Annotated in this window: 61 protein-coding genes, 2 pseudogenes and 1 riboswitch (1 of these 64 only partly in view); of the genes and pseudogenes, 23 read left to right on the top strand and 40 right to left on the bottom strand. The window is 34.4% G+C overall.

Translation table 11 applies throughout. The annotated features are described in order from the left end of the window. Positions 1-183, top strand: the 3' portion of a protein-coding gene (locus AABL52_RS22020) for a lipoprotein (RefSeq protein ID WP_341518411.1). 273 nt of this gene lie to the left of the window's left edge; only the last 183 of its 456 coding nucleotides appear in the window; the start codon falls outside the window, past its left edge; it ends in the stop codon at positions 181-183. A gap of 238 nt (positions 184-421) precedes the next feature. On the opposite strand, the gene AABL52_RS22025 is transcribed toward AABL52_RS22020, so the two are convergent. Continuing rightward, positions 422-835, bottom strand: a complete 414-nt coding sequence (locus AABL52_RS22025; RefSeq protein WP_341518412.1) for a hypothetical protein — start codon at positions 833-835, stop codon at positions 422-424. A gap of 309 nt (positions 836-1,144) precedes the next feature. Here AABL52_RS22025 and AABL52_RS22030 point away from each other — a divergent pair, with 309 nt between their 5' ends. Continuing rightward, positions 1,145-1,252 (top strand): YjcZ family sporulation protein, encoded by a 108-nt coding sequence (locus tag AABL52_RS22030; protein ID WP_000505670.1) that lies wholly within the window; start codon positions 1,145-1,147, stop codon positions 1,250-1,252. 194 nt (positions 1,253-1,446) lie between these two features. Here the strand turns inward: AABL52_RS22030 and AABL52_RS22035 are convergent, their stop codons facing one another. The 8 genes from AABL52_RS22035 to AABL52_RS22070 form a co-directional block, all read right to left on the bottom strand. Beyond that, a complete protein-coding gene (locus AABL52_RS22035) occupies positions 1,447-2,355 on the bottom strand; it encodes an alpha/beta fold hydrolase (RefSeq protein ID WP_098259399.1) in 909 nt (302 codons plus the stop codon). A gap of 480 nt (positions 2,356-2,835) precedes the next feature. Further along, the gene (locus AABL52_RS22040; RefSeq protein WP_000583841.1) at positions 2,836-2,997 is read right to left on the bottom strand and encodes a hypothetical protein; all 162 of its coding nucleotides are present in this window, start codon (positions 2,995-2,997) and stop codon (positions 2,836-2,838) included. A 134-nt stretch (positions 2,998-3,131) separates the two neighbouring features. After that, a complete protein-coding gene (locus AABL52_RS22045) occupies positions 3,132-3,743 on the bottom strand; it encodes a DUF2812 domain-containing protein (protein ID WP_088091226.1) in 612 nt (203 codons plus the stop codon). A 13-nt stretch (positions 3,744-3,756) separates the two neighbouring features. Further along, the gene (locus AABL52_RS22050) at positions 3,757-4,071 is read right to left on the bottom strand and encodes a PadR family transcriptional regulator (RefSeq protein ID WP_001078066.1); all 315 of its coding nucleotides are present in this window, start codon (positions 4,069-4,071) and stop codon (positions 3,757-3,759) included. Positions 4,072-4,213: 142 nt separating this feature from the next. Beyond that, the gene (locus tag AABL52_RS22055; RefSeq protein WP_341518413.1) at positions 4,214-5,950 is read right to left on the bottom strand and encodes an S-layer homology domain-containing protein; all 1,737 of its coding nucleotides are present in this window, start codon (positions 5,948-5,950) and stop codon (positions 4,214-4,216) included. 773 nt (positions 5,951-6,723) lie between these two features. After that, the gene (locus AABL52_RS22060) at positions 6,724-6,864 is read right to left on the bottom strand and encodes a hypothetical protein (protein ID WP_170957612.1); all 141 of its coding nucleotides are present in this window, start codon (positions 6,862-6,864) and stop codon (positions 6,724-6,726) included. Between the two features lie 568 nt (positions 6,865-7,432). Beyond that, positions 7,433-8,389, bottom strand: a complete 957-nt coding sequence (locus AABL52_RS22065; protein ID WP_341518414.1) for an ATP-grasp domain-containing protein — start codon at positions 8,387-8,389, stop codon at positions 7,433-7,435. After that, positions 8,382-9,440, bottom strand: coding sequence for an LLM class flavin-dependent oxidoreductase (locus AABL52_RS22070; RefSeq protein WP_341518415.1), 1,059 nt, complete (start codon positions 9,438-9,440; stop codon positions 8,382-8,384). The genes AABL52_RS22065 and AABL52_RS22070 overlap by 8 nt, the downstream gene beginning before the upstream one ends. An 82-nt stretch (positions 9,441-9,522) precedes the next feature. Continuing rightward, a riboswitch (SAM riboswitch) is annotated at positions 9,523-9,629 on the bottom strand. 231 nt (positions 9,630-9,860) lie between these two features. Between AABL52_RS22070 and AABL52_RS22075 the strand changes: the two genes are divergently transcribed. Then, the gene (locus tag AABL52_RS22075; protein WP_000792082.1) at positions 9,861-10,067 is read left to right on the top strand and encodes a hypothetical protein; all 207 of its coding nucleotides are present in this window, start codon (positions 9,861-9,863) and stop codon (positions 10,065-10,067) included. Positions 10,068-10,322: 255 nt separating this feature from the next. On the opposite strand, the gene AABL52_RS22080 is transcribed toward AABL52_RS22075, so the two are convergent. From AABL52_RS22080 to AABL52_RS22090, 3 genes are all read right to left on the bottom strand, one after another. After that, a complete protein-coding gene (locus tag AABL52_RS22080; protein ID WP_073518968.1) occupies positions 10,323-10,460 on the bottom strand; it encodes a Phr family secreted Rap phosphatase inhibitor in 138 nt (45 codons plus the stop codon). Continuing rightward, the gene (locus tag AABL52_RS22085; protein ID WP_341518416.1) at positions 10,457-11,566 is read right to left on the bottom strand and encodes a tetratricopeptide repeat protein; all 1,110 of its coding nucleotides are present in this window, start codon (positions 11,564-11,566) and stop codon (positions 10,457-10,459) included. Before AABL52_RS22085 ends, AABL52_RS22080 begins: the two co-directional genes overlap by 4 nt. An 892-nt stretch (positions 11,567-12,458) precedes the next feature. Next, complete coding sequence (locus AABL52_RS22090) at positions 12,459-12,740, bottom strand: LCI fold-containing protein (protein ID WP_061680502.1); 282 nt, start codon at positions 12,738-12,740, stop codon at positions 12,459-12,461. 403 nt (positions 12,741-13,143) lie between these two features. Here AABL52_RS22090 and AABL52_RS22095 point away from each other — a divergent pair, with 403 nt between their 5' ends. Then, complete coding sequence (locus tag AABL52_RS22095) at positions 13,144-13,254, top strand: YjcZ family sporulation protein (protein ID WP_000540371.1); 111 nt, start codon at positions 13,144-13,146, stop codon at positions 13,252-13,254. Positions 13,255-13,728: 474 nt separating this feature from the next. Here the strand turns inward: AABL52_RS22095 and AABL52_RS22100 are convergent, their stop codons facing one another. Next, positions 13,729-14,118, bottom strand: coding sequence for a hypothetical protein (locus AABL52_RS22100; RefSeq protein WP_000940657.1), 390 nt, complete (start codon positions 14,116-14,118; stop codon positions 13,729-13,731). Between the two features lie 292 nt (positions 14,119-14,410). On the opposite strand from AABL52_RS22100, the gene AABL52_RS22105 reads away from it, so the two are divergent. Beyond that, positions 14,411-14,962 carry a DUF4352 domain-containing protein gene (locus tag AABL52_RS22105; RefSeq protein ID WP_097843698.1) on the top strand — a complete coding sequence of 184 codons (552 nt, stop codon included), beginning with the start codon at positions 14,411-14,413 and terminating at the stop codon, positions 14,960-14,962. Between the two features lie 192 nt (positions 14,963-15,154). On the opposite strand, the gene AABL52_RS22110 is transcribed toward AABL52_RS22105, so the two are convergent. From AABL52_RS22110 to AABL52_RS22120, 3 genes are all read right to left on the bottom strand, one after another. Beyond that, complete coding sequence (locus tag AABL52_RS22110; RefSeq protein WP_000946188.1) at positions 15,155-15,505, bottom strand: SH3 domain-containing protein; 351 nt, start codon at positions 15,503-15,505, stop codon at positions 15,155-15,157. 183 nt (positions 15,506-15,688) lie between these two features. Next, the gene (locus tag AABL52_RS22115) at positions 15,689-15,922 is read right to left on the bottom strand and encodes a DAK2 domain-containing protein (RefSeq protein WP_341518417.1); all 234 of its coding nucleotides are present in this window, start codon (positions 15,920-15,922) and stop codon (positions 15,689-15,691) included. 179 nt (positions 15,923-16,101) lie between these two features. Next, positions 16,102-16,608: an RrF2 family transcriptional regulator gene (locus AABL52_RS22120; RefSeq protein ID WP_001200335.1), complete on the bottom strand. Its 507-nt coding sequence runs from the start codon at positions 16,606-16,608 to the stop codon at positions 16,102-16,104. Positions 16,609-16,818: 210 nt separating this feature from the next. Here AABL52_RS22120 and AABL52_RS22125 point away from each other — a divergent pair, with 210 nt between their 5' ends. Then, positions 16,819-17,460, top strand: coding sequence for an NAD(P)H-dependent oxidoreductase (locus AABL52_RS22125; RefSeq protein ID WP_144565341.1), 642 nt, complete (start codon positions 16,819-16,821; stop codon positions 17,458-17,460). Positions 17,461-17,534: 74 nt separating this feature from the next. On the opposite strand, the gene dhaK is transcribed toward AABL52_RS22125, so the two are convergent. After that, positions 17,535-19,286: a dihydroxyacetone kinase subunit DhaK gene (gene dhaK / locus AABL52_RS22130; RefSeq protein WP_341518418.1), complete on the bottom strand. Its 1,752-nt coding sequence runs from the start codon at positions 19,284-19,286 to the stop codon at positions 17,535-17,537. A 178-nt stretch (positions 19,287-19,464) separates the two neighbouring features. Between dhaK and dhaS the strand changes: the two genes are divergently transcribed. After that, positions 19,465-20,031, top strand: a complete 567-nt coding sequence (dhaS, locus tag AABL52_RS22135) for a dihydroxyacetone kinase transcriptional activator DhaS (protein WP_000204226.1) — start codon at positions 19,465-19,467, stop codon at positions 20,029-20,031. Positions 20,032-20,050: 19 nt separating this feature from the next. Further along, the gene (dhaQ, locus tag AABL52_RS22140) at positions 20,051-21,049 is read left to right on the top strand and encodes a DhaKLM operon coactivator DhaQ (RefSeq protein ID WP_341518419.1); all 999 of its coding nucleotides are present in this window, start codon (positions 20,051-20,053) and stop codon (positions 21,047-21,049) included. A 92-nt stretch (positions 21,050-21,141) separates the two neighbouring features. Here dhaQ and AABL52_RS22145 read toward each other — a convergent pair whose 3' ends face one another. Together AABL52_RS22145 and AABL52_RS22150 are read right to left on the bottom strand one after the other, a co-directional pair. Further along, positions 21,142-21,795: a DUF2306 domain-containing protein gene (locus AABL52_RS22145; RefSeq protein WP_097843701.1), complete on the bottom strand. Its 654-nt coding sequence runs from the start codon at positions 21,793-21,795 to the stop codon at positions 21,142-21,144. A 133-nt stretch (positions 21,796-21,928) separates the two neighbouring features. Beyond that, positions 21,929-22,549 (bottom strand): VanZ family protein, encoded by a 621-nt coding sequence (locus tag AABL52_RS22150; RefSeq protein WP_097843702.1) that lies wholly within the window; start codon positions 22,547-22,549, stop codon positions 21,929-21,931. 132 nt (positions 22,550-22,681) lie between these two features. Between AABL52_RS22150 and AABL52_RS22155 the strand changes: the two are divergent. The 4 genes and pseudogenes from AABL52_RS22155 to AABL52_RS22170 form a co-directional block, all read left to right on the top strand. Then, positions 22,682-22,759, top strand: a pseudogene (locus AABL52_RS22155) (TetR family transcriptional regulator); the annotation flags it as partial. Between the two features lie 193 nt (positions 22,760-22,952). Beyond that, positions 22,953-23,264, top strand: a complete 312-nt coding sequence (locus tag AABL52_RS22160; protein WP_000433539.1) for an ArsR/SmtB family transcription factor — start codon at positions 22,953-22,955, stop codon at positions 23,262-23,264. A gap of 286 nt (positions 23,265-23,550) precedes the next feature. Next, complete coding sequence (locus AABL52_RS22165) at positions 23,551-24,726, top strand: MFS transporter (protein WP_341518420.1); 1,176 nt, start codon at positions 23,551-23,553, stop codon at positions 24,724-24,726. Positions 24,727-25,320: 594 nt separating this feature from the next. Further along, positions 25,321-25,425, top strand: a complete 105-nt coding sequence (locus AABL52_RS22170) for a YjcZ family sporulation protein (protein WP_080492803.1) — start codon at positions 25,321-25,323, stop codon at positions 25,423-25,425. A 105-nt stretch (positions 25,426-25,530) separates the two neighbouring features. Here AABL52_RS22170 and AABL52_RS22175 read toward each other — a convergent pair whose 3' ends face one another. The 7 genes from AABL52_RS22175 to AABL52_RS22205 form a co-directional block, all read right to left on the bottom strand. Then, on the bottom strand, positions 25,531-25,902 hold the full coding sequence (locus tag AABL52_RS22175; RefSeq protein ID WP_341518421.1) for an ATP synthase subunit I: 372 nt from the start codon (positions 25,900-25,902) through the stop codon (positions 25,531-25,533). 22 nt (positions 25,903-25,924) lie between these two features. Further along, positions 25,925-26,509 carry a CDP-diacylglycerol--serine O-phosphatidyltransferase gene (pssA, locus tag AABL52_RS22180; protein WP_341518422.1) on the bottom strand — a complete coding sequence of 195 codons (585 nt, stop codon included), beginning with the start codon at positions 26,507-26,509 and terminating at the stop codon, positions 25,925-25,927. Beyond that, positions 26,502-26,960 carry a MarR family winged helix-turn-helix transcriptional regulator gene (locus AABL52_RS22185; protein ID WP_341518423.1) on the bottom strand — a complete coding sequence of 153 codons (459 nt, stop codon included), beginning with the start codon at positions 26,958-26,960 and terminating at the stop codon, positions 26,502-26,504. The genes pssA and AABL52_RS22185 overlap by 8 nt, the downstream gene beginning before the upstream one ends. A 154-nt stretch (positions 26,961-27,114) precedes the next feature. After that, entirely contained in the window at positions 27,115-28,554 is a 1,440-nt protein-coding gene (locus AABL52_RS22190) for a 6-phospho-beta-glucosidase (protein ID WP_341518424.1), read from the bottom strand. 95 nt (positions 28,555-28,649) lie between these two features. Further along, a complete protein-coding gene (locus AABL52_RS22195; protein WP_341518425.1) occupies positions 28,650-30,542 on the bottom strand; it encodes a beta-glucoside-specific PTS transporter subunit IIABC in 1,893 nt (630 codons plus the stop codon). Between the two features lie 147 nt (positions 30,543-30,689). Next, positions 30,690-31,538 (bottom strand): BglG family transcription antiterminator LicT, encoded by an 849-nt coding sequence (licT, locus tag AABL52_RS22200; RefSeq protein ID WP_341518426.1) that lies wholly within the window; start codon positions 31,536-31,538, stop codon positions 30,690-30,692. A 245-nt stretch (positions 31,539-31,783) separates the two neighbouring features. Continuing rightward, positions 31,784-32,140 (bottom strand): DUF4259 domain-containing protein, encoded by a 357-nt coding sequence (locus tag AABL52_RS22205; RefSeq protein WP_000501496.1) that lies wholly within the window; start codon positions 32,138-32,140, stop codon positions 31,784-31,786. Positions 32,141-32,441: 301 nt separating this feature from the next. Here AABL52_RS22205 and AABL52_RS22210 point away from each other — a divergent pair, with 301 nt between their 5' ends. After that, complete coding sequence (locus AABL52_RS22210; RefSeq protein WP_341518427.1) at positions 32,442-32,708, top strand: YmzC family protein; 267 nt, start codon at positions 32,442-32,444, stop codon at positions 32,706-32,708. 153 nt (positions 32,709-32,861) lie between these two features. After that, complete coding sequence (locus AABL52_RS22215; RefSeq protein ID WP_000505686.1) at positions 32,862-32,972, top strand: YjcZ family sporulation protein; 111 nt, start codon at positions 32,862-32,864, stop codon at positions 32,970-32,972. 270 nt (positions 32,973-33,242) lie between these two features. Here the strand turns inward: AABL52_RS22215 and AABL52_RS22220 are convergent, their stop codons facing one another. Beyond that, complete coding sequence (locus tag AABL52_RS22220; protein WP_341518428.1) at positions 33,243-33,509, bottom strand: hypothetical protein; 267 nt, start codon at positions 33,507-33,509, stop codon at positions 33,243-33,245. A 199-nt stretch (positions 33,510-33,708) separates the two neighbouring features. Here AABL52_RS22220 and AABL52_RS22225 point away from each other — a divergent pair, with 199 nt between their 5' ends. The 4 genes from AABL52_RS22225 to AABL52_RS22240 all read left to right on the top strand — a co-directional run bounded on the left by AABL52_RS22225 (position 33,709) and on the right by AABL52_RS22240 (position 35,386). Continuing rightward, positions 33,709-33,834 (top strand): YjcZ family sporulation protein, encoded by a 126-nt coding sequence (locus AABL52_RS22225; protein ID WP_000540377.1) that lies wholly within the window; start codon positions 33,709-33,711, stop codon positions 33,832-33,834. Positions 33,835-34,045: 211 nt separating this feature from the next. Beyond that, positions 34,046-34,387, top strand: a complete 342-nt coding sequence (locus tag AABL52_RS22230; protein ID WP_000683186.1) for a PadR family transcriptional regulator — start codon at positions 34,046-34,048, stop codon at positions 34,385-34,387. After that, entirely contained in the window at positions 34,380-34,862 is a 483-nt protein-coding gene (locus AABL52_RS22235) for a hypothetical protein (RefSeq protein ID WP_341518429.1), read from the top strand. The genes AABL52_RS22230 and AABL52_RS22235 overlap by 8 nt, the downstream gene beginning before the upstream one ends. Beyond that, positions 34,859-35,386, top strand: a complete 528-nt coding sequence (locus AABL52_RS22240; protein WP_341518430.1) for a permease — start codon at positions 34,859-34,861, stop codon at positions 35,384-35,386. The genes AABL52_RS22235 and AABL52_RS22240 overlap by 4 nt, the downstream gene beginning before the upstream one ends. Before the next feature lie 43 nt (positions 35,387-35,429). Here AABL52_RS22240 and AABL52_RS22245 read toward each other — a convergent pair whose 3' ends face one another. Further along, positions 35,430-36,905, bottom strand: a complete 1,476-nt coding sequence (locus AABL52_RS22245; RefSeq protein WP_341518431.1) for an MDR family MFS transporter — start codon at positions 36,903-36,905, stop codon at positions 35,430-35,432. A gap of 142 nt (positions 36,906-37,047) precedes the next feature. Between AABL52_RS22245 and AABL52_RS22250 the strand changes: the two genes are divergently transcribed. Continuing rightward, positions 37,048-37,623, top strand: a complete 576-nt coding sequence (locus AABL52_RS22250; protein ID WP_341518432.1) for a TetR/AcrR family transcriptional regulator — start codon at positions 37,048-37,050, stop codon at positions 37,621-37,623. A gap of 309 nt (positions 37,624-37,932) precedes the next feature. Further along, the gene (locus AABL52_RS22255; protein ID WP_000776046.1) at positions 37,933-38,820 is read left to right on the top strand and encodes a DMT family transporter; all 888 of its coding nucleotides are present in this window, start codon (positions 37,933-37,935) and stop codon (positions 38,818-38,820) included. A 168-nt stretch (positions 38,821-38,988) separates the two neighbouring features. On the opposite strand, the gene AABL52_RS22260 is transcribed toward AABL52_RS22255, so the two are convergent. After that, a complete protein-coding gene (locus tag AABL52_RS22260; protein WP_341518433.1) occupies positions 38,989-39,756 on the bottom strand; it encodes a TSUP family transporter in 768 nt (255 codons plus the stop codon). A gap of 262 nt (positions 39,757-40,018) precedes the next feature. Here AABL52_RS22260 and AABL52_RS22265 point away from each other — a divergent pair, with 262 nt between their 5' ends. After that, on the top strand, positions 40,019-40,804 hold the full coding sequence (locus tag AABL52_RS22265; protein ID WP_341518434.1) for a TrmB family transcriptional regulator: 786 nt from the start codon (positions 40,019-40,021) through the stop codon (positions 40,802-40,804). Positions 40,805-40,895: 91 nt separating this feature from the next. On the opposite strand, the gene dnaB is transcribed toward AABL52_RS22265, so the two are convergent. The 11 genes and pseudogenes from dnaB to AABL52_RS22320 all read right to left on the bottom strand — a co-directional run bounded on the left by dnaB (position 40,896) and on the right by AABL52_RS22320 (position 53,804). After that, positions 40,896-42,182: a replicative DNA helicase gene (gene dnaB, locus AABL52_RS22270; RefSeq protein ID WP_341518435.1), complete on the bottom strand. Its 1,287-nt coding sequence runs from the start codon at positions 42,180-42,182 to the stop codon at positions 40,896-40,898. Continuing rightward, complete coding sequence (locus AABL52_RS22275; protein ID WP_341518436.1) at positions 42,179-43,039, bottom strand: DnaD domain-containing protein; 861 nt, start codon at positions 43,037-43,039, stop codon at positions 42,179-42,181. The genes dnaB and AABL52_RS22275 overlap by 4 nt, the downstream gene beginning before the upstream one ends. Before the next feature lie 310 nt (positions 43,040-43,349). Next, a complete protein-coding gene (locus tag AABL52_RS22280) occupies positions 43,350-44,816 on the bottom strand; it encodes an S-layer homology domain-containing protein (RefSeq protein WP_341518437.1) in 1,467 nt (488 codons plus the stop codon). A gap of 239 nt (positions 44,817-45,055) precedes the next feature. Beyond that, positions 45,056-45,376, bottom strand: coding sequence for a nucleoside triphosphate pyrophosphohydrolase (locus AABL52_RS22285; protein WP_341518438.1), 321 nt, complete (start codon positions 45,374-45,376; stop codon positions 45,056-45,058). Positions 45,377-45,428: 52 nt separating this feature from the next. Then, complete coding sequence (locus tag AABL52_RS22290; RefSeq protein ID WP_341518439.1) at positions 45,429-46,172, bottom strand: MerR family transcriptional regulator; 744 nt, start codon at positions 46,170-46,172, stop codon at positions 45,429-45,431. Positions 46,173-46,180: 8 nt separating this feature from the next. After that, positions 46,181-46,432: a hypothetical protein gene (locus AABL52_RS22295; RefSeq protein WP_341518440.1), complete on the bottom strand. Its 252-nt coding sequence runs from the start codon at positions 46,430-46,432 to the stop codon at positions 46,181-46,183. Between the two features lie 3 nt (positions 46,433-46,435). Beyond that, positions 46,436-46,774 (bottom strand): DUF4870 domain-containing protein, encoded by a 339-nt coding sequence (locus AABL52_RS22300; RefSeq protein ID WP_341518441.1) that lies wholly within the window; start codon positions 46,772-46,774, stop codon positions 46,436-46,438. 629 nt (positions 46,775-47,403) lie between these two features. Then, positions 47,404-49,383 carry a DUF262 domain-containing protein gene (locus AABL52_RS22305; RefSeq protein WP_341518442.1) on the bottom strand — a complete coding sequence of 660 codons (1,980 nt, stop codon included), beginning with the start codon at positions 49,381-49,383 and terminating at the stop codon, positions 47,404-47,406. 624 nt (positions 49,384-50,007) lie between these two features. After that, a pseudogene (locus AABL52_RS22310) lies at positions 50,008-50,232 on the bottom strand (hypothetical protein); the annotation flags it as partial. Between the two features lie 67 nt (positions 50,233-50,299). Further along, entirely contained in the window at positions 50,300-52,189 is a 1,890-nt protein-coding gene (locus AABL52_RS22315; protein WP_341518443.1) for a DUF262 domain-containing protein, read from the bottom strand. A gap of 259 nt (positions 52,190-52,448) precedes the next feature. After that, a complete protein-coding gene (locus tag AABL52_RS22320) occupies positions 52,449-53,804 on the bottom strand; it encodes an EVE domain-containing protein (RefSeq protein ID WP_341518444.1) in 1,356 nt (451 codons plus the stop codon). A 288-nt stretch (positions 53,805-54,092) separates the two neighbouring features. On the opposite strand from AABL52_RS22320, the gene AABL52_RS22325 reads away from it, so the two are divergent. Both AABL52_RS22325 and AABL52_RS22330 read left to right on the top strand, forming a co-directional pair. Next, positions 54,093-55,817 (top strand): hypothetical protein, encoded by a 1,725-nt coding sequence (locus tag AABL52_RS22325; protein ID WP_341518445.1) that lies wholly within the window; start codon positions 54,093-54,095, stop codon positions 55,815-55,817. Between the two features lie 518 nt (positions 55,818-56,335). Further along, the gene (locus AABL52_RS22330) at positions 56,336-57,622 is read left to right on the top strand and encodes a DNA cytosine methyltransferase (RefSeq protein WP_341518446.1); all 1,287 of its coding nucleotides are present in this window, start codon (positions 56,336-56,338) and stop codon (positions 57,620-57,622) included. The last annotated feature ends 49 nt before the right edge of the window (positions 57,623-57,671 follow it).

The raw sequence follows: 57,671 nt of genomic DNA on the forward strand, positions 1-57,671 counted from the left end.
AAAAAGAGAGAATCTGTGCATTCTACTATTACCGTTACATATAAAGATGACGCAAAAGAAGAGTTTCTTGTGTGGGTTGATAATAAGGAGCAAATTACGATTGCTAAAAATGAGAAGAAAGATAAGGTGGAAGGCGTGGTAGTGAACATTAAAGATGCAAAAATGATGAAAGATTTCTTTTAAAATTCTAATATAATTGATGTTAAAAAAGAGTAGGACTACATCCTACTCTTTTTTAATCATGTCCAATAAATAAACTTTTATAAAGTGAAACTTTAATCAGTGGGGGTTTTATTCATCCCCCACTGATTATTAGTTGAACCAATCGGACGTTTACGGACAGTTGATCTCCCACCTAACTTCTTTGCTCCAACTGAGTTTTGAGGTGGGAGTTTTACTGTCCGTTAACGCGGGATAAAGTCTATTTAAGGTCTAATTTTGCTAAATCATGTTGTAAAACATTATTTCCTTCTTGTGGATTAAATACTATTGCACTAAGACCAAAAACATTCGTAACAACATCTCTATCTTTCGAACGAATGATTCTTACTTCATAAGCAAAAACTCCTGGAGGTAGAGCTGCTGAACGAAAAGTAACACGTCGATTAGGTGCCAATGTTTGTGTTGAAGGGTCTACTAATGGTAACAATACCGGAGAACCCGATGACCAATCAAACATTTCAACAGTTACTGTATGAGTATCATCTGGATCAACATTCATAGCTTCCACAGTAAGAAACAACGTAGCGGAATGTCTACGTAATACACCCGTTGACAAAGTTTCATTGTGATGTTTATGACATTTTTTAGGAGGATGACCATGGCCATAACTCATATCAATCCCCCCTTTCATTTACAATTAAGGACAAGTATTCCTTATAATATATAATGCTAGTATTCTCTTAATGAAAGGTATAAAAGCGGATTTCCATCTGTATTTTTGGATATTTTATTTTTCACTTATTCCCTCTTACTGAATAATATAGATTCTCCTATTTTGCCCTTAAACTCTTTCTAAGAATAAATAAATCTATTTTGGAAAGGACCTGCTCCATTCATTCGTAAAAGCATAAAGTAAATTGAATCCGTTAAAACACATGAGTGAACCTTTGGTTTTCCCCTCCTATTAAAAGGAGGAACTATGATGGGCTTTGGTGGTAGTTGTGGCGGCTGTGGCTTCGCCGGAGGATTTGCATTATTAGTTGTATTGTTTATTTTATTAATCATCGTTGGAGCTGCTTGCTTCTGCTAAAAAACTATCGGAAAGACACTCATGTGAGTGTCTTTTCTTTATATGTAAAAAAAGCCCACCTATTTCCGTAGGCGGGCCTTATCTTTATTACACAATATCAAAGTATACTCTCTTTTTCTCTGAATTTTTATGTAATTATACATATCCATGAAAATAGATAAAGTTGTTATTACAATATATTTTCCACTTTCAACTTAGTTATCATTTGAATGTTTTTCTATAAAATCAAGGATCCTCGCATTAACTTCGTTAGAGAACTCACCATTGATGGCGTGAGATGCATTTTTCCAGTTCACTATATCTATATCTTTAACGTATTTTTTTCCAGATTCAACTGCTTTTACTGAATTATGCATTGTACTTTTTTCAGCCATTAAGGCAAGCACTGGAACATTGATATTTTTTAGGTCCTCTTTACTAAATAGATCCGGTGCTGGTGTTTTCAATTTATAGTTACGCATACCGGACTCGATTAACTTAGCGATAGGTTCATCGTCATTTATTTCTGCTCCTCCAGAAACATAACTTAACATCTTTTCTCTTAAAAACTTAGGTACAATAGGAACGGAAGCTGGAATAGATGCTAGAATCATCTTTATAGATATTTGCGCAAATACAAAGACTGGATCCAATAAACTAGCCGTAGCAATATGTTCAGGATTATATCTCGCCAAGTTCATTGCTGTCCAACCTCCAATGGAGACACCCACAATATGCACTTTTTCTAAACCTAATCCTTCAATTACTTCATTTAACCATTCTGCTTGTTGTTTTTGGTTTTCAATCACCTTCGTTTGCACGCTCATTCCAGGTTCACCGAGTAAATCTATTGTGTAAACAGGTCTTTTCTCCCTTAATCCTTCTAAATTGGGTACCCACATTGGAGTAGATGCACCTCGTCCAGGGAGTAAGAGTATTGGTTCCTTATGTTTATTTTCCTCTTTAGTAAAGTAATACGTACGAATTGTGCCATATGTAGTTTCTATATCTTTCTTATCGTTAGGTTGTGGAAGAAGTGCCATTGATTCATCGTAGGCACTTTGAAAGTCTTTTTTTCCTTTTTCAGATGTAAAATGACCAATCTTATTATCCTCTCTCTTCATTTAAACCCCTCCTTTCTACAAATATATGGATGAATTCTATCTATATATTCATGGTAATCATCCATTGAAAATTTATCTTCTCTAAGGCAAAACTGTCATTTAGAAAAAAGAAAAAGACACCCTAAGGTGCCTTCCTGTGACTTGAACCATCTTAATTTTAATAATATGTATTGGACTCCCATCCAACTATTATTTTACCAAATTAAATTGTTTTGTTTATTGAGAAATACAATAGTTTATATGCTGGTCTTTTATATTAGATCTTTTTCTAGTCCATGCAGCGATTAATAAAAGAACAAGCTATTAATTAAAGGTAAAACTACATGCTAAGCCGGTGTAACATATCAATAAAATTTACATTGTATATCTTATATATTACGTAGGAACCGAAAAAAAGAATTAGTTTATAATTATCGTGAAGAAGCCATAGTGGTAGTTCTAGTGAGGTTTTTACTAAATTAAAGTACGTACTTTTTCAAATTATATATACAATGAAATGAAACCAGATATAACAATCAATGGAAGGATTACTGCAAGTTTATTTTTTAGAGGGGCACGTTTGTCTGGGACGCCTGGGTGGATAACAAAAGCAAGTAAAACAATTGCTCCAATAATACCTAAAAGTATATGAATGATAATCATCCTCCTAAGGAATATTATCAAAATTATATCACATCCAAACACGAAGAAAAGGAATTAATGTAAAAAATCACTAAATATTCTATCTATAAATTTAAAAAATCCCCTCAAAGCATCAGCTTTAAGGGGCCCCCCTATCATCTTCTCTCTTCATACAACCGATTTGCTTTATACGAGCAAACTAAATACATAACAATTGCAGCAGGGATAAACAAACATGCAAAACCTCTCATCAATGCAAATGGCGTTTCAAATAAGAATGACCATAGAAATGATACACCTTGCTTATCCCATAGTCCTGGCGTCAAATATAGTTCTTTCGGATTTACAAGTGCTCCTAAATGAATCGTGTCATTAAACATAAATAGGAATACTATCGGCAAATAACAGATCGCTAATTCTAAAAATGTTTTAGATAGACGTTTATACTTCCCCGCTCGTGACATTTGATCTGAGAAAATGTCATCTTCACTTTCTTCATTTATCTTTTTAAAATAGTACGTACCTGACCACCGATTACCAGCTATATGCTCCCAGCCACTATCTTCAAATAACGTGCAGTAATTCATAAATTCACTTTTTCTACTAAATACTCTATGGTCTATTCTAATCGTCGCATCTTCCGGCTCTGTATATCTAAATGTATAACCAAATGTAGTGCTTTCTAGTTGATAGCCTTTCCAAGCCATCTCTTCTAACCATTTTTCCTCTTTCTCAAAGTCTAAAAAGAATTTCAATCTCCACATCATCGTTTCCCCCTAACTATACGTGTAATAAACTCTTTGTAACCTCAATAATGTGCTGCATTCTCATAAAGTCTAAGTGCAATACTTCTTTCCCGCGTTCCGTAATGACATACACTTTTCTTCGTTTATCTTCACTTTTTACCGATTCTATTAACCCTTGTTTTAATAAATTTTCAACCGCACCATACAATGTACCCGCTGCAATTTTCACTTGGTGATTACTCAGTTCCTCCACCTTTTGCATAATTAAATATCCATGAGCTGGCTCTAATAACGCTAAAAGAACGTAATACGTTGTTTCCGTTAATGGTAAATTTTTATCTCTATTCATAAAGACCTCCAATGTAACGATAACTATATAGCCGAACTATATAGTTAAACTGTATATTTTGATTTTATACAGTTTAACTGTATATGTCAAATTAAGTTATAAAAAAGCAACCTAGATCCAACATGGGATCTAGGTTGCTTTTTTACATAAACGTAATCGTCACTAAACAATATCCTTCTTTCGCATTATACGGCTCCGCTTTATAAGAAACACGGTTTGCCCCTTGCGGATAACCGATTTCTCCAATTGCTTTTTTCACATCTTGCAATGCGCCATCCATTGATTGTTTATAAAGGATTTCAATCTTTGGTAACTTTTCGTTATAACGTTGCTGCATTTTATTTTTGAATTCATTATAGTTATTTGCAATGTATTCATTTCCTAAATAATTTAACTTTGTATTTTTTAATATTTGCTGATATGCAGGAGTTTTCGCACCACCTGCCGCAATTTTATTTGTTAATGTACTATAATAATTTGTTGTAGCTTGCGGATAGTCCCCGCGGTTCCACTCATGATTTCTTGCGATTTGCTCATCAGATAAGTTGAAATAAGAATACGTTACGCGGCCTTGTTCATCTGGTATTGGATCATCGAATGTTGTATCAAGGTGATACCATTTGTTTTCGATTTTCACTAAGTTCCAAGCATGAGGCTGTCCGTCTCCAGTTCCTACTACAAAATGATTCTCAATTCCAACTTCTTTTAATAATTGATAGGTTAATAGTGCATAACCTTGGCAAACCGCAGAACGATTTACGAGTGCTTCATATGCTGTGTAAGCTTTATAAGAAGTATCATAAGAAACGTGTTTTACGACATAATCATGAATCGCCTTCACTTTTTCGTGGTCATCCATTCCAACTTGCGTAATTGAAGAAACAATTGCCTTTGCTTGCTTCATTACATATTCCGTTTGTTCCTTCGTTTCACGGTATGTAATCTTTAACGTAAACGTATAATTACCAGGTGATCCAGAAAGTCCATATGAAACGTTCGATCTATTATTATTTGTATACTCATTTTTACTTGCCACTTCTTTATAGGCGTTGAAAAGTGTATTCATCACTTCTTTTGTATTACTATTTTTCGTTTTATACGGAAGTGTAATATTCGTTTCGTACGTATTAATACGCTTCTGCACTTCATCTTTGAATGCTGCTAATAATGCCGCATCCCCTGTATCTTGCACCGCAACTTCAGGCTTTTTATATTTCAAAGTATTATATAAAAACTGTGCATATTGTTCACGTTTTACCGTACTATATGGCTCAAATTTTCCTTCGCCTGTACCAGAAGCAATCCCGTTTGATTGCACTGCACTAATTGCGTTTTCACCCCAAAAACCGCTTGGAACATCGTTAAATGTATGCTTTTGTTTTGCAGAAAGTTGGAAAGCGTTTGTAAGAATTTGCGCCATTTCTGCGCGGCTAACAAAATCTTTCGGCCTAAATCCACCGTTTGCATCACCTTTAAAAATCCCTAATTTCGTTAACGTTAACACCTCTTCAGGAAACAATGTTGAACCTGAGCGAATATCTCGATACGGATTGTTTAAAGTAGATCCATCTTGTAATACGTAACGAGCACTGTCATTACTAAACGTACCACCTTGCTTATTCGGTACTAACACACGATAAATTAAAGCTGCAACTTGTTCTCTCGTCGCAACATCACCGAAACCAAACTTTCCATTTCCATAACCGGAAATAATATTTTTACTCGCTAAATCTTTAATCGCTGGATACGACCAATGCGACGTAGGCACATCAGAAAAAACACCCGCCTCAGCAGCTCTCACATCACTGCCGTTTGTATACAATAAAGCACCACCAATAAGTGATAATGATGTAATTGATTTTAATAGTTTTGTGTACATAATTCCTTCTCCCAATACGTTCTCTATTTTTATATTTTGTCGAAAAATCTAAAAGAATATGACAAAACATATTATACTATTAAAATTTTTTGAAGGATATATTAAGTTTTGAAATATGCAAAAACTCATATTATTATATTTTTCCGTATTAATATTATGCTGTTTTACTTGTAAATATATAAAGGGGTATGTTGTATCATGTCGAAAACATCATTTATAACTAAGTTGCTTTACTTCTATCCTAATTCTTTCTGTAGAATCATAGGAGAAAATGGCGTTTTTGTATGTCTATTTCTGTATCTGATGAATTACAACTATTTGCTCAAGAAGTACCACATCAAAATCTGTATATTCTCTTCTCCTCGGGCTATTGATAAAGAAAAGGCATTCTTATGAATGCCTTTTCTCTCTTATATATGCTCTTCTTAATTTAATTTGTGATAAACCACTGGACATTTAATTATGAAAAAGTACCAATAACAAAAAAAGTTAAAAATAATGATACATAAAACGTTTATCGTGTGTTTTAAAATATAACGTAATACACAGTAAAGTGACCAGTAAAAAAACTGCTGTAGACACCATAAACATCAATGTTTTTTAATTCCTCATTACTTAATACTGCTAAATTAGGCATTTCTTTATTTAATACTGAATTAAGAATAATATACATTATTCTTAATTCAGTTATATTACGTTTAATTAATATTTATTTTATATTGATACACCTTTTGAAAAAATTCTTTTTTCTTGATTAAATTCCATTTTTCACTCTAAAATACAGCGGAACCCACCCACTTACCTACAATGTAACCAATATAAATAAGCAGAGCCCCTGTTAAAATATAAAAACAAGATTTAAAATACATACTCCTTTCAATCGCATCACCAATTTTATGAAACATGTTTGACATAAAGAAAACACCACCTTTTTATAATTATTAGAGTAAAACACACAGAGATATTATCAGAAAATAACTAATTAACACAATACTTATTGGAATAATAATAATAATAATAATAATAATAATAATAATAATATATAAAATAATAACATTGTTAGCAAAAAATTAAAATTTATGAAATGAATTACTTTGGAGTTAATATTTAGAATCCAAAAGGTTTATTAGGTAAAAAACACTTTATATTACCACTAATTATTTCTATTTAATAAAGTGAAACTTTAATCAGTGGGGGTTTTGTTCCTCCCCCACTGATTATTAGTTGAACCAATCGGACGTTTACGGACAGTTGATCTCCCACCTAACTTCTTTGCTCCAATTGAATTTTGAGGTGTGAGTTTTACTGTCCGTTAACGCGGGATAAATCAATTTAAGACATGAACTTTTAACGAAAAGAATTTGGGACTATTTTGCTCCGCAAAGATCACTTCAAACGCATGCACACCTGCATCTGGATAGCCTAAACTTAGTCATACGACCACGATTACTGTAACAAAGGTTTTCACTAGAAACGTATATCTTATTTAACTGACTCTACTTGTTTCTCTAATTCTCTTCCAAGGAATGTAGCAAGCTCAAGCATACCAAATTGATTCGCTACAGACTCTGCATCAGAATTATAGTTTGTGTTTGTATTAATATCATACGTATAAATTGTTCCATCCGCACTGCGAATAAATTCAATACCAGCAACGGTAATTTCATTTTCTTTCAAAAACTCTTTATATTGTTCAATAATTGGCTCGTGGAAGTCCGATATAATTTCAAATTTTGTTGGCGTCTCTTTCTTACTCTCTTCTCCTACTGGGCAAAAAGCATCTTGAATCGAGCATGCATCTGCTGGACAAAGTTCAAATCCTTCTGATGTATCTACCTTAACCGCATATACAAACTGGCCGCCTACAAACTCACAACGTGTAATATATGGTTCTGGTGCTTCAATATATTGCTGGATTAAAGTAATTCCATCAATGGGTTCTTCAAACGCCGGACCATCCAAATATTGTTCTAAAGCATCAATGGAATGAAACAGTTGAACACCAAGGCCTTTACCTGCACGGTTATGCTTTGTAATGAACGGTACTTCCCCTAATTCCTTTGCTGCTTTTACTATATGGTCACGGCCAACAGCACCAATTGTTTTCGGCACTTGTATCCCAAATTTTCTTAATGCTGCATATTGGTTTAATTTACTTACTTCAAGGCGTAATGCACGAGATCCGTTAAATACTGTGCGCCCGTATCCCTCTAGCCAAGCAAGCACCCCTTCAGTTAATTCAGGTGCATATCGATGCCCTCTCGTATGTGAAGAAGCACTCATACGGCTATAAAAAACACCTTGGGGAGGTTCTTGTTCTAACGGAAGTGTTCCTTCATTTAAAAGCCATTCCTCATATGGCAACTCCAGTTCTTCCAGCCTTTTCACTAAATGATCCGTCCATTCCTTATTCTCATGTAATATGTAAATTTTACTCATTTGTAATCAATTCCTTTCTTTTCGCTTCAACTAATGGCATCACTTTTTCAGAAAATCGTTTCATCTCTTCAAACTGTGGTGAAAATTGTAAAAGTAATAACGTAACACCTACTTTTTCAAAAGCAAGTATCCTTTCTGCAATTTGTTCTGGTGTTCCGATTAAATTAGGACGTAACCCGCGATTCGATACGGAATAATCATTGAGCTTCACTTGCTGTTCCAACTGCGATTTACTCACAAAGTCTTGGTAACTCGCGTAACCTAACGCATCATCTTTCATATCCGTTATGCGTTTCCATTCTTCTAACGCCTCTTCTTCTGTGTCACGACAAATGACGTAAGCCGCAAGCCCGAATGACTGCAATGGCTCCTCTGTAACTTTCTTTCTACGATTCTTCATATCTTCTATTTTCACAGATACTTCTTCCACTGTTCCCCCGTGCATTACATATGCATCCGCGTGATTTACAATGACCTCTTTTCCTCGTTCGCTCTCACCACCTGCATAAAGCTTAATGCCTTGTTTCTGCACAGGTTTTGGACTTAAATGTGTATCATGAAGCTCATAAAAGTTCCCTTTATAAGAAAACTCTTCTTCTTTCCAAAGCTCCTTCAAAATTGTTACAAATTCCTCTGTGCGATCATATCTTTCATCATGTGCGGTAAATACTCCGCCGTACTGTCTCGCTTCTTCTTCCCACCATGCTGAAACTACATTCAATGTAAAACGACCATTACTTAATTGATCGATATTCGCTGCCATTTTCGCTGTAACTGCTGGATTGTGGAATCCAGGTCTTACAGCTGTCATAATCTCTAATTTATCTGTCACTGCTGCAAGTGCTGCCGCAGTTGTCCACGCCTCTAAACTTGGTGCTGAAACACCTTTTATATCATTTAAATTTAATTCTGCAATCAGTGTTGTTGAAAAACCTAATTGTTCTGCCGCTTGCGCTGTTTGTTTTGCATACTCAAACGTAGGCGGCATAGATTCATCATCTACATTTCGAAGCCATCCCCCAAAAACCGGTAACCAAAAACCGTACTCCACTACCTATTCCCCCTTTATCTTTTAGCCATAAAAAAAGCTACTCTTATCGAAATAAGAGTAGCCTTCTTGACTAAGTGAACCGCTCTTATCTTTCAGGTGTTTTTTCACCTGCAGGATTTGGCACCTTTCGTCTAAAACGAGGTTGCCGAAGTTTCATAGGGCCCGTCCCTCCACTTCTCAACATAAGAATTGTTTGATTTTCATTTATTATAATCATCAGAATAATAAAAATCAATCCTTTAATACTTATTTTTCCGATATACATTAAATGATATATAAAAAATCATATTGTTATAGGGGTATTATGTTGTTTTACTTACGAATATATAAAGGGCTATGTTGTATCATGTCGAAAACATCATGTATAAACAAGTTGCTTTACTTTTATCTTAAAAATACAGCAAAAGAGGTGTTCGTAGCATGAAAAATAAACGATGCGAGAATTGTGGTTCTACTACATTTAAAGAAGGAAGAGTTGGATTTGCTTATCATGCATATGTTTGTGAAGATGATTCTAGTAGGCTCTTTTCAGTGGGAAAACGTTCCAAACTATTAACTACATTTTGTTTAGAGTGCGGTGAGGTGAAATCATTTAGAGTGGAGAAGCCGGAGATATTTGAAGAATAAAATACTAGAATCGAGATGTCCTTCATGTGGAAAAAAACCTAATTTTCTTGATAGATGTGGTTGTAGTTAATACAAATACCATTCCGGTGGAGGCTCTTTTTTTAAGTCAGGAATAAGCTTTTACTGCGGTACATATGAACATAAAACATCTGATTATAAAATAAAAAAAACGCTCATTTGAGCGTTTCATCTATATACCTAATAATTACTTTTTCTTCACTTTGATCTAATAACTCTTTATACTTCAATATTCCATCAGCCCCACGGCTCTCCATGCGTATATTGTATAACGTTTGTTGTACTAACCTTTGATTGTTCCGTTGAAACATTTACTCCATTTAATAGTATGACCGTAATTATTAATCCAATTGAACTGCTTATGATTCTTTTCATTTTAAAGCCCCTTTCTGAAAACCTTTTTCTTTTTCTTTATATCCTAAATAGAAGTATTCACTAGATTTTATTGAATTTCCTTCTTTATGATATTTAACCGCTAACTTTTCAGCATATTCCTGGACATATTGCCATAAACCTACTTCATTAAAGAAAGAAATTCCTTTAGAAATAGCTAACTCTAATTCTTCAGCAGAAACATTCTCATTCATTCCCTTTAGAATTTTAAAATGATGTTCATATTCTTTTTGTTCTAGTTCATTACAGATTACTAATCCTTTTTCAATTAAAGACGCTGCAAGCTTTGTTTTTCCTAACTTTAAATTCTCTCTTGCTTCCAAAAAAATCGCTCTAAAGTGATTCGGGATTTTTTGTGATACTTCTGATAAATAACGAAGTGCTAAATCAGATAGGTTTTGTTCTGCATACATAACCCCTAAACTATGTCGAACTCGTAACATTAACTCCTCTTCATTTTGCTTTTTCAAAATATCCAGAGACGACATAAAATAAACTTCTGCCTGCTCAAATTCATTTAGCTTTACACATGCTAACCCGAGAACATTGTCACATGCTGCGACCTTCCTACTATACCCGTACAGCCCTTCAAATGTATTTCTTGCTCTGGTTGCATATTGAATGACTAAAATAGGCTGGCAAACATGATAATAGTAGCTGGATAGCTTAAAGTTAAATTCTGCTTTTTCGATTGGATCCTGAATATTTTCCAACAAAGATTCCGCTATTCCATAATGCCTTTCAGCCACTTTAAAATCACCGTTTACCGTAGCATGAGAAGCCTTAAAGAAATGGTAATAATATAATAAAGATTGATCTGATGGCGCTTCATCTAACTTCATTTTTCTTAGATCATTCTTAGATATGTCAGATTGATGGGGATAAAACTCTGCACTCAACATTTTAAATCTAAAATCTAAAAGTGCATAAAACTCTGTATTCTTTTGATTTTCTTCCATACTATTAATTTTTGTATCAATACTTTGTTTTAATTCCTTTGCCTTAACGAAATTCTGTGAACGGATTTCTCGATACCAATCATGTAAAAGTAAAGTGATTTCTTCCTTTTTTATTACGTGTACACTCATATAGCCCATTCTCCTTTGTCTATAGATTACTAACATAATAACAAAAATAAACCTAGAAAACATTTAATTTTCTGAATATTATCGTTTCAAAAAAATTTCTCAATACATTTTCACCATTTCGACTCTTTAAACTTATAACTTGTTCTGTCCCTTATTCGTTTCTATATATAAAATAACACTTCATTAGTGGTAATGATGAAATATGAAAGTCTATCCTTTCATAAGAAAGCCCCTTTTCTTTTTTCTCGATGATCGATATTACTTAACATGTAAAAAAGATTTTGATAGGAGTTCAATACATATTATTAAAATTAGGATGGTTCAAGTCGGAGGAAGGCACCTTTGGGTGTCTTTTCTTTATTTCTCAATATAAAAACTTTAAGAATATGCTATTATTTTGATACAAATTTCCTTTTGTGCAATGAAATAGCAATAAAGATAAGACCCACCTATTTCCGTAGGTGGGTCTTATCTTTATTACACAATACCAAATTATGCTCTCATTTTTTTATAAACTTTATGCAATTATACATAGTTATAATAATTACACAAAATAAATATTACATGTAGTAAAATATAAATTGTGGATACATTCTATAAAGCAGATTCTTTTGAAAGGCGTAACATATCAATCATTGCAGAAGGTGTGGCGTCACTCTAATACTGATCTCAAATCTCTTGTATTTTGTAAACTAACAATCTGGTGTATATAGATGATTCTGTTTTATAGGATGTGTTTACATGTATAACAAAGGGATAATACGGATAGGTTTATATTAAATGAGCGTGGTTCAAGTCGGAGAAAGGCACCTTTAGGTGTCTTTTTTTTATGGAGGATCAGTTTAAAAACTAAAAATAAAAGAACCTCAATAAATGAGGTTCAAAAAATCTACTATTTTAAATTACCTTCGTAAAAAGCAACTCCATTTTGAACATGTTTTAAATACCACGTAATCGTTCCACCACAAACATTTTCATTAAAACTATTAGCATATACTCCATTTGAATAATAAAGAGTTCTTTTGAATTTACCATTAGAATACTCATAAGGAATTGAGCATGTTGCTTGCTTCGGAGAGCTCACATCTTTTTGTATATCAGCTGAAGCTGCCCCAATTCCTCCTGTTAATGCAATACCAGTTGCCAATAGCCCTACTACTAATTTCTTAAACATAATAAATCCCCCTTTAATAGTTTTTATAGCTTACAACTCAACTGTATCACTTTTGTAAATTATGTAAATATCTTGAATATGTAGAAATATTTATTTAACTTTTGGTAATATTGGGATTTTATTTTATCAAATAGAAAATAGAGGGAGTTAGAAAAGTATGTAACAATGCATAATAAATCAATCGGATATTATGATATACTCACAAAGAGCTGATACAAAATTTCTTTAGATTGGAAAACTAAAGTCTTATCTACCTAACAGGAAGGCGCCTAATGGCGTCTTTTCTATATTTTCAAAAGGACCTGCTCAATTCATTCTTTAAAACATAAGGTAAAGTGAACCCGTTAAAATCCATGGAATGAACCCTAGTTTTACCCTTTTATCTAAAGGAGGCACTATTGTTATGGGATATGGTGGTAGTTGCGGCGAAGGCTGCGGTTTCGCTGGAGGATTTGCTTTACTAGTTGTATTATTTATTCTATTAATCATTATCGGATGTAGTTGTTTCTGCTAAAAAACTATTAGAAAAGGTACCTATATATAGGTACCTTTTCTTTATGTGCCTTATTCATTATCTGGTTCCAAACTATTAACTACATTTTGTTTAGAATGTGGTGAGGTGAAATCATTTAGAGTGGAGAACCCGGAGATATTTGAAGAGTAGAATAATACTAATTACATATTATAAAGATGTTTATTAATGATGGTAACATTCAAGCATTTCGCCCACCTTTAGAATTGGAATATTGAGTACTTTCATCTATAGGTGCTACTTCACTAGGAAAAATCCGTTCCTCTGTAAAGTTGCTTTCGAAATAATAGACACGAAATTTCATATAAAATGCAAATAAACAAGGAACGTATTAGTCGGTTCCTTGTTTATTTAGCTAAAGCAGACTTCTTTGGAGAACCCAAATAAAAGTTAAATCAACTCCTATTTAACTTTTCCCTTCAAATATATGACAGTAAAGAATACATCATCACGGTGTCAGCAAGCAAAAGTGTATTCTGCATTTCTAAAAACAGTAGATGGCAGATTGTGACCTGCTGAATCTGCTAAGAAAGAATATACAAGCACATCCTTAACATCATCTTTATTTCCACTAATGATGACATCAAGAAAATCTTCTATTTGGAATTCTGGCGTAAACAACACAATCTTAGTTGTTCTGTTTGGTTCTAAAGAAACAAAAGTACGAGAGATTTCAACTAATTCATTTTGAGTTGGGAAAGAAATGTTTCGACTTCTCTTAACAGTTACCGTTACATTACTAGTATGACAGCGTGAATCATTGTTTAACATAATGTTGAGAGCAGTTGGAATAATCCCATTTTCAGAAACTGGAACTCGAAACACTCCAGTAGATTTATGAGCCATATAATCACATCCTTTCAAAATAAAATATATTTACAATATATTAGATGCAAGAAACGTTCATTTTGATAGGGACAAATTATATGATTAATATATCTATAATAACCCTCGGTATTACTAAGACAATGATTTAAAAGATTAACAAATATCGTGAGACCCAATCGAATGTATATGAAAAGGAAAAAGAATAAGGCGTCTAAAAAATTACCTATTTTGAGCCAATAATGAGACATTATGTTAATCTTATATGTATAGTTGCACAAAATTGAGAAACTTAAGGAGACAGATTAATTTTATGAGAAAATCATTCATATTACTTACTTTCATTCTAGTATTAGTCAGTGTTACGGCTGCTTGCACACAAGATAAAAAAGATAGTGCCGTTGAAAATGGTCCAATAGAAGAACCAACCGCGAAAAATGAAAATGAAGAATTAATAAATTTTGAAGAAAAAGAAGATATGAGCCGCTTGGAACAAGGTATTTTATTAGTTGGTGAGAGTGTTAAGGGAGGCTATTACTTGACCGCCGTTCAAAATGCATATTTAAATGCTAGTAACGATTCCGTCGTTGTTAATGTCTCTGTAAAAAATGTACGAGGTCAAACGATTGGACTATCAGAATTAAAATATAACTTAAAAGATGAAAAAGACGGAAAGGCCTATGAAGGAAAGGTGCTTGATCAAAACCCTTCTGATATACAAGTTAAACCAAATGAAACGGTAGAATTAAAAATAGCTTTTGAAGTGCCAAGTACCGCAGATGAATATATGTTGTATATTGAAAGCTCTTTAGATCCTCTAGGAGCACGCTGGAAAATCGATAAGTTGCAATCACAAAAAAACTAAGTCTCAAATAAGCAAAAAGCAATGAAAAATTTGATATAGATACAAATGAATAATATATAAACATAAAACCATCGATTTAATGAATCGTTGGTTTTTTTCAAAAAATGCTCCATTAAAAACTAGGAGACAAAAAAGAACTAATCCCTACAAGAGATTAGCTCAATACATCAAAAGCTATTATAGTACATAGTTTTATGAACAAACGTTATATAATGTTGTATGGGATACATAACCTGTCATCCCTTTATATGTAACTTTTAACCACTGTTTAGAATTACTGTAATGACCTTGAACATATTCACCAGTTACCCATGTTCCAGTAATTTTCGCACCATCATTAAATGTATGTAAGACAGGTGATCCAACAGTGTAACCACTGCGCATCTTTGCACCATATACACCTACCGTACCTCCCTTTGCACAAGCTGCTACTACAGTTTTATTTTCAGTAGTATTCGTAGCCGCGAAAGCAGAGCCGTTAAATGTAAACAAAGTAAACATAAAAGCTGTTAATAAAGTACAAATAGATAAGCGACGTAACAAAATAAATTCCCCCTTTTTTTATAATTTATTTCTTCACAAACGATTATCTTAAATATTCTAACTATTTGCAATATATTAATGTTGAGAAATATTAGTTGGAGTTTTGAAATAAAATTTTATCAAAAATAGTAACAAACTCATATTTTACAGAGAGAGCACCGAAAGAAGTCTTCTACATATCAACTATAAAAAACCTCCACCATAAGGCAGAGAGACTTTCAAACTACCCGCAATCTCCGTAAAGATGACCCCAAGTGCATGTGCACCTGCATCTGGATAGCCTAAGCTTCTTTCACCAACTGTACCGGCGCGGCCCATGCGAGCTACGATTTCTTTCGTATACTCTGCTCCTTTAACCGCTGCTTCTGCTCCTTTTTCAAAGGCAGTTTTCACTATGTTTAAAATATCTGAACACATAAATTCATTTACTTTTTACGAAAATAAAATTGTATTGTTTAGAATTTTAATGTTAATCAATTTGAAACTTTACGAGTTAATTAAATGTGATATTTAAAGAAGGAATTTGTGATGAAGTACTCACATGATGGAATTAATGTTAAAAAACAAAAAAACTCTAACTAATTCGTCATGGCGATTTAGTTAGAGTTTTTTTGTTTGAAGTATTCACGAGTATCTACCCTTGTCTTTTCAGGTAAAACAATATCAAGTTCTTTATCTAACCATGCAAGAGTCTTTTTACGAAGAAACTCACGCATGTGTTCTTCTGCTTCAAGCATTACTAAGTTAATTGTACAAGAAGAATTGCTAGGTTCACAAGAATTACAAGCGTCGTCTCGATACAATAGACCATTCTGTACAATATTTTTACATTGAAAAATAGGTTTTGGACCTTCGACAGCTTCTATTACATCCCAAAAAGAGATATCTTCTGGAGACTTAGCTAACCTATACCCTCCCTTTACACCTGGGACAGAATTCACAATGTCAGCTTTAGATAATTTACCGAAAACTTTTGAAAGAAATGTTTCCGAAAGTCCTTGAAACTCTGCCAAATCTTTTATTCCAACACTTTCCTTAGAAGGAGTATTAATTAAATAAACTAGGCAATGCAAGGCATATTCAACCCCAACACTATATTGCATATACAAATCACCTGCTTTTTATTTTAAGGGTTATCAAATTGTATCTTAGGACCATTTAGAATTTTAGTCAAATAAAAAAAGGCTCTTTTAGAATAGTATGTATTTCATTTGACAAAAATAATTTCAGAGTTTATATTAAAGACCACATCAATCGACGATTAATTTAGTCGACAATTAAAACGTAAAAACTTTTAAAAAGGGGAATTACAAATGAACAAAACACTTATCATAAACGCACATCCAAAAGTGGATGATACATCATCAGTCAGCATTAAGGTTCTTAACCACTTTTTAGTATCTTATAAAGAATTAATTCCTAATAATGAAACGATTGAACAAATTAATTTATACGATGATGTAGTACCAATGATAGATAAAACTGTTTTAAGCGCATGGGAAAAGCAAGGAAATGGACAGAAGTTAACTGATGAAGAACAAAAAGTAACAGAGCGTATGTCCGAGATTTTACAACAATTTAAAAGTGCAAATACGTATGTTATCGTATTACCTTTGCACAATTTCAATATTCCATCAAAGTTAAAAGATTACATGGACAATATCATGATTGCACGTGAAACATTTAAATATACTGAAACTGGATCAGTAGGACTACTTAAAGACGGAAGAAGAATGCTTGTTATACAAGCAAGTGGAGGAATCTATACAAATGATGATTGGTATACAGAAGTGGAATACTCTCATAAATATTTAAAAGCAATGTTTAATTTCTTAGGTATTGAAGATTACCAAATCATTCGTGCACAAGGAACAGCAGTACTAGATCCAAATGAAGTATTACAAAATGCGTATAAAGAAGTTGAAGAGGCGGCTTCTAGGTTGGCTAACAAATAAATTTTTTCACTGGAAGAATGATGGTTATAAATAAAGACCCCCTCCACCACAAGGCAGAGGGGATCTTCTCATTCCTATTTCAAACTACCCGCAATCTCCGTAAAGATAACCCCAAGTGCATGTGCACCTGCATCTGGATAGCCTAAGCTTCTTTCACCAACTGTACCGGCGCGGCCCATGCGAGCTACGATTTCTTTCGTATACTCTGCGCCTTTAACCGCTGCTTCTGCACCTTTTTCAAAGGCAGTTTTCATGTCTTCTTCGTTTGAAGCGCTAGCTAACCAAGAGTCTACACATGGAGCAAGTGCGTCAACAAGTGTTTTGTCACCAACTACCGCTCCTCTACCGAACGATCTTTCACCGATAGATTGTATGCCTTGCAGTGCTGCTTGCAACACTTCAGCGAATTCTTTAACTGTTAACTCACGCTTTTCGCCTGCTGCTTTACTAGCTGCGCGGAATGCTCCGCCCCAAATTGGACCAGATGCGCCGCCGCAATGTTCCATAATAATCATCGAACAACCATCAAGGAATGATCCGATCGTTACGTTCTCTTGATCTACGATAGAATGCCACTCACGTTTTAATTGCTTAAATCCTTTTGCCACACTCATTCCGAAGTCGCCGTCACCAGCGTGCGTATCTAACTCACAGAACGGTACTTCATTTTTAATAATGATGTCGCTCATTTTATCAACGAGATAGATCATGTTGTTTAATGTAATGACATTATCCTTAATCACAGCGTGCTCTTCCGCTGTTTCTATTTCAAATGAAACTTCCTTCTCTTCTGTCTCTTCAAGCACATTCACGTACTCTACACTTTCAACTGGCCCATCTACTTTAAACGCTGGTGTATTGCACTCTTTTGATAGTAATGTTTTTAGCTCATCATCTAATTTCATTACTGTTAAAGACATACCAGCCATATCGATACTCGTCATATAGTTGCCAACGAACACTCTATTAATTTTAATGTTTCTAGCAGCTAGTTCTCTCGTAACTGCATTATTAAATAAGTAAAGTTCTTGCAGTGGTGTTCCGCCAAAACCGTTAACTAGAAGCGCAATTTCTTCGCCGTCTTTTACTCCTAAATCTTTTACAAGATCATTTGTCATACGGTTCGCTAATTCATCAGCCGACAGCATTTTTTCACGTTTAATTCCTGGTTCGCCGTGAATACCTACGCCGTATTCCATTTCACCTTCCGCAAGTGTGAAAGTAGGTGATCCGCTCGCTGGAACTGTACAAGACGTTAACGCTAAACCGATTGTGCGCACGTTAGCAGCTGCTTTTTCCGCTACAGCTTTCACCGCTCCTAAATCCATACCTGCTTCCGCTGCTGCGCCGGCAATTTTATGAACGAGAATAACGCCCGCAACGCCGCGGCGTCCTACTGTATATAGACTATCTTCTACTGCAATATCATCATCCACTTTTACGTAGTCGACTTCAATTCCATCTTCCGTCGCTAAATGCGCTCCATTTTTGAAATTCATAATGTCGCCGCTGTAATTTTTAATAATTAATAACGTTCCTTTTTTACTAGCTGTCTCTTTAATCGCTTGATATACCTGAATTTGCGAAGGAGAAGCAAACACATCTCCGCACACTGCCGCATCTAACATTCCTTTTCCGACTAATCCTGCATGTGCCGGCTCGTGACCACTACCGCCGCCACTAATTAACGTTACTTTGTTTTCGTTCATTTCTTTCTTCTTGATGACTTTATATTTTTTCAAAAGCTCAAGCTCTGGATGAGCCATAACCATTCCGTTGCACATTTCCATTACTAATGTTTCTGGTTTGTTTATAATCTTTTTCATTGTGATTCTCCCTCAATTCCTTTAATATATTGTGATATATTTGAAATCTTCTTCTTACTATCCATGTTAAAATGAAAGCGTTTTATAGTAAACGGACAAAATGGACAATCTGTCTAAAGACACCGCTCTCATTTATAGGTAGGATTTTCATATTACTAACATTCTAGGGATGATTGAGATGACCTCTTCTATAATTTCTAAAAAGATAATCGCGAATTCATTGAAGTATTTAATGGAAACAGAGTCCTTTCATAAAATATCAGTGAGCGATATTATGTTACACTGTCAAATGCGTAGGCAAACTTTTTATTATCATTTTAAAGATAAATTTGAACTATTAAGCTGGATTTATAGAGAAGAAACGAAAGAAAACATTATCGACTTTCTCGACTATGAAACGTGGGAAAATATTTTCGATTTATTATTTGATTACTTTTATGAAAATCAAAAATTTTACCGAAATGCTTTTAAAGTCATTGAGCAAAACTCGTTTAATCACTATTTATTTGAGCATACGAAAAACTTATATATGAAAATTATTGATGAATTATCTGTGAGCTGTGGATTCAGCCTTTCTAATGAGACAAAAAATACGATTGCCTCCTTTTATAGTCACGGCTTCGTTGGAACGATAAAAGATTGGATTGAAAGCAAGTGCGAAGTAGATCCGTCCATTATGTCTTCTCTCATGAAAAATATGATAAACAATCAATTACTACTATTACTGGAGCAATCTGCAAAGTAATTAAAGGGTGGCAAAAGCAATGAAAAAGATTATGAATGATGTACAAAATGTTGTTCAAGATATGATGCATGGCTTTTATTTTGAACATAACGACAAAGTGAATTACGACGAAACACATAACATCATTTATGTGAAAGATATCGAAAAACTGAAGCAAGGCGTCGCTATTATAAGCGGTGGTGGTAGCGGACACGAACCTGCTGATATCGGTTATGTAGGAAAAGGTATGCTTACGGCGGCAGTAAACGGCAGCATCTTCACTCCTCCAACCGTGGAACAAATTATTGCAGCAACCCGTCTCATGCCAAAAGATAAAAGTATTTTATTCATTATCAAAAACTTTAAAGATGACGTAGCAAATTTTTTAGCGGCGAAGCAAATCGCAAAAGAAGAAGGAAGGCAAATTGACCACATCATCGTAAATGACGACGTTTCAATTGAAGATGATGCTTCGTTTAATAAAAGAAGACGCGGCGTCGCTGGTACTGTTTTCGTTCAAAAAATACTTGGTGCGGCCGCTCTTGCAGGTCACTCTTTAGAAGAACTAACAACACTCGGCCGTTCTATCACCGAAAATTTACACACATTAGGAGTCGCCCTTTCACCTGCAAACGATCCAGTGAAAGGAAAAGCTTCATTTTCATTAAACAACGATGAAGTCTTTTACGGCGTCGGCATTCACGGAGAAAAAGGATACCGTAAAGAGGCACTATCCTCTTCTGAAATATTAGCGATCGAACTAATGAACAAACTAAAAAGCATTTATCGCTGGAGAAAAGGCAACAACTTTGCCATTCTCATTAACGGATTAGGCGCAACTCCATTAATGGAGCAATACATTTTCGCAAATGATATTCGCCGTTTATGTGAGCTGGAAGGCTTACAGATTACATTCGTAAAAGTTGGTACATTGCTAACTTCTTTAGATATGAAAGGTGTTTCGCTTAGTTTGCTTAAGGTGGAAGATTCTGATTGGGTGAAGTGGTTGAAAGAAAGTACGGAAACTGCTAGTTGGTAATACAAATAGGATGGCTTCAATTGGCCATCCTATTTTTGTACGTAATTCAGCTATTAAAAAAATTCTGCCCTCAATATTACAGCAAATTCACATCAAAAATGTAAATCCTCATTTCCTTCGTATTTTCCTTTATTAAGTCTTTTTCTTATAAATAATTCTGCAACAATTAAATTGGGTACCCACGCTAACCAAGCAATAATAGCGTAACTAAGTTCAAATCGCTCTATTCCAAATAGAACGATAAACAACGGTAGCCAAATTCTTAATGTAACTGCTCCAAAGGTTAAAGAATAATTTCTAATCATCCAGTTCCGATGCTCTTTAATTTTTTTATTCTTAACTCTATGTAACGCTTCATATGCTGATGTTAGCCAAAATACCGATAACAAACCGAAACCTAGCTTCGCTACCAATCCTCCCGTAGCATAAAAGGATAGGTATAGTCCAGAAACGCCGCCTAATAATATACCAACCATATAGATTCTCCCAGCTATTCGATGACGGTTGATATTCCTTTCTCTAAATTTAGTGGATAATGTAAAAGGACCAATTACTAATGCTACTATACTAGTTGTAATATGTATAAATAGCATCATATACCAGAACGCACTTAATTTAGATCCAAACATAAGCTTCACCTTTACAAGCCCTGTTTGAAATCCATCCATAATAAAATATTGGACAACAATATAACTAGCTACTAAAAAAGCAAAACAAGTAACTACAAACCAAATTTTCCTGTTCAAATTTTACTGCCTCCCTATTACATTAAGGAATTAGATTATACATTACTGTTCATTCTAGGGAAAATTTAAAAAACCTTCTTTAATGATCTATTCGACACATTGTTTTTATAACCGAAATCGTAGCTTACAGGTCTCAAGGATAGTAAATGAACATCGCACCTACAAATGAACATACTAAACAAAAAACAGCTTCGTATTTTATAACTAAAGAAGAGTTGGTATCAAGCTTTTTTTCCTCTCTTTTCAATATCAATTTAAATAACGCTGTATATAATACTTTATATAAGACATACCCAATAATTGCCCCAAGGGTATTCGTAAATAAATCATCAATATCCGTAATTCTATTATTTAATAATTGATTTAACTCAATTGCCAATGAAAAAAAGAATCCCGCACATACGGTGTTTTTCATTTTTCTAAACTGCGGCCAAATAGTCGGTAGTAAAAAACCGAACGGCATAAACAGTACAATGTTTAAAAGATACGTCGTACTACCTGCCGTATCAAATAGAGTCAAATTAATTTGATTTACACGAATCCACGTTTCATATCTACTTATATCCCATACAGTCGCGATTTGCGTCACCTTATACACGAGCGAAAGGTAGAACAGAAAAACATATACCCATAGAAAATGCCGAATAGATATAGTTCTTTTCGCTTTAACATAACATCCAATTTGAAATACAATACAAAACATAATTGTAAAAAAATAAGTATACAAATAACTCATTAAAACTTCTGTATGCATGTGGAATCCCCTAACTTTACATTTTCATCTATGACTTTATTGTTTATAGGATAGGAAAAACTTTTAAAATAAAGAGTGGGGTAAATATAAAATTTTTCTTAAATCTTCACATGCAACCCTTGTAGTATATAACCATTTGAATCGTTTGTTCAGTTAACATGTGAAATTAAGAAATATATGACGTACTATAATCACTCTTGCTATCAATAGAATGTAAAGAAGATGACTCCTGTTTGCATACAGAAATCATCTTTTTTAGGTTGCCTAACTTTTTTAGAATGTCCTTTACAAAGCGTACAGATCGAGAGCACCTTATTCCTATTCAAAGGGATCAACTATACCTTCTCCCCTTAAAATCACCAAAACCCATTTACAAATCTATAAAAGTAGATATAATATCCTTATGGAACCTTTATTAATTTATAAAGCATTGTCAAATGAAACAAGATGTCAAATTTTATCATGGTTGAAAAATCCAGAAAACCATTTCGACGAAAAACCTTATCTAGAACAAGACCTTAACTTTCAAGTTGGCGTATGTGTAGGAGATATCCAGCTTAAAACTGGCTTAGCCCAATCGGTTATTTCTAGTTATTTATTAACTATGAAAAAAGCAGGCTTACTAGAGTCTGACCGAATTGGAAAATGGACCTACTATCGTCGAAATGAAAAAACTATACGTGAGTTTTCTGAATACGTCCAAAACGAATTATAAAATGAAAGCTAATAATCAATCAGCATACTAATTGATTATTAGCTTTCACACATTCTGCTTTTTTACAGGTATCCAATGAATTTTGTATAAATTGCACTGCCTATAAAAGCAAGAAACATCGAAAGGAGAATTTTTTTAATATATCATATCTAGTTATTTAGATATCTGTTATTGTATTTCGAATTACATACTCCAGATAATATTGGCATCCAATCATGCTTATAATAATGCTTCTTTGTTAATGAATTTACTTTCAAAATACTGATACGAATGGAGAGTTTTATAAATGAAAAAAGTAAATCCTTTACTTATTCTGACACTCGCAATAGGTGTGTTCGGAATTATTACTACCGAGATGGGTATTGTCGGCGTATTACCACAAATCACTGAAAAATTCGGAATTTCAACTACACAAGCTGGATTTTTAGTAAGTATATTTGCACTAGTTGTTGCTATTTCTGGTCCATTTTTCATTCTGCTCGTCTCTAGTATGAATCGCAAAATAATTTTATTAACAGCAATTTTCATATTTGTTATTTCAAATTTAATCTACGCTTATACAACACAATTTGAAATCATGCTTGTTTTTCGTATTTTACCGGCAGCGCTTCATCCACTCTTCTTTTCAATCGCTCTTGTAACAGCTGCTAAACTTGTCCCTCCAGAAAAGAGCGGTCAAGCAGTTACAAAAGTTTTCATGGGAATTACTGTTGGTTTTGCTTTAGGTGTACCACTAACCTCTTACCTTGCAGACCAATTTTCACTCGAAATGGCTTTCTTATTCGGAGCATTCGTTAACACTCTTGCATTCATTGGAATACTACTCCTACTTCCTTCTATGCCTGTTAAAGAAAAAATGTCTTTCGGCAAACAAATTCGTATACTCGGCAAACCAGGATTATGGTTAAATATTTTAACCGTCACATTCCTTTTTGCAGCCATGTTTTCCGTATACAGCTACTTCGCTGAGTACCTTGCAAAAGTAACTTCCATGAATGGATCTCTCATCAGTATCATGCTATTCATATTTGGTATAGTTATGATTTTAGGTAATCATTTATTTGGGGGTCTTCTGCAAAAAAGCATAATAAACACTGTAATTTCATTCCCTATTCTATATTCTATTGTTTACATATTGGTTTATTACTTAGGTTCCTACCTTGTTCCAATGATTTTTATAGTATTCATTTGGGGAATCGTACATGCTGGTGGATTAATTGTTGGTCAAACATGGTTAATAAGTGAAGCTAAAGAAGCACCTGAATTTGGTAACAGTCTATTCGTTTCGTTCTCAAATCTCGGAATTACTTTAGGAACCACTATTGGAGGCTGGTTCATTTCAAACTTAGGTATTCATCAGCTTATTTGGAGCGGATTTATATTCACACTACTCTCATTTCTATTAATTATAATAAAACTAAAATTTTTCAATTCTAATAGCCAGGCTTCATTATCAAGCTAGTACATTTTCAGTTCCAAATTCGATAAAAAACATTATAAATTCTTCTTATAAGATTTTATTAACTAAAAAGTATAATGCTCAAAGCCTTTAGCCATAATTACGACTAAAGGCTTTTTTGTATATAAAAATAATTCTAAAAGGAGCTAATTTTATGGAACATAATCAAAATGGAGTACTTGCTTTAATTGTTTTGTTTTTAGGATTAGTGTTTTTTGTTAGTGGAATGGTTTATCATTTATGGGGTTCTTTTTAATCGTATGATTGTAATCACTCATAAATAGCCTCACGTATATCGTTCCTTTATTAATTTCAACGTTTAGACAGATACATAATTCCAAAACTAAAACGTGTATTGCAATTATCGATATGGAACATTTTCAAAAACAACTTAACATGGTAAAATAATATTCGGACGGGAGTCCAATATTATTAAAATTAAGATGGTTCAAGTCGGAGGAAGGCACCTTAGGGTGTCTTTTCTTTATTTTCAAAAGGACCTGCTCAATTATTGTGTAAAAAACATAAAGTAAGTTGAATCCATTAAAATACATGAGTGACCCCTTGTTTTCCCCTCTTATTAAAGGAGGAACTATTATGGGATTTGGTGGTAGTTGTAGTAGTGGTTGTGGCAGCGGCTTTGCTTTACTAGTTGTATTGTTTATTTTATTGATCATTGTTGGAGCTTCTTGCTTCTGCTAAAAAACTATCGGAAAAGACACTCTTATATGGGTGTCTTTTCTTTGTAATAAAAAGCTTTCTATAAAGGAAGGTTTTTACATCCAAATTAGTGATTTACACAGCACTTTATTCCCTCGCATCCCTCATACTGTAATACCCCAAATTAATAATAACCAAGAAATACCCACCCATAATTCCAGCTGCAAATGTCCACATGTACTCACTGTTTTCAATTTCATACATAATAATCGCGCCGAGTATGGCCGCTGCAAATCGATTCATCATGCCGAGCATCGGTGCTTTTTCTTTTTTTACGATGCTATTTCCGAACTTTTCGATACGCCTTCCTAAAATCCAGGCGCAGTACATACTAACTAACAGGCCAATGCTTATCCCTACAAACTGGGCTCGAAAAGGTGTCATCAACCATCCCAATAACATCACGCCTAGTAAACAATATATTTGTATGTTGAATGATCTTAATGCGATGCGAATCATGTTATGCTCCTTATCTTTCCTATTAATCCCATCTTTCGGACTTCAAGCTTTCCGATATATCCTTTTTAAAATGGGGGAATTTGATTTTGCTCACCATTAAATAAGCGAGTACGCATGTGCCAAATGCCACGGAAACTGGGTTATTTAGGAGGCATAAAATGAGGAGGCACATTGCCGCAAATGGAATGGGCATTCCGATAAATGTTGGGAGTTTGCTTTGTACTGTATTAAATCTCGCAAGCCGCAGCATTCCGCAAATACTATAAGCGAGCGCACATATCATCCCGATAGACTGCAAATCTTTTAAAGCAACACTATATGCAAGAATAGATGGTGCCACACCGAAGGTCACTAAATCCGCAAATGAGTCTAGCTCTCCGCCTATCTCCGAAACAGCATCTAGTTTTCGTGCGACCATACCATCAAACAGATCAAATACCATACCTGTAATAATGAACATAACTGCACCATGCATATCGTGAACGAAAACAGCGTGAATAGCCAACAGCCCACACACAAAATTTGCTGTCGTAATCATATTTGGTATGTAACTCATCACACGCTTCTCCTCCTTTCTACTAATTGCTTCATCTTGCTTCTTACTCATTAGACTCAAGATCCTTCTGTTTTTCTTCCAATATCACTTTATTTATTTTCGTTAACGTATCGGTCATTTGCTGCAAAGCTTCGATATCAATTTTCGAGAAATACTTGTCGATTAATACATCATCTAACTTCGACAATTGCTCCATATACTTACTACCGTTTGGACCGAGCGTAAGGAAATACTCCCGTTTATTGTTAGGATTAACTTGTTTCGAAATCATCTGTTGCTTTTCCAATTTCGATAAAACTTGGCTCACAGCACTTTTCGTTATATTAAAAGTACTCGCAATGTTATTTGCTGTCGTGTTTTCATTTAAATGAATATGAAATAGCATGCTCTCTTGCTGCCCAGTAAGACCAAACTCATCCTTTAAATCTTGAAATAGTAAAATGTAAAGTTCCGTGTAGGCTCGATTCATTTCATTAATTACTTCTTTATATGATTTAGTCATAGCGTTCTTCCTCCATGCTGTTATTTCGTTTTTAATAGTTTAGTTCACTTAACTAAACTATATTATACCTTTATGTTCGTGTAAAGGGAAATATCGCTCCGTATTTTATTCACAATGAAAAGAAGACATCAATTAAGATGTCTTCTTTTCATACTTAAGACTCCAAACTCTTACCATTCGTCTCAATTACTTCTTTATACCAATCGAAGCTTTTCTTCTTCGATCTTTTTAATGAACCTTTTCCTTCATTATCTTTATCAACATATATATATCCGTAACGTTTCTTCATTTCTCCAGTAGAAGCACTTACAAGGTCAATTGGGCCCCAGCTTGTATATCCGATAATATCTACTCCATCTTGGATTGCTTCTGACATTTCAATCATATGCTTCTCTAGGTAATCAATACGGTATTCATCATTCACTTCGTCTTCACCATGTAATTGATCGATTGCACCGAGACCATTTTCAACAACAAATAACGGTTTTTGGTAGCGATCGTACAGTTGGTTCGCTGTAATACGGAAGCCTTTCGGATCAATCGTCCATCCCCACTCTGATTTTTCAAGATATGGATTTTCAACAGAACCGAATACATTCCCGCTCGTTATACTTTTTAATACTTCTGGATCTGTACTTGTTGCTCGGCTTGCATAGTAGCTAAAGCCAATATAATCAACTGTATGCTCTTTTAAAATCTCCTCGTCTTCTTTTTCCATTTCAATTGTTACATTATTATCTTTAAAGAAACGTTTTGCGTATCCAGGATATGCGCCTCTTGCTTGTACATCAATAAAGAAGAATGATTCACGGTCTTGTTCCATCGCACGAAGAATATCGTCTGGGTTACATGTATATGGATACGTCGCACCTGCCGCAAGCATACAACCGATTTTTGCATCTGGAATGATTTCATGACACGCTTTTACAGCTAACGCACTTGCGACAAGTTGATGATGCGCCGCTTGATACTGAATTTGTTTTTTATTATCACCTTCTTTAAATGCTAGACCTGCTCCCATGAAAGGTAAATGTAAAAGCATATTAATTTCATTAAACGTCATCCAATATTTCACTTTATCTTTATATCTATTAAAAATCGTTTTTGCGTACGTCTCGAAGAAGTTTACAAGCTTTCTACTTCTCCAGCTTCCATACTTTTCTACTAAATGAACAGGCACATCGAAGTGAGCCATCGTAACAACTGGTTCAATACCGTGCTTTAACAGTTCATCAAACAAGTTATCATAAAACTGTAATCCTGCTTCATTTGGCTTTTCATCTGCACCACTTGGGAAAATACGCGTCCACGCAATAGACACACGTAACGCTTTAAATCCCATTTCTGCAAACAACGCAATATCTTCTTTATAACGATGATAAAAATCAATTGCTTCATGTGACGGGTAAAACTCTCCTTCTACCGGTGTAAAGGAATGAATATTTCCTTTCATAATATCCCAGCGGTTTTCACCAGTTGGTAATAGATCAACCGTCGTTAATCCTTTTCCGTCTTCTACATATGCGCCTTCAACTTGATTGGCTGCAGTCGCTCCACCCCATAAAAATCCTTTTGGAAAATTAACTTTAGACATATAGAAAAACTCCTTTATATAAGAATGAACGAGGAAAGCTATTATAAGTTTTAAAGAATACCTTTCTTCGTTTGAACCTGTATAAAATGTAACTACTATTTAACTCCTAACGTTAGTAAGGAATCTCCTGCTTGAATCTTTTCTATTTCCGTTTTTTTGATGCTATATTTATCATAATTTGTAACAACAACTGGTGTTGTCACAATATAACCCGCCTTTTGAATTTCAGCTATATGAAACTCAATAAGTAATTGCCCTTTTTCTACTCTCGCTCCTTGTTCAATATGAGAAGAGAAAAATTCGCCGTTTAATTTCACAGTATCCATTCCAATATGGATTAAAATTTCAGCACCTGAATCCGCCGTAATTCCTACCGCATGATTCGTCGGGAACAGCGCAGAAATCGTACCTGAAACTGGTGAAAACAACTTTCCTTCTGAAGGCTCAATCGCAACTCCTTCACCTAGCGCACCCGATGCAAATGCAGCATCGTCAATATTTTGAAGCGGCATAACAGCGCCATGGAAAGGACTAAAGATTACTTCATCATCGTTTGATGCAGCGATTTTATTAATTGTTTCAGTTGTTTCTGTAGATGTTTGTTTTTTCGTAAAACCAAATAAGTAAGTTAGAATAAAACCTACTATTAAAGAAACAACCATCGAAATAATTGCTCCCCAAAATCCAGCTGTAATCCCATCTTTCGGACTAATAAATGTCGGAAGCGTAAATATACCAAGTCCACCTGTCATATAAACTTGTGTACCAAATACGCCAAGTATTGCGCCGCCAATTCCTCCAGCGATACAGCTCATAATAAACGGCTTTTTAAGAGGAAGTGTAATCCCATAAATCGCCGGCTCTGTAACACCGAAAATACCTGAAATAAAAGCTGGAATGCTAAGTGTTTTTAATTTCTTGTCTTTCGTTTTCACCCAAACGCCAAGCACGGCACCAATTTGAGCAAATGAAGCAGCAAATATAAGCGCTAGTATCGGATCAACACCGTTTACTGCTAAATTGTTATAGCCAATCGGAACAACGCCCCAATGAAGGCCAAATATGACAAGTACTTGCCAGAAAGCACCGAGTAAAGCACCCGCTACTAATGGGCTTGCATGATACACCCAAAGCGTCGCCTGTCCTAAAAACTGCCCTGCCCACGTCGCAATTGGGCCAATAACGAGAAATGTAACTGGTACAACGATTAATAATGTGAAGAATGGTAATAAAAATGTTTTCACAACATCTGGAATAATTTTCTTTAAAGACTGTTCTACTTTCGCTCCAAAATAAGCAGCGAGAATAATTGGAATAACAGATGATGCATAGTTCATTAAAATAACTGGTATGCCTAAAAACGTAATATGAATTGGTGATTCAAACATCGTCCCTGCAAATAACGTATATAATGGCTCACCTGCTTTTAAACCTAATAAAGCCGGATAAACTAAAGCTCCCCCAATTGCCATACCGATGAATGGTGATCCTCCGAATTTCTTACTTGCTGTATATCCAAGGAAAATCGGGAAGAAATAAAATAATGAATCGCCAACTGCATTTAATATTTGATACGTTCCTGACTGTGTACTTAACCAGCCTAACGCTACAAATAGAGCATTAAATCCCTTAATCATCCCTGTTGCAGCTAGCACCCCTAAAATAGGAGTAAAAATGCTAGAAAGAATATCTATAAGACTACTCTTTTTCTTCTCACTCGTATTTTCTTCCTCAGCTTCCTGAAATCCTCCAGCAGCAATAACCGCTTTATACACGTCGGATACATGGTTACCAATTACAACTTGATATTGTCCGCCGCTTTTCATAACAGTCACAACATCTTCCATACTTTTCAGTACTTCTGTATTTGCTTTCTCCTCATCTTTTAACTGAAATCGTAAACGAGTGATACAATGTACAACGCTATGTATATTTTCTCTCCCGCCAACATTCTTCAGTATGTCTTTTGCTAATTTTTCATACTTCATAGTAATTTCCCCTCCCTACAATCATCCCATTTATTATTTTTTATAAAAGAAAAAACCTAAACTAACCATAACGGCGTGATACATACGAATCACTCCATTACAAGTCAATTTAGGTTTTGCCTGCCAAACAGTAACAATCCCGTTTATTCAATTACATAATTCATTGCGTTTCGTTACACGATGAATGTGCAACGTCAAGTACACCTTTTCATCTTTTGAAAGATGACTATTATGTGCTTTTCGCAAGTATGCTTCGATTTTTTCTGTACAACAATACGCCTCTTCATACTTACTTTTCACTTGCTCGTATAAAAAATCATCATCGGCCGAGTTCAATTCCTTCTGCATTAAACGCTGCGCAAAATATCGTAAGTGCGTTACAAACCGACTATAATTAAATGAACTTTCATCTAAGTTCATCTTATAGTGATACTTTACAACATTTAAAATATCTTGGACGATTTTCGTCATCGCTACCGTTTGTTGCATCGCCGGCTCTCCTTGCTGCGCATTCACGAAATGCAAGGCAATTGAACCTGCTTCATCTTCAGAAAGTCTAAGCCCAGTCTCTTCTTCAATTATGTTCAAAGCTTGTAGACCAATTTCAAACTCTTTCTGATAGAACCTCTTAATCTCCCAAAGCAAAGTATTTTTAAGATCCATTCCTTCTTTATGCCGAGTTAAGGCGAAACTTAAGTGATCCGTTAATGTAAGATAAATATAATCACTTAAAGTCCCCGGCAAAGCTGTCTTAGCAAACTGAATAATTTTCTCGGTAATCTCTAAATTTTCTACAGGAATTTCAGTTAGCAACCTAGCAAGTTTCTCTGATAATTCTTTTGTTTCTAGCACAAAGGTCTTTTCTATCTTAGACTCATCAATCGTATCGCCGACTTTTTTCTGAAATCCCAAACCTCTGCCCATCAGTACAACTTCTGTCTCATTATCCTTCATCGTACAAACAACATTGTTATTTAAGATTTTATGGATTCTCATATTGTTCCGCCTTCTTCTTCTTAAAGTCACAAAAGGTATAAAAAAAACCTAAACTGATTCCAAAAGCCACACTACACCCGTAGCCTCTAGATCAATTTAGGTTTTGCCTGCCGAACAGTAACAATCCTTTTACTTATTAACTTACCTTTATTATACACCAATAGTAAGCGGTTGCAATGATAAATTATTGAATATTTTTTTACAAAGAACAATACTTTTAAAAAGCATTGTTCTTTGTAAGTATACTAACAGTTTATCAACTGTTGCTTACATTCATCTAAAACTCTCTTTCTCTCTTCATAATCTTCCGTATCGGCTTCTTCCCAAAGCTCAAGGTCAGCCCCTCGCTCAATTAATGCAATCGCATTACTGCGAACTTCTTCTTGAAGACAGCCTTTCTCCAATTGTATTGCCGCAAGACCAATATATACTAAAGACATTACTTCTAAATCTTCCTCTATATCAAACTCATCTACATACTCTTCTAAAATGAGCTTAGTTGCTTCTTCTACACTGCTACCTTCTTCTATATATTCAATAAACTGCTCTTTCACATCACAAGTCGTGTCATCATCAAATAATCCAGTTCCCCAAGCGCCCATATGCTACAGCTCCTTCTTTGTACTTTTTCATTTCTATTTCAATCTTAAATATAGTAAAAATTCATTACAAGACTAGTTATATACATCATTTTATTTTACAATTACTGTAGGTAACATATATTTTTCACTACGTGCATCATTCCGAATAATCAAACATAATTATTAATAAAATTCCATATAGACCCAGTAATGGTTAAAATGTTATAATGAAATCACCCTACATAGTTACTCATATTTAGCATGAGGAACTAGCGTCTTATTAAGCAATGCGCATAACTCAAATAAAAAAGGAGACTATCATATGGAGCATCCTGTAGCAAGAGAACTTAGGTTCATACGTGTCTGCCTTATTATCTTGATCATTGTCATTGCATTTTGGGATCGTGAGAAAACTGTGGATATCACTGACCATGGTAGTGATCCTAGCTTAAACATTAGCAATATGACCCAAGTTGGCGATAATACATTTGCTTATAAAGACGAATCGAATCAAATTAAAATATTTAAGTTTGACCCGGATACAAATGAAATAAAACTAATAAAAGAATTTTATGCTAACGAATATTAATGAAATTATATTGGACAAAAGGCACCTCAAGGTGTCTTTTTTATTTTCAAAAGGACCTGCTCATGTTTATACTTCAAAACATAAAGTAAATGGAATCCGTTAAAAAACACGAGTGACCCTTTGTTTTCCCCTCTTATTAAAGGAGGAACTATTATGGGATTTGGTGGTAGTTGCGGCGGAAGCTGCGGTTTTTCTGGAGGATTTGCACTATTAGTTGTGTTATTCATTTTATTAATCATCGTTGGAGCTTCTTGCTTCTGCTAAACAAACTATTGGAAAAGACACTCTTATGTGGGTGTCTTTTCTTTGTAAACTAAAAAGACATGAGAAATGAATCCTTCTATTTAAATTACATAATCCGTATATATGCAATATTACATAAAATTATTCACTATAAAATGCTATACTAAAAAAGGAGTCGACAATCGTTATTTTCTTCTTATTTTTAAAGCAATATGGATATATCTTCTTAACTTCATTTGGATTGTATAAGAAAAGAAGACATCGTAATCGATGTCTTCTTTTCTTATATTTTTATGAATTCCTTTGAGCAGATGCTCTCCAAGCACGAAAAGATGTTGGGTGTCCAGAATGAGCTCTTTGCTTTGCAGCAGCAACAGCTGGTTTTTCTTCAATAGTCGTTGGTTTTTCTTCAATAGTCATTGGTTTCTCTTCCACAATCGCTGATTTTTCTTCAAGAATAGTCACAGCAGTTTGTATTTTTTCCAACTGCTCTTTTAAAGCTTGCTGTTCAATCTTTAAATCCGTAAGTAATCGTAAAATCATTTCAGAATTGGCCATAAAGATCCTCCTTCCCCCAATACACAGAATAAAATACAATATGTCATCAGCATAATACCCGTGACAAAAATAAGGTCGTCAATTCTTATAAAATCTAAGCATCTTTTATTTTTCAAAAGGACCTGCTCAAGTTTATCCGTAGAGACATAAAGTACATTAAATCCATTAATTAATGGTCTTTAGGGAAGGAGGAGTTAATATGGGATATGGCGGTAGTTGTGGTGGAGGCTGCGGTTTCGGCGGCGGATTTGCTTTACTTGTTGTACTCTTTATCTTATTAATCATCGTTGGCGCTAGCTGTTGGGGCGGCGGATTCGGCTGCTAATAAGAGGCACTCTTGAGAGTGTCTTTTTTTTGTGTTTTTTGATGTACACCCCCTTCGCATTGGTAGTTTATCAAAGTTAATAGTTAGAAAATGGTATCCTCGAAATTCGCACATTTTAAAATTGACATAGCACTTCATGCACCATATACTGTTAACAACAGTATACTGTCATTAACAGTATTAATTCTAATTCATTCAAGGAGGTATATCCATGAAACATACAGGAAGACATACAGGTGCTTTTCTTTTGTTATTTTTAGCAGAAGGTGATAACTATGGCGGGCAATTATTGCAAAAGTGCGAGGAAGAACTTCCAGTTAATCCAATTGATAGCGCCATTTTATACCGTACGCTAAAGAAATTAGAAAACGAAGGTGCAATTGAATCTTACGTAAGTACAGATCATCAAGACAAACCGAGAAAGATGTACAAAATTACGCCTGCTGGAAAGGAACAATTAGCAGATTTCCAAATGGATATTGAAGAAAAAATGAAGAACTTATCCTTTTTCATAGACAAATATAAAGACTTAAAGGATTCCGACCATGATTAATGGCGTGATCCTTTACACTTTAGCCATTATTCTTACGGGGATTTCTTTTATGAAGGACCGCACGAAGACGAAAGAAGCTCTAATGAAGTCATGGAAAATGTTTCGCAATCTTCTACCTGCGATGCTCTCCATCATGCTTTTCGTTGGCTTATCGCTTTCTATATTAACGCCGTCTTTCATCTCTTCTATTATTGGGGAGCAATCTGGATTTCTCGGCATTGTTTATTCAGCAATACTCGGCTCCGTTGCACTTATTCCAAGCTTCGTCGTATTTCCTCTTGGCAATACATTAGTCCAACACGGCGCAGGCCTTCCACAAGTTGCAGCACTTATGTCTACATTAATGTCAGTAGGGCTTACAACATTACCGATGGAACAAAAGATATTCGGACGACGCTTTGCTTACGCACGTAATGCATCTGCATTGCTCATGTCCCTCCTATTCTCCTATATCATTTGGGTGGTGCTGGTATGAAAGAACTAAAAAGATATCGCTTCTTTTTCATCTTACTACTGGGGCTCATTGTATTAACTTTTATAAATCAATCTTTAGGATGGAGCGCATTACAATTAACAGGAAATAGCATGTTAGATATGTTGTTTCTCCTCCCCCCTGTCCTCATATTTGTAGGATTACTTGATCAATGGGTGAAGAAAGAAACGCTTATGAAATATATGGGCAAAAATTCCGGCGTATACGGAATCTTATTCTCTCTATTATTAGGCGGCATTGCAGCTGGTCCTCTCTACGTTGCCTTCCCAATTGCAGCACTACTCCTAAAAAAAGGCGCAAGCATTCGATATATCGTATTTTTCTTAGGCGTTTGGACAACTGCGAAATTGCCAATTCTCGTGTATGAATTCTCTTCATTTGGAGCTACTTTTACACTCATTCATATTTGCTTCGGGCTAGTATTCTTCTATATTATGGGGCTTATTTTTGAGAGGTTTTATGATCAGGGACAGTTGCTTCGGTATGATGTTACAAAAGACATGTAAAAAGACATCTTTATCTATTAAAGATGTCTTTTTTATATAAACCTTAATTCTCGTTCTGTAAAACCCTCGCTGCCTTTACTCCCTCTTTCTCTTCTTTTAAAAACAACGATACGATAAACGCAACAATGATAAAGACTAACCCTAATGTAAACGCACCTTGGAATCCTGATGTTAAACCGTTCAACTTCTCTACTGGGTCCAGTGGATTTGCGGAGCTTTCCATATAGCTAGTTGTTCCTGAAGACATTTTCGAAATAAAGATAGCCGTTCCAATTGCGCCAGCTACTTGTTGCAACGTACTAAATAGTGCTGTTCCGTGCGGATATAAATCTGGTGTTAATTGATTTAAACCGTATGTTTGTGCTGTCATGACAAACATAAGTCCAACCATTAATACGCTATGCATGACAATAATTTGTACTATTGATGTATCAGGAGTAATGCCTTTAAATAAGAACATTGCAATCCCTACTAACACAATGCCAGGAACGATAATAACTTTCGGACTAAATTTATCAAATAGTTTACCTGCGATTGGTCCCATTATGGCGCTAATAACACTTCCAGGAAGCATGATGATTCCCGATTTAAAGGCTGTAACGAGTAAAACTGTTTGCAGGAACATCGGTAATAAAGTCATCGTTGAAAATAACGACATCATCACAATGACGATTAATCCAACTGATATTGTAAACATCGGAACTTTAAATGCGCGTAATTCTAAAATTGGATTCTCAATTTTCAATTGTCGAACGACAAACATACATAATGAGATAAGCCCAACAAGTAAAGTGCCATACACTTTCGCATCAGACCATCCTAAATCACCCGATGCACTAAAGCTATACACAAGTCCGCCAAATCCTAATGTCGATAAAAGGATAGATGGATAATCTACTTTTGGCCTTGTTAACTCTGAAACATTTTGAATGTACTTCATCCCAATCATAATTGAAATGATCACGATAGGAATAACAACATAGAATAACCAGCGCCAATTTAATGAATCAACGATTACTCCAGATAATGTAGGACCAATTGCAGGAGCTGCCATCATCACAAGTGCGATTAATCCCATTGTGGCACCACGTTTTTCAGGCGGACAAATGATTAAAATCGTATTCATTAATAACGGTGTAATTAACCCCGTCGCTACAGCTTGGACGATACGGCCAACTAATAAAACGGAAAATGTCGGTGCGAATCCCGCAATTAATGTACCGACTAAAAATGTTACCATAGCGATTAAAAACATTTGTCTCGTTGTGAGCCATTGCTGAAGTAACGCTGTAATTGGGACTAAAACTCCAACCACCAACATGTAAGCTGTAGAAAGCCATTGAATCGTTGAAGCTGTTACATCAAATTCTTTCATTAATACGGTTAGCGCATTACCAAGCAACGTTTCGTTTAATAATGCAACCATTGCCCCTAAAAGCAATGCAATTAAAATGGGGGTGTGTTTCATATTAGAAGTATCAACTTTGCCACTTGCAGGGCTCTTAGTTGTCATATTCATTTGCAAATTCTCCTCCTGTTTCTTACTTAAAAAGCTTTAAATAAACCCGAACACATGTAATATAATATACATATGTAGATTAAAAAGGGAGAATCAATTTTCAGCCACTGTATATTTAATCTACAAAAAAGGAGAATTGTAGATGAATGATAATGAAAAACAACTTGATTTACGTATTAGACGTACACATAAATTACTATGGGATTCCTTATTTGAATTAATGACGCAATCAAAACAGAAATATAGTACGATCACGATTAACCAAATTTGCGACCGCGCGATGGTACACCGAACAACCTTTTATAAACACTTTGAAGATAAAGATGCTTTATTAGCATTTGGATTTAAACGATACAGCAAGATGATTGCGGGAATACCAGTTTCAGATCGATTAAGTAAACCATTTCAAGTAATGGAACAATTCCTACACCATGAAGAAATCGGTAAAATATTAGAGACGCAAATGTCTGATGAACAATTTATTAACCGGACACAATATTTAAGTCACGAAACGAGAAAACAAGAAATAGAAGCGTTGCATCAACTTTGCAAAAATCATACGATGCCAAATGATTTAATCATTGAATTTTATTCAGGGGCAATCACCTCATTAAGCGCATGGTGGTTTAAAAATGAAAGAAAAGTTTCTGCGGCTAAAATGGATAAGCAATTCCATCAACTTATTAATCGGGATATTTTTCAGTTTGAAGAGGAATAACTTCTCCATCAAAAAAAACGCCTATATGAAATAGGCGTTTTTTTTACAGACTACATACCAATCTTCTTCAAATCCGAACTCTCAATAATCGAATGAGAATATCCATCTTTCCCAACTCGCACCATCGCTCTTCCTAATTGTTCTGAAGTTATCACGCTACTAAATCTTTTCAAGATAGGATGAAAAGGCTTCATCAATGAAATAAAACGTCGATAAATTTAAGTTACAAATATTCAGAATTAATATTAAAATGAAGAATGGGGATAGGGGTATGGGATTCTAAAATTTATACATAACGAGGGAATAGAAATGAAACTACAATTAAAAGCGGATTTAGGGCTACTACTAGTTACATTCTTTTGGGGTGCATCCATCTTACTTACAAAGGTTGGACTTGAAGGCATAGAAGAGTACAACTTAATCGCATTACGATTTATTATCGCCTTTCTTTTATCAGGTTTAATATTTTACAAACATTTATTCAAAATCGATTTTAAAACTGTAAAATATGCATTTATACTCGCTTCAGTCTTATTTATCGTTTACATTTTCGCAACTTTCGGCACAAAGTATACGAGTGTTTCTAATGCTGGTTTCTTACTATGTCTCACAGTCATTTTCATTCCGATATTATCAGCTATATTTTTAAAACACATTCCAGAAAAGAAAGTTATAGTAGGAATCATTTTAACGATAATAGGAATCGGCCTATTAACATTAACGAGCGAATTCAAGATCGGTAATGGCGATATATTTTGCATACTGTCAGCCTTATTTTATGCGATTCACGTCATCATTACCGGAAGCGTAACAAAACATGTAAACTCCATTGCACTTGGCGTCATACAACTCGGTTTCGTCGGCCTATTTAGTCTTATTTTTTCATTCATTATCGAAACGCCAAAACTGCCTAGCACAACCAACTCATGGCTAATCATCCTAGCCTTAAGCATATTTTGCACCGCAGTCGCATTCATCGTGCAAGTTATCGCCCAGCAATACACGACGCCTACACATACAGGGCTTATCTTCTCATTAGAACCTGTCTTTTCCGCAGGCTTCGCTTTCGTTTTCACAGGTGAAACACTTACCGGGAAAGGATACTTAGGCGCGACACTTATATTAGTGAGTGTGTTGATTGCTGAGGTTGATTTTAAGAGTGTATTGCGGCCTAATTATAAAAAAAATATGGAATAGTTATTTCACTACAGTACATAAACATACCCCGAAAATATTCGTTTGTATTATTTTCACCCTCTTATCTTAATTTTTTAGATGCTACCTTCGAATAAGGTAGCATCTAAAACATGTTACAAGGAACTATTATATTTATGTAGCCTGCATAGTTCACCGCTTCTACATTACTTACTGCACATAGTCATACAAATTTTTCGCTAACAACAAACAAGTTACTGTAATGAAAAGAGCACGAACATACCCGCTTCCTTTTTTTATAGCAAATTTGGAGCCAACCATCCCTCCAGCAATTTGAGCAATCCCCATTATAAAACCATACGCATAGTTTACTTGCCCTACACACATAAACATCAACAACGCACCAACATTACTTCCTAAATTAAGAAGCTTCGCATTACCTGCTGCTTTTAAAAAATCATACCCAATAAATAAAAGAGAAAACATTAAAAACGAACCTGTTCCAGGACCTAGAAATCCATCATAAAAACCAATAGTAAAAACAAAAAAAGTAAAAATAATGACGTGTCGACCAGACAATTTCTTATGAGTGGAAATACTACCCCAATCCTTTTTGAATATCGTATAAATAGCAACCGCACCAAGCATGATCAGCATCAATGGCTTCAGTACTTCTGGGTTCATTAAATGAACGGTCCATGCCCCTATTATGGAACCTATGAAAGTGAGTGGAACTAATTTAAAAGCCGATTTCAAATCAAGATTACCAGAACGATAAAACACAATATTACTAGTTGCACTTCCCATCGTCGATGCTAGCTTATTTGTGGCTACTGCACTTGCTGGATTCAATCCTGTAAATAATAAAGCTGGTAAGGCGATGAGTCCGCCACCACCTACAACTGAATCAATAAATGCAGCCACAAACCCAAAAACAATCAAAATCATTAATACAGATGGGTCTAAATAAAAATCCATATTAGTAGCCTCCCCTTTAGTCACTATTGCAATAGTAACTATCAATTTGCTAAATGTAAAGAGTTATTGTAACGTTGAAATATAAAGTGAAACTTTAATCAGTGGGGGTTTTGTTCATCCCCCACTGATTATTAGTTGAACCAATCGGGCTTTTACGGGCAGTAGATTCCCCACCTAACTTCTTTGCTTCCGCTGAATTTTGAGGTGGGGGTCTTACTGCCCGTTAAAGCGGGATAACAGCAAACATCGGAGGACAAAAAAAGTGGACTACATAGTGCAACAGCTTAAAAAAATTGGTTTTAATGAATATGAAGCTAAATCTTATGTATCTCTTGTGAAACAAGGGCCTGTCACAGCCTACCAAGTGAGTAAGGACTCAGGTGTCCCAAGAGCGCGAATTTATGAGATTTTAGGTAACCTTGTAGAAAAAGGAATTGTCATGAAAGAAGAAATAAATGACACCACTCGCTATTCACCTCTACCTGTTGAAATCTTTTTACAAAAGGCTCAATCAGAATGGCAGTCTACTTATGAAGGAATAAGTGATTCATTAAAAAAACTAGAAACTTCCGAGGAAAAAACGGATAATCGAGTGATTACTTTAAAAGACAAAAAAACAATCATTAGCTATTGTCAGACATTAATAAAAAAAGCAGAACAACGTATTGTCATTTCAATGTGGGATGAGATGTATGAAGCATTAAAAGAGGAACTATCTGCGGTAGCTGATAAAGTTACAGTACAAGGTATTACCCTGCATGTTGAAAATCCAATTAAAAATCTAGAAGCCCATCGTATCACACCCTATACAGAAACCCGCTCTACAGAACATTGGTTTATTTTATCGATAGATTCTAAAGAGATGATTTATGGACCATCGCTTGAAGAGCGTAACGTTGCCTTTTATACAGATGATCCGGTTCATATATACCTATTAGAGGATTATGTATGGCATGATGTGTTAGTGAACCGACTTGTCCGACGTAGCCAAGACGATTTGCAGCAATGGATTACTGCAGAGAGAAGATCTTTCTTTATGGGAAAATAAGAAATATATTAAAAGAATCAAAGAATAAAGCATAAGTTAATGAAATGAAAAACTTATGCTTTATTTACAAAGTCGTACTCAAGTCTTTCAACTATTTCCCCTCCACAAACCGCCCAAACTCCTTCAAAAATCTCAACTTAAAACTCCCCACAGGCCCATTCCGGTGCTTCGCCACATGAATCTCCGTCATCTCTTTCTGTGTCGTTTCCTTATCATAATAATCTTCACGATACATAAGCATAATGACATCTGCATCTTGCTCAATTTGTCCCGTCTCTCTTAAATCAGATAAAAGAGGACGCTTATCTTGACGTGCTTCTACAGAACGAGACAATTGCGATAATGCTACTACACAAACATTTAGTTCACGTGCTAACTGCTTAAGCTTACGCGAAATTTCACTAATCTCTTGAAACCGATTGCCCTTATGCTTCGGATCGCCCGTAATAAGCTGCAAGTAATCTACAATAACTAAAACCTTCTTATCATCGTACTTCCTCTTTAACTTACGAGTTTGCATCCAAATATCTTGCACCGAAATGCCTGCGTTATCGTAAATTTCAAATGGTAATTCCCCGATTTCCGCAAACGCCTTACTTACCTTTTCCCAGTCCTCTATCGCAAAACGATGCTTCGGATTTTTCAATCTGCCTCCTGACACTTCACCTACGCAAGACGCCATCCTTTTTAACAATTGCTTACTACTCATCTCTAATGAAAACAATCCAACCGCCGCTCCAGACTTCGCCGCATGCAGTCCCACATTTAACGCAAACGCAGTCTTCCCCATAGAAGGACGCGCACCAAGAACGACAAAATCACCTTCCTGCAATCCGCACGTCATTTTATTTAGCGATATATAACCAGTCTCAATACCAGTAATCTCTTTCGCATCTTGATGAAGCTCTTCATATAAATCAACTAGCGCATCCTTCAAATCAAACTCACATACACAGTCCTTTTCCTCTAACTCACAAAGTGCTGTAATCGTCTCACCAATAATTTTCTCATTCTTCTCCGCAATAAGACGCTCTCCCATCTTGTGCCCGAGAACACCCGCCTGATACATTCTCCAGGCACCTCGAACAAGCCCCTCATAATAAGAGAAGTTGGCAGTTGTAGGCACACCATCCATTAACCCTATAAAATACTCCATTCCCCCGATCCCCTCTAAAAACTTCGGATCTACCCTAGAAATGAACGTCACAAGATCAATCGGTTGCCCCTCTTCTTCCATTTTTCGCATTAACTGAAATATAGACTTGTGCACTGACAGAGAAAAATACTGCTCCGTCAAACGGCACTCCTTAATAAGCTCTCCATCAATTAATAGAGAACCTAATACCGTCTTTTCCGCCTCCACATTTTGAATACTCATGGCCGCCACCCGCGCTCCGCTAAAAAGCGCTGCAACTCTTCCTCGGACGGCGCATTCTTCTCCCACTCCTCACACCTTGCCAAAAACTCCTCCGTCTCCCCCGTACTAACAGACGACTCCTTCTTCCGAAAGCTCGCCGTATCCGCCTCAACCTCAGAAACTTTCGTAAATCCTTTTCCGTGCCAACCACGCAAAATCCCCTTCACATAAGCAACCGTCCGCTTATTATTTTCAAACGCAATTTGAAGAGCCTTCAGCACAAGCTCCTCTGACAAATCTTCCATCCACGCACCCAGTTCCTCCACCGTATGCGGAGACAAACTACCGAAATGTTGCTCATAAAAAGAAAACACTCGACTTCCCATCTCTTCCTCTATAACCTCTTCTTCCTCTGTCTCCTCACAAACTGGATCAACATCATCCACAGCCAAATCACTCGGCATACCGAAATGCGCTAACAGCATCGGAACATTCAGCTCCTCCTCTACGCACTTCTGAAGAAACATATGTACAAACTCCTTATTCTTCACACCCTTCAGCTCGCGAAGCACACACTTCTCCACATTCGTATTCGTCACAGGATTATAACGAAGCCAATTTAAAACGAATAACTCTCTCGTATCCGCATCATAAAGAATCTTCCCATAATCAATGAAGCGTTGCACAAGCTTATCAACAGTCTCCCGATTATAACCCGTCTCCATCTCAGCTAACCGCTTCGGAAAAGGAAAAATCCCACACTGCGTCGTCTTCGAACAAGTTAACAAATACACATAAAAATACCGCTCCTCCGGCGTCAAATCCAAAACAAAATCATCCTGCCAAAAATTCACCTGCACAGTACGATACACCGCCATCCCAATTCCTCCCGTCTCCGTTCAAAAGTGAAAACCTCTTCATAATATATATGGGAGGACGGCCGGGTTTTTGGCGTGTTATTTCAAAATTTTTTTCGACTCCTACTACGGTGTTTGTTGGTGTTTTTGTTTTGTTATGTTTTTTCTTAGTGATTTATTACTTGGTAGGGGCTTGTAAGGGGCTTAGGAGGGGTATGGAAGGGGCTTGGCATCATTCGTTTTTATAAATTGATACCCTTTAATATAGCGTAATAAAAAACGGGAGCATCTATACTCCCGTTTCTCTTCTAATATCTATATGGATAGCCGATTACGCCTTTTTTATCATTTCGTTATATAGGAATTGCATATACTGTTCACGTTTTACAACCGCATCTCCTGCAAACTCTCCGTTACCTGTACCTGCTGAAATTTTGTTTCCATAAAGAATACGAGTATAGTCATACGCCCAATGACCTTTTGGGACATCTACAAAGTTTTCATTACCTTTCATATCTAAATTAAATGCATTCGTCAACACAACTGCCATTTCATAGCGTGTTAAACTATCTTTAGGTCTAAATTTCCCAGCACCGTTACCTACCATAATTCCCATACGACTTACTTTTTCAATATCCTTCTCGAACATATCACCTTTTGTATCTGTAAACATTGAGCTACCCTGTACGTCTCCTAAATTCAGATGACGGCTAATTAATGAAGCTACTTGACCTCGCGTTACATTATCACCAAACCCAAATCTTCCGTCACCGTAACCTTTGACCAGACCATTTTTCGCTAAATAGTTAATTGCGTTTTCAGACCAATGATCTTTTGGAACATCTATAAATACTGAGTTAGTTCCCTCTTCTTTACCTTTAACCGTTACTTTTCTCTTTGCTGTTACTTCATGACCCTTGGAATCAACAACTTTATACGTAACTTCATACACGCCCGGCGTATTTACGTCTACATTACCGCTATATGTTACTTTAGAAGTGATGTCTCCATCTTCTTTATCATTAGCAGATACACCTTCCATCGCTTTAAACTCTGTGCCAGCAGTAATTGTAGTTTCTCCCGGAACGTTAAGTACAGGTGCTTGGTCTTCCGCTTGCTTCTTAGGTAGTACAGTCAATGTACCCTCCACATCAGCTACATTCCCGTCACTATCTTTAACCGCAAATTGTACTCTGTACTTTCCTTCATTCTTCAATTCTATTAACATCTTTCCTGTTTTTAAATCAAACACCTTTACCAATCCTGTAATATCTCCATCCTCAGCATCATTGGCAGTAACGTAGTTCGCAGGATTAATCACATCTCCTACATGAGCAATAATCTCACTCCCATTTTTAAAAGAAAGAACAGGTTCTTTAGAATCTATAACATGAACAACTGCTGAACCTTGACCTGTAAATTTATATTTCCCGTCATCATCTACATGTTTTAACGTAAAATTAACGGTGTAATCCCCCACTTTTTCTACATCTACATCGTTTACACCAATGTTAATATAATACTCAAGGCTACGTAATCCCTCAGGTGTTTGTACTTTAGCCGTTACTCCAAGTAAATCAATTAAATTATTTACAACACTGTATGTTCCTTTTTTAATCGTATACTCCGTCTTTTCGAAAGTAATAGGTACGTTATAATGCTTAATGCCCTGTGCATAAGCAACTTCACTTACTTGTAACGCATCTACTGTTTGTGCCTGTACTCCTCCTGCTACCATCGTAACCGCCATTACAGCTGTTGCCGCAACTCCTACCATATTCTTATAATATTTACTCATACTCAGCCCACCTATCTATATTATCCTTCTATTTTCATTATACAATATAAACCCTCTCCAAATTCAATTTAATTACAATTAATTCCACTTTTAATTGTAATTAAATTGAATTCTCAACATTTCTAGACTAAAAATACGTATTCAGCACAGATTCCTGAATAATAACTTAAACAGACAAAATAAAAGAATCTCTAAATAATAAGATAAGATCAGTGAGGATTTTATGGACAGTTAACTTATCACCTAACCTCCGTTAAATAGATTCTATTTTGGAAGCCACCTCGTTCTTCTACTTTCTTTCTACGGATTTTATCTATTTCTTCTAGTGTCGTGCCTTCGTATTCGGCTAGGGCGTTTATTAGTTCTAATAGGTCGGATAGTTCTTCTAGTTTATGTTCTTTTGTATCTGCCTCTAGATATTCGGCTAGCTCTTCTTCTGTTTTTTTGCAGATTTCTTTTATGTATTCATCTTTAGGTAGAATTCTTGTGGTGGGTGTTCTTCCGTTAGCTTTTATTATTTGTGGGATTTTGTCTCGGATTAGTTTGTTATAGGTTGGCATGGGGTTTTCCTCCGTTTGGTTTTTCTTCTATTATAATAGAAAAGCAGTTTAACTAGGTGTTAAACTGCTGGATTGCTTCTTTTATATAGTTTTCTTCTTCAGTTGTGAAGATGGTTGGGAATTCGGATAGCGGGAAGTTCGATTGATTAATTATATCTTCTATATCACTTTGAGTTGTATCAAGATAGTTCGTTACTTCTTCTATTACACTGAAAAATTCCTTCAAAGTAACTTGAACGTCATGATGACTCGAATCTTTCCCTTCTTCCCTATACTTTTTCAACTTCCCTATCACATCCATAAAACGTCGATCAAACTTTTCTTTTAATTCCTTATTATTATAAAACGTTTGAACACTCTCCTTTGAAAAATGTTCCTCTAACCATTCCTTATTTTCTTTCTCACATATAGAAGTTTGCAGAAAAGAAGAAAACAAAGCAACATCCACTCGTTCTTCCTCTTGAAACTTCTTCGTCATCTCATCCATATGCGAAAGTACCTTCGCAATTCTTTCTTGCTCTGCCAAAAGCAATTCCCTTTGAAAATGCATTTGCCTTAAAAATTCTTCCGTCTCTATATCACGCTGCAATATAATATTTTGAATTTCCCCAAGCGAAAAACCGAGATGCTTAAACGATTGAATTTGCTGCAGCACATACAAATCATCTTTCGTATATAACCGATGCCCACCCTCCGTATAATCGCTCGGCTTTAATAAATTAATCTTGTCATAATAACGAAGCGTCCGCACCGTAACATCCCCAACACTTGCAAACTCACTAATCATCCAAGCCATACCATCACCTACTCCGCTAACTTCTCTTTCACATACTGAAGCATACGAGAAAAACTCATCTCATTCTGCCTACAATATTGAAACAAACCTACAACAAGTAACAAAAAAGGAACATTCCCTCTATAACGATTTTCATACTCGCTAATACCATCATAGAAGTACTCATACTTTCTTTTTCGTGAAACGATATATATCGCAATAAACAACACTGCGACCATGATAAAAATTCGCTTTCCCCTTACCTCCACTTCTCGTTTCATCGTCTATTCTCCTTCCACTACATACTTATCTTCTTTAAATAAAGGAATTCGAATGAAATAACAATACGGTTCATCGCGTATTACTTTCCATGCAACAATGATCACTTGGACTACTTCAAGAGCAAACACAATCCAAAACAAAACATCACTAATACGCGAACTAATATTAAATAGAAGAAAGATTAACAAATGAAAGTTGAACGCCTTTCGGCAATGATATTTGTACACTTCATTTTTAAGTGCCAGCGTGATGTACATGAGTAGTGGCGAAAAGATTCCTATTGCGGCTGAGAGTAGTAGCATGATGATGGTGTTTCTTTTTTCTTTTGTGGTGGTTTTCATGAGTGGTTTAATCCCCCTTTTTTGTTTTGTCTTCTTTAGGTTAGGGGGTGACGTTGGGGGAGGTGCAAGGGGAATATGTAGAAAAAATTAACTAACACTACTACTTTGGTATTTTTTGAAATAATGGTAACGACATTATAAATATATTGAAAATATATTTATTAATGACCTTTCTTATTTTCATGTTAGGCTAATTCTATAAATGTAATTGAGGAGCGACAATAGTATGAAAGTATTTAAAATGTTACTAGTCATAGGCATTGCTTTAATCTCAAAGACAGTAGTTTTTTCCATTCTAAAGAACTTAATTCCTAACACTGTTCTTACAATCCACACTGATGAACTTAACGTATAATAATTGTTTAAGTAATTAACACGGCTCGCTTCTCTATTATTTCCACTATCTCTCCAAAACTTATTCCGGTTGATAATCTTTTCACCTAAATAAATTCTTTTTTCAAGCTACTCACTTTTCTATCCATCTTGATATTATTAATATACTAAACTTTTGCTCTAGAAACTTAATTGGTCAAAAAATCATCTTCCTGTTTATGAATTGACAACTTTATGATTATAAAAATGTTAGTTCCAATAGTTCTGAAACTAACATTTTTTCAATATCTATTAATTTATTTTTTAATATTATTAAAGCTATAAAATTTTTCTTTAAGCTTTTTAAACCTTTTCTCAAGAAATATATTGTATTCCTTGTTTGTTAAAGAAGAGACAAAGGATAAATCAGATTCTTTAATTAAAAACTCTTCTTGGACTTCTTGTTTTTTCTTAGAGATAAAGTTAGATAATTCCTGTTGAGATTTAATTGAACTTAATTCTGGATGTACCTTGCAATATCGTATGAAATTTTTATCCTTAGTATTTGTAAAATCAGTTATTCCTTTTAAATCATCTTTAATCTTATTAATATACTCAAATATAGTTAGATCTTTCTTTTTAATATTTACTTTACTTTCTAATAAACCAAAGTTAGAAATCGCATTGATAGGAGCATCTTGCATCTTCTTTGATGAAATAGCGTTCTGTATTTTATTTACTGGTACGATATGTTCAATGTGATCCTGAATTGGACTCATGTGCCTATAAATTGTATGTGTGTGTGTGTGAATATAATTCAGGAACAACATTTGAGCTTTTGTAATACTTTTTCTTTGACTTGTCGACTCTTTAAGTTGTGATTGGAACCATTCCTGTAATTTTAGATCCCAGTCTTGTTGTGTCAACTCCTGATCATATGTATTTCCCTTCAGAATATTATTTACCCTAGTGTCTCCAGATCCCCTCCAAGCATCATCTATAATGTCATAAAGATAATGAAGCTTTATATTACTTAGTAGGTTTCCTTTTATTGAGTCCCATTCTTTATTTATAATAAGATTATCTTCATACTTGCTTCTAAACACTTTAGAAATAATTGCAACAATATGCATTTCAGTATGATACACTTCATGTTTATCATGTTTTTTATTCGTCTTTATCTCAATAAAAGGTCTTAGTATGCATCTTACTTCTCTAATCGATTCTAATAAAGCAACTTCAAATTGTACCAGATCTACCTTCTTTAGTAATAAAGGAATTTTATCTATCTCCTTAACATTCCCCCCTAAACACGCTGCAATTAAATTAAATCCGATAGATTCTGAGACATCTGATTTACTTGAATTCGAAAACAAAGACTTATACTCTTCTTCCGAGGCAAGTAATTTCCCTAAACCAAACACGTACTCAAAATAATTAAATTTACTTGAATGAAAATCCTTTTCATTACCACTATAGCCTTCAACTAAAAATTCTTTTTCAGTTAAAGCATCATATCTAGCCTTTATCTTATCTCTTATTTTTTTATTCTTGATCTCTATTTCGCCATATTTTTCATCTTCCCAAATAGCTGCAAAGATCTGATATTTATTTAGTTGGGTACCTTGTTTATTTATTCTTTTGAAAATTTCTGGTAAATTATTCACATCCCCTCTAAATATTAAAATTGGTAACTTTAAATTATTTATATCAGCTTCTTTTTTTATTTCTTCAATAAAAGGTATAATTTCATTTTTAAATTTTCTAACCTGCTTTTTGTCTAGATCAAGATGCCATTCATCATCAATGTCTGAAGCAAGATCACCACCACTAAAATGATTGGATTCTTCTAACCCTTCCTTCTTACTCACCCATTTATGTAAGTAATTTCTCAATTCTTCTTTATCTATTTTATTGTTAGTATATTCTTCGATTTTTAGCATAATTGTATCAATTAAATCTTCACTTATATCTTCTTTAAGAAAGAAAATAGTTGGTTTACTAGAATATTCGTTTAACGCGTGTGTTCTTTGTAATCCATCAACTAATAAATACTTTTTCGGTTCATCAGATTGGACAGATGTTTTTTCAAATAATAACAATGAGCCAATTGGATACCCCTTTTTTAAAGAATCGATAAATAAATCCTTTTGATATTTCGACCATACTAAATTCCTTTGAAACGTAGGTAATTTTATTAGTGCATTTTTCATTTTACCTTCGCTAATAGAATCTAAAACTTCTCCTACATCCCATCTTTCTACATCAGTTTGATTTCTTCTTTCTAATTTCAACATAAGCCCCCCTAAAAATTATTAAAAATCTAATTACCTCTATTATATCTCATTATTTTTATAATCACATTTATAAAAGGGGATTTTTCACTAAATCAAACACATGTACCTTATTCAAGCAACTAAGTATTAATATGTTTTCTATTTTTAAACATGCATATGACTATACTAGTTTTAAAGCATTATAATTATTAACATGACTGCTAATAAAACTTATAATCTTTGCTATATCCTCTTCCGTAATTCTACTTAATTTGTCTCTCACTAAAGCAACCAAAACTCTAAAAAGTATATCCATTTTCCCACTATTTATTGCTTCTTCAACTATATTTCGTTTTAACTGTTCTATTCTTTCCCATAATGCATCTCTACCTTATCTATTCTTAATTTCGAACAAATATAATGGTAGTCTAATTGAGGACATATTTTCACAAGATATAGAATTGCATCGTATACATTTAAATACTCCAATCGCTTTATATAAACCTTTTTTTCAAAAGAATACATTATTTGAATGCTCTCAATAATATTCAACAACTGATATGCTGTAAAATATGCCCCAAACTAAAAGAACCTCTTCGCCCATACTACAGGTACAATAAGAGGTTCCTCTATCTTCAAATGATATTATCCATTCACTTCCGAATAGACTTTATTCATCATATCTTCCATAATAAAGTTCTTGAATTCTTCATTCTCTAAAATCTTCATAAAGAATCTTCCATCGCTGTCCATACGGTCAATAACAAAATTTATGAAAGACTTTTCGAAAGCAAATTTAAAATTATCTTTTGTATTGTCTTTTTCTTCTTGTTGAATGTCTTCATTGTTTAGTGTATTTTCCTTTATACGGAAAATACACTCTTGTAAAAACTGCATCCCCAATAGTTAGAGATGCAGCTCATAAAATTTTCTATTATTAGAGACTCGATTGCAATTCGTGCACCTTAATATTTTGATTGACTAAATCATAAATTAAATCAGCAATTTTAGAGGAGCGATCTTTAATCGCATCTTTATCAAAATGCCCCTCTTTATTCGGAGCATACTTCGTTTCCTTTTCATTTACTAAAGTAACAAACTTTGTATTTTTCCCACCCTTTGTTGTGGAAAGTAAATCCTTAGCAATACTTTGAGTAACTATAAAATCTTGATCTGAATATAATTTAATCTTATCCTCAAATTTTTTATTTCCCGCACTCGCGTTTTCATTATTAAACAATAGCGTTAAATTGCCAATAAGGTTTTTATGATTTTTAAAATCCTCTACTGAAAGAAAACCTGCATCAGAAATATCCTTATCAAAATTCACCTCTCTTGATAAAATATGCTCAACTGTAATTCTTTGTTTTTTTGGAGTCATAACTACCGTACTATTATTATGAAAATATAATTCAATAAACTTTAAAATTACAGACGCCTTGTTAGATAAAGCTCCATTTGCATTCTCAAGTTGTTTCAATGGTAATATTTGTTTAATATCTGTCGACTTACTTAAAATGATTTTTTTCGCTTCGACATCAAGTTCTTTATAAGCGATGTCGATTCCCTTTCCTTGTTCAAATCCTGAATAATATTTTTGTAAAATTGCCGGAAGAATACTTTCAATAAAATTCATTTGTGTAAATGTAAATAAAACAGAAGCTCCAAGTCTTACACCAAGGTCTAATACTTGTTCCTTCGTTTTTTGATCCGCTTGATAAAAAGGAATTAACAATGAATGTAATTGCTTGATGTTAAAAAGTTTAAATATAATAAACATATTATAATCGTCTAAAAAAGCTTCATACTTTCCTTCTTCTATTTCAGAATATATTTTAGAAACATATTTAAGATCCTTTACTAAATTAAATATTTCATTACTATTAAGATTTTTATTTTCAAAATAATCGTATACACGATCTTTTTTTATATTCTCTGCATACTTCCCAATAATATAATGTTTCAAAAAAGTTGAGGAAGATATTTTCTTTTTAGGGCTTAATTGAAGGTTAGAAATAAATTCATTCCAGTCATTATTAAACTCCTCTACGTCTCCTGGTTTATTTGTACCTTTAGATATAATTTTAAGAAATAAATTTTTCACTAAATCCAATGGCTCTAAGCTTCTTCCTCTATCATTGAGAACTTCGAATAATTGAAATGCTTTATTATAGCTAGTTGATACCGTTACAATAAAATAGATACGACTTTTAAAATAAGAAATAAAGTTTTTAAACTGTTCATCACTTAACTCTTCTAGATAGTCTTTAGCGGTAGTATAGACTTCCTCAATTTTGGAGTCTGACTCTAATCCTACTTCGTATGCTTTATTATAAAGTATATTTTTATAGACTTTACCGAAGTTCAGTGTCGGGTCATGTATTAATTTACAATCCTTAATTTCATCCTCGTTATCTAAAATCGCATAAGATTGGACGATATCATTTAATTTCATCTGCCATTTTGAAATTTCTTTCATATTTCGTGTTGTAGCCATTTGGGTAGCTATTTTATTCCCAATGATCTCTTCTAATGCTTTACAAATTAATGTTGTTGTTGTAAGGCGTTGTTGTCCATCAACTACAAGATAACGGTCCGTGTCTCCTGGTTTTATTAAAACTATATTTCCCAATAAATATCCTTCTAGGTCATCTTCACTCAGCATAAAACCATTAGTATCTTCTGACAGATCTTCTAATAGTTGTTGTACTTCTTCTTTTCCCCATACAAAATTCCTTTGAAAATCAGGAATCAAAAACTTATACGAGTCATCTGATAAAAAAGATTTAATATTTAATAGTTCTGAACTAATGCCATTTTTAATCATAATTATGTCCTCCAAATCGCTAGGGATCCCCCTAAAAAAGCTCATTAATGTATGTAACTACTAATCTTAATTATATTCTATCTCTAGATTCAAGGAAGTCTCCTTTAGACCTAACCCCAACTATATTAACTTTAGGCTTTCCCTTTTTATATTTCCTTATCAAAGAAAAAAATAGTTGACTGCTAAGCATCTCACATATTCTTTTAAACATCATTTTATTGATATAAGTATCATTATAATACTATCAAACACTTAAACTCTATTTGTTTAATAAGGATTTAAGTTCTTCAATGGTTAATACCTCATCTTTTTTTCTATGTACCATTCGATGACAGTTTGCACATAAAGGAACTAAATCTCTTTCCGGATCAATTAGAACTGCTTCTTCAAGCGTGCTCAATGGTTGAATATGATGAATTTCTATAAAGCCTTCTCCTCGTTCTCCATATACTTCCTCAAAGTTGAAACCACAAGCACAGCAATTCAAGCCATGTATCTCAATGGCTTTCACTCTATTTTCACTGTTACGTTCATATTTATTCATGTGATATGAAACCTTTGTTCCTTCAAACCTCGCTCCCTCTTCTACCTCTTGAGATTCAATATCAGATTTCACCTTCTCATATAATTCCCTTAAGTTTTCACTGTCTTTCATTTCATTTGAATAATGATTATACTCTCTAACTCGGCTACTTGAATCCAATGGAGGTAAAACATGGGCATTTTCATTATTTCCCTCGTTATCTATAAATGATTGAGAAAAGCTTACTTCAATCTGTTGCCTTTCTGACTCCAAAATATTTACCGAAAAATCTTTTCTCGTCTTACCATTTAATTTTCGTTGTACAAACTTTTTCAATAATTCATTATTCGTTGTAACAAAGCCTAACTTTCTTAACTCTTTTTCGGTGACTCTTCCATCAAGTCCATCTATAGCAGACTTATCAACATACATATGCCCTTTCATCTCTTGATAGCCAATAAATTTACTTGGTGCTAAAAGTCCATCGTTATGTAAATAATACCACTGTTGAAATGACTTTAATTCTTTCTCTAGTCCTTCCACCTCAATGAGATCCTTTTCAAATTGCTTCATATTTTCTCTAACTTGCTCCAATGATTTAACAAGAGAAAATCTTGTTGATACATTCCCACCATTAACAGGGAATCTGTTATACCACATTTGCTTTAAATAACTCTTATGTTTTTCATCCACAAGATAATTAGTATTTTGTTTTAATCGCAATACCTTTAAATCGTTTAACCTAGTATGGTTTATTAACTCCATTCTATTTATACCTTTTTTCACATCCACTTCTAGTACTTTAAGCTTAACAGCTTGTTTTAATTTATCACCCAGCTCTTCATACAAATAAGCGGCGGGTTCTCCATCATTTTTATAAATTTTCGGCAATGTAATTACTACTGCTCGCCCAATAATACCACCAGTTCCCTTACTTCCTCCATCTGAACGCCAAATAAATACCTCATCGTTTATTTGAATATGCTTAACTAAACTCTTTTGCCTAATAGACCACCAAATTATTTCATTTCCTACTACATAATCGTCTACATTAAAACGTTTCGGATTACCTTGAAATATCCAGGTATTCATATACTATCTCTCCTCCTATAATAAACCCTAACCAAAGAATTCTTCTTCATTTATTTAAACTATTCTAAAAAATAAAAGAAACGATCCTATTTCCTTTAAATTCTAGACTCATCGTAATTTTATTTGTAAAATATGTATATTAATAACATTATATATTATAACTTTAAAGGTATCTGTAGCCCATATATATTTTCGATTTATCATTTTAAAAATATATAATTACATTATTTGTTCCTATTCACTTAAGAGGACTCCTAGAGCACTAACATAACCAAAAGGATGTGTACAATGAAAAACCCAAAAACTATCGGAGACAACCACGTAAAATCAGTACAACAAGCATTATTACAATCATTAAACTCCTTATCTATCAATAATTATCCACAGACATCAAAGGAAACAGTTACTTTTATCCAAGGTTTATATCCAAACATTGATTCAGTTACTTCAAAGTTCGATGATCCACATCCAGATCGTACTAATGATCTTACGCTGTATTTAAAAGATGGATCGATTACCTATATAAATTTATTCTACATAAAAAAGGGTGGGAAAATTCAACCTAAAAATCCTGGAGCAAAAAGCTTCTTAGCAAAATACTTCTTATCCGAAGACATACAGGATATTTTTAATAACAAATTCGAAAAATACTACTTAGAGTTTCTAAAAGAATTAGTTGAACACAATGAGGGAACACACTACATAACAGATAAGAAAGAATTGAAAAAACTTGTTCAATACTATTTTCCAAAATTCACAAAAGACATTAATGAATACAGAGGACGATTTCTCTTTAATTTACGCGAAACATGTTTCTCTCTACTTCAAAAGTTTCACAGTCAAGCAAACATAGGTTTTTCTCATGCATTTAAATTCTTCTTTATGGTTGATTCTGTCAATATTATTACTCGATATGGAAAAGAAGAAGATGACATTCAAGTTGAAAAATTCTGTCCACCACAACCTACTTTTAATGATATTGAGTTATATAAAATAGGCAAGGATTCAGTGGGGATTAAATTTGGTGAAGTAGCACTAACTTTACGTTTTAAATTCGAAAGCAGCCCTACATCATCTATAAAACTTGCGACTAGTTATCATGAATTTCCAGAAGAACAAGATATAAAAAGTATCAATAAGAAAACTATTAACAAAATAAAAAAACTAATAACTAAACATGAGTATATCAAGATAAAAAATAACAGTAATGCGATAGGAAAATGTCACGAAGCCTTTTCATACTATTATTTTTTAAAGGAGTTTCCTAATATTGTCCAAGTCGATCCAAATACATGTATTAACTTAATTGATACATATTATTCTGCTTTAGAACCAGAAACACTAAAAGAACTATTTGAGGCCACTTCTACAATCGTACCAGCTATAACAAAGAAATTATGTCAAAAATATAAAAAATATACTATCGAAAGCATCGAATTAATTCCAGATGCCTATATCGGTGATAGGCTTGATACCGGTGATCTTCAACTAATTCTAAAAGTGAACAATGCTATCATTGTTGAAAATATTTCTCTAAAAGCTTTAGCTCAAAAAAACAGCAAGATTACCACAAAAAACCCTGGCATTGGGACAATTCTAGGACCTACATATTTTAATGCGGGAAGTATGAAATCTATTGTAAATGAGGTGAAATCCACATTTAATATTGGAGGTTTAAATCATAGAGAGAGTCAAGAAAAGCTCTCTTATGAACTAGGAAGGCAATTAGAAAAAGCCACCCAAGAACAACTTCGAATAGGTGCTGGAAATTTATTAGGAAAAGCAATGATGGCTATTACAATTTATAAAACAGGGGTTAGTTTTTGCAAAGAACATTCAGAAATTGATAGTGAGGTACACGTTAAAGTCAATTCGCCTACTACCATTCAAAATACCTTGTTATGGAATGATGGACAAGAAACAATTAACTTACGTATAAAATTCAGTGAAAAACAAAGCTACGGTTGGTCTTCTGTTAAATTAACTTCCGAATATCGATTAAATATTAAATAAACAAACATCGTTGTAACGCTCAATAAGTAAGACTTAAAATTACACTTACATACCAAAGGCATTCTATAGCAAAAATTTAATCACAATATTTTTGCTATAGAATATACCTTTGTAGTTTTTCATAAAAGGGCATATACAAATTCAGTTTGATATATTTTTTACGTACTCTAAAAATTCACCTCTTACTTTCATACATCTACAATCCTATATTTTCCACATAAAAGAACACATACCTTTTATGTCTTTATTTTTAAATTGACGCTTTGATAACTTTAGCTATAATTACACAACAAAGAAAACTTTCATGTAATATCCTCTTTCAATCATTCATTAAAAAATTTTGAAATACAAATTATTATTAAATATTCTCTATCAATGATGTAAAATTCATTCCTAAATTTCACAACATTGATAGAATATTGTACCCTGCCTTACGGAAATATTACATAATAATCTGCATACTGGCCTTTTCCAGCTTAAAGTGTTAAAATAAACAAGTAATTATCGGAGGTGCTTGTATGAAAATCGAAGAACGAGGTAGGGCAAAATACCGTCCGTTAAAAGATTATGACATTGAACAAGTAAAAAATTTACTAATAGAGAAAATCCAAGAAGAGCAAGAAAATACACAAGGCTTGCCAGAAGAAGATACGGAAGCAAATATACATTTCGACCCTAATAAGCTTAATCTTGTAAGTTTATTTTCAGGCTGTGGTGGTCTAGATCTCGGTGCTGAATTATCCGGATTAGATGCGGCGATAGGTAATACAAGAACAAATAACATATTATCTTCTCGTGAATCTTTTGATGGAGACAGACACCAAAGTGTATTTCATACCATCTATTCTGTTGATATGTTTAAGGAAGCAAATCAGACATATAGATTAAATTTCCCACAAACAGTTATTCAGAACCAGAAAGATATTCGCAAAATTAAGACTTTCCCAAAATGCGATATCGTATTAGGCGGCTTTCCGTGCCCAGGATTCAGTGAAGCTGGTCCAAGACTAATTGATGACGAAAGAAATTTTTTATATATCCATTTCATTCGATGTCTGCTACAAACAAAACCAGCTTTCTTTATCGCTGAGAATGTTAAAGGCATGTTAACCCTAGGAAAAGGTGAAGTCATTAAACAAATTATTCAAGACTTCGAATCCGCTGGCTACAATGTTAAGTTTCAGCTTGTTAATTCACGAGATTATGGTGTCCCACAACTTAGAGAACGAGTATTCATTGTCGGCGTAAGAAAAGGGCTTGATTTCGAATATAAATTCCCTGAGCCAACACATGGTATTGGAAAAGATAAAAAACCCTATATAACGTTAAAAGACTCTATCGGTGATTTAGAATCCAATCCTGGATCGTACTATGAAGGAAGCTTTTCATCCATATATCTATCTCGAAATCGAAAAAAACAGTGGAACGAACAAAGTTTTACTATACAAGCTTCTGGAAGACAGGCTCCTTTACACCCTAGTGGCGAACCTATGCAAAAGATCGGAACTGACAAATGGGAATTACCAGGTGATGAAGGATCACATAGAAGACTTTCGGTGAAAGAAATCGCACGCATACAAACATTCCCTGACTGGTTTGTATTTTCTGATGGGCACAATACATCCATTAGTGAAAATGGAAAATTAGACAAGATATATAAGCAAATCGGAAATGCTGTACCTGTTGAACTCGCGAGAGCAATTGCACGTCCTATTGCTGAATGGAGCTTGAACAATATGGAAAAAATAAACAATAATAGATTAAACTCACAGCAAATGGAACTATTCGAAACACTGAATATATAAGTGCACTATATATTTTATCTACTTGTAAAACGTCCTGACTACCCATAAT

This window comes from Bacillus paramobilis, from assembly GCF_038096195.1.
GTDB lineage: Bacteria > Bacillota > Bacilli > Bacillales > Bacillaceae_G > Bacillus_A > Bacillus_A mobilis.

Bases quoted from the DNA above. Each gene is read 5' to 3' on its own strand.
- AABL52_RS22025 (WP_341518412.1), bottom strand. From the start codon at position 835: ATGAGTTATGGCCATGGTCATCCTCCTAAAAAATGTCATAAACATCAC.
- AABL52_RS22030 (WP_000505670.1), top strand. From the start codon at position 1,145: ATGGGCTTTGGTGGTAGTTGTGGCGGCTGTGGCTTCGCCGGAGGATTT.
- AABL52_RS22035 (WP_098259399.1), bottom strand. From the start codon at position 2,355: ATGAAGAGAGAGGATAATAAGATTGGTCATTTTACATCTGAAAAAGGA.
- AABL52_RS22040 (WP_000583841.1), bottom strand. From the start codon at position 2,997: ATGATTATCATTCATATACTTTTAGGTATTATTGGAGCAATTGTTTTA.
- AABL52_RS22045 (WP_088091226.1), bottom strand. From the start codon at position 3,743: ATGATGTGGAGATTGAAATTCTTTTTAGACTTTGAGAAAGAGGAAAAA.
- AABL52_RS22050 (WP_001078066.1), bottom strand. From the start codon at position 4,071: ATGAATAGAGATAAAAATTTACCATTAACGGAAACAACGTATTACGTT.
- AABL52_RS22055 (WP_341518413.1), bottom strand. From the start codon at position 5,950: ATGTACACAAAACTATTAAAATCAATTACATCATTATCACTTATTGGT.
- AABL52_RS22060 (WP_170957612.1), bottom strand. From the start codon at position 6,864: ATGTCAAACATGTTTCATAAAATTGGTGATGCGATTGAAAGGAGTATG.
- AABL52_RS22065 (WP_341518414.1), bottom strand. From the start codon at position 8,389: ATGAGTAAAATTTACATATTACATGAGAATAAGGAATGGACGGATCAT.
- AABL52_RS22075 (WP_000792082.1), top strand. From the start codon at position 9,861: ATGAAAAATAAACGATGCGAGAATTGTGGTTCTACTACATTTAAAGAA.
- AABL52_RS22080 (WP_073518968.1), bottom strand. From the start codon at position 10,460: ATGAAAAGAATCATAAGCAGTTCAATTGGATTAATAATTACGGTCATA.
- AABL52_RS22085 (WP_341518416.1), bottom strand. From the start codon at position 11,566: ATGAGTGTACACGTAATAAAAAAGGAAGAAATCACTTTACTTTTACAT.
- AABL52_RS22090 (WP_061680502.1), bottom strand. From the start codon at position 12,740: ATGTTTAAGAAATTAGTAGTAGGGCTATTGGCAACTGGTATTGCATTA.
- AABL52_RS22095 (WP_000540371.1), top strand. From the start codon at position 13,144: ATGGGATATGGTGGTAGTTGCGGCGAAGGCTGCGGTTTCGCTGGAGGA.
- AABL52_RS22100 (WP_000940657.1), bottom strand. From the start codon at position 14,118: ATGGCTCATAAATCTACTGGAGTGTTTCGAGTTCCAGTTTCTGAAAAT.
- AABL52_RS22105 (WP_097843698.1), top strand. From the start codon at position 14,411: ATGAGAAAATCATTCATATTACTTACTTTCATTCTAGTATTAGTCAGT.
- AABL52_RS22115 (WP_341518417.1), bottom strand. From the start codon at position 15,922: ATGTGTTCAGATATTTTAAACATAGTGAAAACTGCCTTTGAAAAAGGA.
- AABL52_RS22120 (WP_001200335.1), bottom strand. From the start codon at position 16,608: ATGCAATATAGTGTTGGGGTTGAATATGCCTTGCATTGCCTAGTTTAT.
- AABL52_RS22125 (WP_144565341.1), top strand. From the start codon at position 16,819: ATGAACAAAACACTTATCATAAACGCACATCCAAAAGTGGATGATACA.
- dhaK (WP_341518418.1), bottom strand. From the start codon at position 19,286: ATGAAAAAGATTATAAACAAACCAGAAACATTAGTAATGGAAATGTGC.
- dhaS (WP_000204226.1), top strand. From the start codon at position 19,465: ATGACCTCTTCTATAATTTCTAAAAAGATAATCGCGAATTCATTGAAG.
- dhaQ (WP_341518419.1), top strand. From the start codon at position 20,051: ATGAAAAAGATTATGAATGATGTACAAAATGTTGTTCAAGATATGATG.
- AABL52_RS22150 (WP_097843702.1), bottom strand. From the start codon at position 22,549: ATGCATACAGAAGTTTTAATGAGTTATTTGTATACTTATTTTTTTACA.
- AABL52_RS22160 (WP_000433539.1), top strand. From the start codon at position 22,953: ATGGAACCTTTATTAATTTATAAAGCATTGTCAAATGAAACAAGATGT.
- AABL52_RS22165 (WP_341518420.1), top strand. From the start codon at position 23,551: ATGAAAAAAGTAAATCCTTTACTTATTCTGACACTCGCAATAGGTGTG.
- AABL52_RS22170 (WP_080492803.1), top strand. From the start codon at position 25,321: ATGGGATTTGGTGGTAGTTGTAGTAGTGGTTGTGGCAGCGGCTTTGCT.
- AABL52_RS22175 (WP_341518421.1), bottom strand. From the start codon at position 25,902: ATGATTCGCATCGCATTAAGATCATTCAACATACAAATATATTGTTTA.
- pssA (WP_341518422.1), bottom strand. From the start codon at position 26,509: ATGAGTAAGAAGCAAGATGAAGCAATTAGTAGAAAGGAGGAGAAGCGT.
- AABL52_RS22185 (WP_341518423.1), bottom strand. From the start codon at position 26,960: ATGACTAAATCATATAAAGAAGTAATTAATGAAATGAATCGAGCCTAC.
- AABL52_RS22190 (WP_341518424.1), bottom strand. From the start codon at position 28,554: ATGTCTAAAGTTAATTTTCCAAAAGGATTTTTATGGGGTGGAGCGACT.
- AABL52_RS22195 (WP_341518425.1), bottom strand. From the start codon at position 30,542: ATGAAGTATGAAAAATTAGCAAAAGACATACTGAAGAATGTTGGCGGG.
- licT (WP_341518426.1), bottom strand. From the start codon at position 31,538: ATGAGAATCCATAAAATCTTAAATAACAATGTTGTTTGTACGATGAAG.
- AABL52_RS22205 (WP_000501496.1), bottom strand. From the start codon at position 32,140: ATGGGCGCTTGGGGAACTGGATTATTTGATGATGACACGACTTGTGAT.
- AABL52_RS22210 (WP_341518427.1), top strand. From the start codon at position 32,442: ATGGAGCATCCTGTAGCAAGAGAACTTAGGTTCATACGTGTCTGCCTT.
- AABL52_RS22215 (WP_000505686.1), top strand. From the start codon at position 32,862: ATGGGATTTGGTGGTAGTTGCGGCGGAAGCTGCGGTTTTTCTGGAGGA.
- AABL52_RS22220 (WP_341518428.1), bottom strand. From the start codon at position 33,509: ATGGCCAATTCTGAAATGATTTTACGATTACTTACGGATTTAAAGATT.
- AABL52_RS22225 (WP_000540377.1), top strand. From the start codon at position 33,709: ATGGGATATGGCGGTAGTTGTGGTGGAGGCTGCGGTTTCGGCGGCGGA.
- AABL52_RS22230 (WP_000683186.1), top strand. From the start codon at position 34,046: ATGAAACATACAGGAAGACATACAGGTGCTTTTCTTTTGTTATTTTTA.
- AABL52_RS22235 (WP_341518429.1), top strand. From the start codon at position 34,380: ATGATTAATGGCGTGATCCTTTACACTTTAGCCATTATTCTTACGGGG.
- AABL52_RS22240 (WP_341518430.1), top strand. From the start codon at position 34,859: ATGAAAGAACTAAAAAGATATCGCTTCTTTTTCATCTTACTACTGGGG.
- AABL52_RS22245 (WP_341518431.1), bottom strand. From the start codon at position 36,905: ATGAATATGACAACTAAGAGCCCTGCAAGTGGCAAAGTTGATACTTCT.
- AABL52_RS22250 (WP_341518432.1), top strand. From the start codon at position 37,048: ATGAATGATAATGAAAAACAACTTGATTTACGTATTAGACGTACACAT.
- AABL52_RS22255 (WP_000776046.1), top strand. From the start codon at position 37,933: ATGAAACTACAATTAAAAGCGGATTTAGGGCTACTACTAGTTACATTC.
- AABL52_RS22260 (WP_341518433.1), bottom strand. From the start codon at position 39,756: ATGGATTTTTATTTAGACCCATCTGTATTAATGATTTTGATTGTTTTT.
- dnaB (WP_341518435.1), bottom strand. From the start codon at position 42,182: ATGAGTATTCAAAATGTGGAGGCGGAAAAGACGGTATTAGGTTCTCTA.
- AABL52_RS22275 (WP_341518436.1), bottom strand. From the start codon at position 43,039: ATGGCGGTGTATCGTACTGTGCAGGTGAATTTTTGGCAGGATGATTTT.
- AABL52_RS22280 (WP_341518437.1), bottom strand. From the start codon at position 44,816: ATGAGTAAATATTATAAGAATATGGTAGGAGTTGCGGCAACAGCTGTA.
- AABL52_RS22285 (WP_341518438.1), bottom strand. From the start codon at position 45,376: ATGCCAACCTATAACAAACTAATCCGAGACAAAATCCCACAAATAATA.
- AABL52_RS22290 (WP_341518439.1), bottom strand. From the start codon at position 46,172: ATGGCTTGGATGATTAGTGAGTTTGCAAGTGTTGGGGATGTTACGGTG.
- AABL52_RS22295 (WP_341518440.1), bottom strand. From the start codon at position 46,432: ATGAAACGAGAAGTGGAGGTAAGGGGAAAGCGAATTTTTATCATGGTC.
- AABL52_RS22300 (WP_341518441.1), bottom strand. From the start codon at position 46,774: ATGAAAACCACCACAAAAGAAAAAAGAAACACCATCATCATGCTACTA.
- AABL52_RS22305 (WP_341518442.1), bottom strand. From the start codon at position 49,383: ATGTTGAAATTAGAAAGAAGAAATCAAACTGATGTAGAAAGATGGGAT.
- AABL52_RS22315 (WP_341518443.1), bottom strand. From the start codon at position 52,189: ATGATTAAAAATGGCATTAGTTCAGAACTATTAAATATTAAATCTTTT.
- AABL52_RS22320 (WP_341518444.1), bottom strand. From the start codon at position 53,804: ATGAATACCTGGATATTTCAAGGTAATCCGAAACGTTTTAATGTAGAC.
- AABL52_RS22325 (WP_341518445.1), top strand. From the start codon at position 54,093: ATGAAAAACCCAAAAACTATCGGAGACAACCACGTAAAATCAGTACAA.
- AABL52_RS22330 (WP_341518446.1), top strand. From the start codon at position 56,336: ATGAAAATCGAAGAACGAGGTAGGGCAAAATACCGTCCGTTAAAAGAT.